38 protein-coding genes and 2 pseudogenes are annotated in these 48,586 nt (G+C 71.4%); 15 read left to right on the plus strand and 25 right to left on the minus strand.

The annotated features are described in order from the left end of the window. Window positions 1-520: 520 nt before the first annotated feature. The 4 genes from ACFWGJ_RS08360 (at window position 521) to ACFWGJ_RS08375 (ending at window position 4,036) form a co-directional block, all read left to right on the plus strand. Window positions 521-913, plus strand: a complete 393-nt coding sequence (locus ACFWGJ_RS08360; RefSeq protein WP_387321813.1) for a hypothetical protein — start codon at window positions 521-523, stop codon at window positions 911-913. 126 nt (window positions 914-1,039) lie between these two features. Further along, complete coding sequence (locus tag ACFWGJ_RS08365) at window positions 1,040-1,534, plus strand: FBP domain-containing protein (protein ID WP_387321815.1); 495 nt, start codon at window positions 1,040-1,042, stop codon at window positions 1,532-1,534. A gap of 104 nt (window positions 1,535-1,638) precedes the next feature. After that, window positions 1,639-2,886 carry an aromatic acid exporter family protein gene (locus tag ACFWGJ_RS08370; RefSeq protein ID WP_387321816.1) on the plus strand — a complete coding sequence of 416 codons (1,248 nt, stop codon included), beginning with the start codon at window positions 1,639-1,641 and terminating at the stop codon, window positions 2,884-2,886. A gap of 67 nt (window positions 2,887-2,953) precedes the next feature. Then, window positions 2,954-4,036, plus strand: a complete 1,083-nt coding sequence (locus ACFWGJ_RS08375; RefSeq protein ID WP_387321818.1) for a hypothetical protein — start codon at window positions 2,954-2,956, stop codon at window positions 4,034-4,036. A 68-nt stretch (window positions 4,037-4,104) separates the two neighbouring features. Here the strand turns inward: ACFWGJ_RS08375 and ACFWGJ_RS08380 are convergent, their stop codons facing one another. Continuing rightward, entirely contained in the window at window positions 4,105-4,830 is a 726-nt protein-coding gene (locus tag ACFWGJ_RS08380) for a DUF2470 domain-containing protein (protein ID WP_387321820.1), read from the minus strand. A gap of 98 nt (window positions 4,831-4,928) precedes the next feature. Then, the gene (locus ACFWGJ_RS08385) at window positions 4,929-5,537 is read right to left on the minus strand and encodes a TetR/AcrR family transcriptional regulator (protein WP_387321821.1); all 609 of its coding nucleotides are present in this window, start codon (window positions 5,535-5,537) and stop codon (window positions 4,929-4,931) included. Between the two features lie 108 nt (window positions 5,538-5,645). Here ACFWGJ_RS08385 and ACFWGJ_RS08390 point away from each other — a divergent pair, with 108 nt between their 5' ends. Then, a complete protein-coding gene (locus ACFWGJ_RS08390; protein ID WP_387321822.1) occupies window positions 5,646-7,169 on the plus strand; it encodes a cytochrome P450 in 1,524 nt (507 codons plus the stop codon). On the opposite strand, the gene ACFWGJ_RS08395 is transcribed toward ACFWGJ_RS08390, so the two are convergent. The 11 genes and pseudogenes from ACFWGJ_RS08395 to ACFWGJ_RS08445 all read right to left on the minus strand — a co-directional run bounded on the left by ACFWGJ_RS08395 (window position 7,137) and on the right by ACFWGJ_RS08445 (window position 18,427). Continuing rightward, complete coding sequence (locus ACFWGJ_RS08395) at window positions 7,137-7,976, minus strand: pentapeptide repeat-containing protein (protein ID WP_387321848.1); 840 nt, start codon at window positions 7,974-7,976, stop codon at window positions 7,137-7,139. The two genes, ACFWGJ_RS08390 and ACFWGJ_RS08395, sit on opposite strands and share 33 nt — an antisense overlap. 89 nt (window positions 7,977-8,065) lie before the next feature. Next, a pseudogene (locus tag ACFWGJ_RS08400) lies at window positions 8,066-8,308 on the minus strand (SDR family oxidoreductase); the annotation flags it as partial. Window positions 8,309-8,459: 151 nt separating this feature from the next. Further along, window positions 8,460-8,993: pseudogene (locus tag ACFWGJ_RS08405) on the minus strand (SDR family NAD(P)-dependent oxidoreductase); the annotation flags it as partial. 76 nt (window positions 8,994-9,069) lie between these two features. Beyond that, entirely contained in the window at window positions 9,070-10,371 is a 1,302-nt protein-coding gene (locus tag ACFWGJ_RS08410; RefSeq protein WP_387321823.1) for an alpha/beta fold hydrolase, read from the minus strand. 200 nt (window positions 10,372-10,571) lie between these two features. Then, entirely contained in the window at window positions 10,572-11,597 is a 1,026-nt protein-coding gene (locus tag ACFWGJ_RS08415; protein WP_387321849.1) for a LacI family DNA-binding transcriptional regulator, read from the minus strand. Window positions 11,598-11,676: 79 nt separating this feature from the next. Beyond that, a complete protein-coding gene (locus tag ACFWGJ_RS08420; protein WP_387321824.1) occupies window positions 11,677-13,098 on the minus strand; it encodes a BNR repeat-containing protein in 1,422 nt (473 codons plus the stop codon). An 85-nt stretch (window positions 13,099-13,183) separates the two neighbouring features. Next, complete coding sequence (locus ACFWGJ_RS08425; RefSeq protein WP_107019501.1) at window positions 13,184-13,504, minus strand: L-rhamnose mutarotase; 321 nt, start codon at window positions 13,502-13,504, stop codon at window positions 13,184-13,186. Window positions 13,505-13,591: 87 nt separating this feature from the next. Next, window positions 13,592-14,677 carry a rhamnose ABC transporter substrate-binding protein gene (gene rhaS, locus ACFWGJ_RS08430; RefSeq protein ID WP_210886873.1) on the minus strand — a complete coding sequence of 362 codons (1,086 nt, stop codon included), beginning with the start codon at window positions 14,675-14,677 and terminating at the stop codon, window positions 13,592-13,594. 118 nt (window positions 14,678-14,795) lie between these two features. After that, a complete protein-coding gene (locus ACFWGJ_RS08435) occupies window positions 14,796-15,788 on the minus strand; it encodes an ABC transporter permease (RefSeq protein WP_387321826.1) in 993 nt (330 codons plus the stop codon). Next, the gene (locus ACFWGJ_RS08440; protein ID WP_387321828.1) at window positions 15,781-16,821 is read right to left on the minus strand and encodes an ABC transporter permease; all 1,041 of its coding nucleotides are present in this window, start codon (window positions 16,819-16,821) and stop codon (window positions 15,781-15,783) included. The genes ACFWGJ_RS08435 and ACFWGJ_RS08440 overlap by 8 nt, the downstream gene beginning before the upstream one ends. 91 nt (window positions 16,822-16,912) lie before the next feature. Further along, window positions 16,913-18,427: a sugar ABC transporter ATP-binding protein gene (locus ACFWGJ_RS08445; protein WP_387321829.1), complete on the minus strand. Its 1,515-nt coding sequence runs from the start codon at window positions 18,425-18,427 to the stop codon at window positions 16,913-16,915. Between the two features lie 297 nt (window positions 18,428-18,724). On the opposite strand from ACFWGJ_RS08445, the gene rhaI reads away from it, so the two are divergent. From rhaI to ACFWGJ_RS08480, 7 genes are all read left to right on the plus strand, one after another. Beyond that, window positions 18,725-19,885 carry an L-rhamnose isomerase gene (rhaI, locus tag ACFWGJ_RS08450; RefSeq protein WP_387321830.1) on the plus strand — a complete coding sequence of 387 codons (1,161 nt, stop codon included), beginning with the start codon at window positions 18,725-18,727 and terminating at the stop codon, window positions 19,883-19,885. A 275-nt stretch (window positions 19,886-20,160) separates the two neighbouring features. Next, complete coding sequence (locus ACFWGJ_RS08455; protein ID WP_387321831.1) at window positions 20,161-22,212, plus strand: bifunctional aldolase/short-chain dehydrogenase; 2,052 nt, start codon at window positions 20,161-20,163, stop codon at window positions 22,210-22,212. Between the two features lie 23 nt (window positions 22,213-22,235). Then, complete coding sequence (locus ACFWGJ_RS08460) at window positions 22,236-23,672, plus strand: rhamnulokinase family protein (RefSeq protein WP_387321850.1); 1,437 nt, start codon at window positions 22,236-22,238, stop codon at window positions 23,670-23,672. A gap of 198 nt (window positions 23,673-23,870) precedes the next feature. Further along, window positions 23,871-24,623: a (Fe-S)-binding protein gene (locus ACFWGJ_RS08465; protein WP_387321832.1), complete on the plus strand. Its 753-nt coding sequence runs from the start codon at window positions 23,871-23,873 to the stop codon at window positions 24,621-24,623. A 20-nt stretch (window positions 24,624-24,643) separates the two neighbouring features. Continuing rightward, window positions 24,644-26,113: a LutB/LldF family L-lactate oxidation iron-sulfur protein gene (locus ACFWGJ_RS08470; RefSeq protein WP_387321851.1), complete on the plus strand. Its 1,470-nt coding sequence runs from the start codon at window positions 24,644-24,646 to the stop codon at window positions 26,111-26,113. Then, complete coding sequence (locus ACFWGJ_RS08475) at window positions 26,110-26,757, plus strand: lactate utilization protein C (RefSeq protein WP_387321833.1); 648 nt, start codon at window positions 26,110-26,112, stop codon at window positions 26,755-26,757. The genes ACFWGJ_RS08470 and ACFWGJ_RS08475 overlap by 4 nt, the downstream gene beginning before the upstream one ends. 33 nt (window positions 26,758-26,790) lie before the next feature. Further along, a complete protein-coding gene (locus ACFWGJ_RS08480) occupies window positions 26,791-27,945 on the plus strand; it encodes a betaine/proline/choline family ABC transporter ATP-binding protein (protein ID WP_387321834.1) in 1,155 nt (384 codons plus the stop codon). On the opposite strand, the gene ACFWGJ_RS08485 is transcribed toward ACFWGJ_RS08480, so the two are convergent. From ACFWGJ_RS08485 to ACFWGJ_RS08500, 4 genes are all read right to left on the minus strand, one after another. Continuing rightward, the gene (locus ACFWGJ_RS08485) at window positions 27,912-28,928 is read right to left on the minus strand and encodes a hypothetical protein (RefSeq protein ID WP_387321835.1); all 1,017 of its coding nucleotides are present in this window, start codon (window positions 28,926-28,928) and stop codon (window positions 27,912-27,914) included. The two genes, ACFWGJ_RS08480 and ACFWGJ_RS08485, sit on opposite strands and share 34 nt — an antisense overlap. Window positions 28,929-29,054: 126 nt before the next feature. Next, window positions 29,055-30,017 (minus strand): ABC transporter substrate-binding protein, encoded by a 963-nt coding sequence (locus tag ACFWGJ_RS08490; RefSeq protein ID WP_387321853.1) that lies wholly within the window; start codon window positions 30,015-30,017, stop codon window positions 29,055-29,057. A 14-nt stretch (window positions 30,018-30,031) separates the two neighbouring features. Then, a complete protein-coding gene (locus ACFWGJ_RS08495) occupies window positions 30,032-30,697 on the minus strand; it encodes an ABC transporter permease (RefSeq protein WP_387321854.1) in 666 nt (221 codons plus the stop codon). Continuing rightward, entirely contained in the window at window positions 30,694-31,374 is a 681-nt protein-coding gene (locus ACFWGJ_RS08500; protein WP_387321836.1) for an ABC transporter permease, read from the minus strand. Before ACFWGJ_RS08500 ends, ACFWGJ_RS08495 begins: the two co-directional genes overlap by 4 nt. Before the next feature lie 220 nt (window positions 31,375-31,594). Between ACFWGJ_RS08500 and ACFWGJ_RS08505 the strand changes: the two genes are divergently transcribed. After that, window positions 31,595-32,515: a lytic polysaccharide monooxygenase gene (locus ACFWGJ_RS08505; protein WP_387321837.1), complete on the plus strand. Its 921-nt coding sequence runs from the start codon at window positions 31,595-31,597 to the stop codon at window positions 32,513-32,515. A gap of 130 nt (window positions 32,516-32,645) precedes the next feature. Next, window positions 32,646-33,548 carry a squalene/phytoene synthase family protein gene (locus ACFWGJ_RS08510; protein ID WP_387321838.1) on the plus strand — a complete coding sequence of 301 codons (903 nt, stop codon included), beginning with the start codon at window positions 32,646-32,648 and terminating at the stop codon, window positions 33,546-33,548. Window positions 33,549-33,619: 71 nt separating this feature from the next. Here the strand turns inward: ACFWGJ_RS08510 and ACFWGJ_RS08515 are convergent, their stop codons facing one another. The 3 genes from ACFWGJ_RS08515 to ACFWGJ_RS08525 all read right to left on the minus strand — a co-directional run bounded on the left by ACFWGJ_RS08515 (window position 33,620) and on the right by ACFWGJ_RS08525 (window position 38,034). Beyond that, on the minus strand, window positions 33,620-34,360 hold the full coding sequence (locus ACFWGJ_RS08515; protein WP_387321856.1) for an alpha/beta hydrolase: 741 nt from the start codon (window positions 34,358-34,360) through the stop codon (window positions 33,620-33,622). Between the two features lie 256 nt (window positions 34,361-34,616). Further along, window positions 34,617-35,603: an aldo/keto reductase gene (locus ACFWGJ_RS08520; RefSeq protein ID WP_387321839.1), complete on the minus strand. Its 987-nt coding sequence runs from the start codon at window positions 35,601-35,603 to the stop codon at window positions 34,617-34,619. Between the two features lie 250 nt (window positions 35,604-35,853). Beyond that, window positions 35,854-38,034 (minus strand): 2Fe-2S iron-sulfur cluster-binding protein, encoded by a 2,181-nt coding sequence (locus ACFWGJ_RS08525; protein WP_387321840.1) that lies wholly within the window; start codon window positions 38,032-38,034, stop codon window positions 35,854-35,856. Window positions 38,035-38,254: 220 nt separating this feature from the next. On the opposite strand from ACFWGJ_RS08525, the gene ACFWGJ_RS08530 reads away from it, so the two are divergent. After that, window positions 38,255-38,875, plus strand: coding sequence for a TetR/AcrR family transcriptional regulator (locus tag ACFWGJ_RS08530; RefSeq protein WP_387321841.1), 621 nt, complete (start codon window positions 38,255-38,257; stop codon window positions 38,873-38,875). A gap of 53 nt (window positions 38,876-38,928) precedes the next feature. Here ACFWGJ_RS08530 and ACFWGJ_RS08535 read toward each other — a convergent pair whose 3' ends face one another. From ACFWGJ_RS08535 to ACFWGJ_RS08555, 5 genes are all read right to left on the minus strand, one after another. Then, complete coding sequence (locus tag ACFWGJ_RS08535; protein WP_387321842.1) at window positions 38,929-39,417, minus strand: GntR family transcriptional regulator; 489 nt, start codon at window positions 39,415-39,417, stop codon at window positions 38,929-38,931. Beyond that, window positions 39,410-40,204, minus strand: coding sequence for a hypothetical protein (locus ACFWGJ_RS08540; protein WP_387321843.1), 795 nt, complete (start codon window positions 40,202-40,204; stop codon window positions 39,410-39,412). Before ACFWGJ_RS08540 ends, ACFWGJ_RS08535 begins: the two co-directional genes overlap by 8 nt. A 179-nt stretch (window positions 40,205-40,383) precedes the next feature. Then, window positions 40,384-44,625 carry a trypsin-like peptidase domain-containing protein gene (locus ACFWGJ_RS08545; RefSeq protein ID WP_387321845.1) on the minus strand — a complete coding sequence of 1,414 codons (4,242 nt, stop codon included), beginning with the start codon at window positions 44,623-44,625 and terminating at the stop codon, window positions 40,384-40,386. Window positions 44,626-44,634: 9 nt separating this feature from the next. Continuing rightward, complete coding sequence (locus ACFWGJ_RS08550; protein WP_387321846.1) at window positions 44,635-44,967, minus strand: CU044_2847 family protein; 333 nt, start codon at window positions 44,965-44,967, stop codon at window positions 44,635-44,637. A gap of 184 nt (window positions 44,968-45,151) precedes the next feature. Beyond that, window positions 45,152-48,166 (minus strand): BTAD domain-containing putative transcriptional regulator, encoded by a 3,015-nt coding sequence (locus tag ACFWGJ_RS08555; protein WP_387321847.1) that lies wholly within the window; start codon window positions 48,164-48,166, stop codon window positions 45,152-45,154. Window positions 48,167-48,586: the final 420 nt, after the last annotated feature.

Raw genomic sequence — 48,586 nt, forward strand, 5'->3', positions numbered from 1 at the left:
CGCGCCGCCGACGGGCGATGCGCCGTCCTCGGCGCGCGCCGCCGACAGGCGATGCGCCGTCCTCGGCGCGCGCCGCCGACAGGCGATGCGCCGTCCTTGGCGCGCCCCAAAGCCAAAAGACTGCGCAGTTCCCCGCGCCCCTTCGTGGGCGCCACGCCGTCCCTACGCGCGCCTCAAAGATTGCGCAGTTCCCCGCGCCCCTGAAGGGCGCGTCCACCGCTGGCAGTCTTTCGCCTGCGGGAGGGGCACACCCCCTAGGGGCGCGGGGAACTGCGCAGTCCTTTGGCTTTGGGGGCGCGGGGAACTGCGCAGTCCTTTCGTCTTGGGGGCGCGGGGAACGGCGCAGTCTTTTGGCTTTGGGGGCGCGGGGAACGGCGCAGTCTTTTGGTCTTGGGGGCGCGGGGAACTGCGCAGTCTTTTAGGGGCGCGGGGAACTGCGCGGCCAGCCACAACCGACCCGCGCCCGGCCCCGCAACGCCCACCCCCAACCCCCTGTGCGCGCACCGCATAAGCTCCCCGCATGGAACAGAGCGAGATCATCCTCCGAGCGATCGGCGTCCTGACCGAGACTCAGGAAATGGTGCGCAGGCTCAACGAGGACACCGAGGTCGACATCGACGCCGGCGAGGCCCAACTGGGCAGGCTCGTGACGGAAGTCTTCCCCTCCGTGGAGGTCCCCGGCGACGCCACCCCCGCCGAGGCCGGCCAGGCGGTCATCGACGCCCTGATGCCCGCCGCCATCTCCCTCGTCGGCGCCTTCGCCTTCCTGTTCTCGGAACTCGCCGACATCCACGACACGGAACGCACCGAGATCAAGAGCACCGATCTCCTGCGCACCCTCGCCCTGCGCCTCTCCAACACGGACTCGTCCCCCGGCCACGGCCCCGACCCGGACCTCGACGACGACCTGTAGCACTTTTCCCGTCGCCCTGCACAAATAAACATTGGCTCTCCGCGGATCGGCTACGTACCCTAGGCGTGAACCTAGTGACCCTAGGTTCAGTTCTCGCACCGTACCGATCCGCCAGGAGACCCCGTCATGAAGCCGCTCACCGAGCAGGACATCCGCAGTTCGTTCGTGAACTGCTCCAAGGGAGAGGCCAAGCGCCTGTTCGTACCGCACGATCTGGCGGACCGGCCCTGGGACGATCTGGACTTCCTGGGCTGGCGCGACCCCGGAGCGCCCGACCGCAGCTACCTGGTGGCCGAGCGGTCGGGCGGCCCCGTCGGCGTGACCCTGCGCTTCCCCTCGCAGCAGCGCGGCTTCATGCACCGCAGCATGTGCTCGCTGTGCCTGACCACCCACCCGGGAAACGGCGTCAACCTGATGACGGCGCGCAAGGTCGGCCCAGCAGGCCGCGAGGGCAATTCGGTCGGCGTCTACATCTGCGCCGACCTCGCCTGTTCCCTCTACGTACGCGGCAAGAAGCTGCCCGGACCCGGATCGCGCTTCGAGGAGAGCCTCACCGTGGAGGAGCAGGTGGCCCGTATGAACGGCCATGTGTCGGCCTTCCTGGACCGCCTCCACTCCTGATCCACCCGCGCCGCACTCCTGACCGACCGGACGGTAGGTGACATCGGCGGAGCCGACCCCTCCGTTCGCGTTCGACGCGGCTGTCGAACGGGAAGTGGCCAAGGATGCGAGATGTACGTGAAGTGTGGGCCGCCGGCAGCGCCCAGGTGACGAAGTGGCGGCAGCAGCCCGTGATCGTCCAGACGGTCCGGGCGGCGGCTGCCGCGACCGTGGCCTACGTGGTCGCTCTGCGCTTCAGCCCCGAGGCCGCGCCGCTCACCGCTCCCCTGACCGCGCTCCTCGTCGTGCAGGTCACCCTCTACGCCACCCTCACCACCGGCATCCGCCGGGTGAACGCCGTGGTGGCCGGCGTCCTCGTCGCCATCGGTTTCAGCGCCCTGGTGGGGCTGACCTGGTGGAGCCTGGGCCTGCTCATCCTGGCCGCCCTGGCCGTCGGACACCTCGTACGGGTCAGCGAGTTCGTACCGGAGGTGGCGATCAGCGCCATGCTGGTCCTCGGCGTCACCCGGATCGGCGACACGGCCTGGGCCCGGATCCTGGAGACGGTGATCGGCGCCGTGGTCGGCCTCGGCTGCAATCTGCTGTTCGCTCCCCCGGTGTGGGTCGGCGCCGCCGGTGAGTCCATCGAAGATCTGGCGCGCCGGATGCGGCGGTTGATGCTGCGCGTCGGCGACGAGGCGGCCGGCCGCACCCAGGTGGCCGTCGCGGCCGAGAGCCTGCACGAGGCACGGCAGCTCGACCACGACATCGTCGACGTGGACGCGGCCCTCAAGCAGGCCGAGGACAGCCTGCGGCTCAATCCGCGCGTACGGGAGGGCCTGCTGCACCGGGTCGTCCTGCGCACCGGCCTCGACACGCTGGAGATCTGCACGGTGGTCCTGCGGGTGCTCACCCGCACCCTCACCGACCTGGCCAAGGAACGCACCCCCGAGCCGCTGTTCGAGTCGCACATCGGGAGCGTCTTCGAACAGCTCCTGTCCGAGGTCGGTGACGCGGTGGTCAGCTTCGCCGTGCTGGTCACCACCGATGTCAGCCGCAGCGCCGAGTCGGCGGAGGCCCGGCTCGCCCACGAACTCACCGCCGCGACGGCCACCCGCGACAAACTGGCCCAGCTCCTCCTGGCGGAGGTGCAGCGGGACGCCCACCAGTGGCAGTTGTACGGAGCCGTGGTCACCGAGGTCACCCGGATGCTCGACGAACTCGACATGGAGCACCGCTCCCGCCGTCTGCTGGAGGAACTGGACCGCTGTACACGCGAACAGCGTGAGCGCATGCCCCGGCTGGACCGCCTGCGCCGTCGTCTGCGCCGGGCACGGCGGAACCGCAGGGCCCCCTCGGCTCGTACTACGTGATGTACCGACACCGCCGCGACAGGGCGACCTGCCCGCGTGGCGGCACATGACGGCAGAGGGAGTGCGGATGGCCGACGGCACCGTCCGGATCGACGGGAACTCACTGCTCCTTGCGGGTGGTGTGCGGGTCCGGTTCATCCGTACCCTGCGGCTGCCCGAGACGGGCACGCACGCGCTGCCTCCGGGGCTCGGCGAGTTCCCGCTGCGGCGCGTGGAGGACTACCCGCAGACGGTGCCCGCCGAGTGGCTGGCCCGCGGCGGAGTGATGCTGCCGGTGTATCTGCGTGAGGCGATGTGGCTGAGTTTCAGCGCCTCGGAACCGGCGGCGCTCCAGGTGGGCGCGGGCAAGGTGTGCGCGGTGTCCGGCAGGCCGTGGAGCCCCCGGCCGGCCCGGGATCCGCAGAACTACGTGGTGCTGCCCCGGCAGCCGTGGCTCGACGGGATCAACTCCGGGAAGGGCACGGTCCGTCAGTTCGTGGCGGTACCGCTCGGGCTGGGCGCGACGGTCGAGGGCCAGGTGACCGGCGAGGAGGTGTGGGGCGGCGTACAGCTCCAGTCGTTCCCGCTGACCGAAACCGCGCTGCACGCGTGGCGCGAGGAGCAGCGCCGGCTGGCACAGGAGGCGGTCCGCCGGCAGGCCAGGACGGCGTCGGGCGATTACGGCGCCCCGGCTCCGATGTCCGCGCCCGGCGCCATGGCCGCACCCGCCGGCCCGCCGCAGCCGGGCGGTGCGGTACCGGCGGCCCCGGCCGCCGCACCACGCGCCTCGGGGGCGATGGGCCTCGGCGTCGGCGGTTCGATGCGCCAGGAGGTCTACAAGGACGACCGCCCGCTGTCGGACTGGTCGACCTCCGCGTCCGGGCGGGTCTTCGTCCATCTCGTGACGCCGCCGGAGTGGCGGCGCATCACGGGTGAGGCTCCTCCGCCGTCGCCCGTCGACCGCGCGGCCTACACCCGTGCCGGGCTGCCCTGGTTCGACTACTACGACCAGGACGCCACGGATCTCGACCCCACGGACGCACTCGGCGCGGTCAAGCCGGTCGGTGACTGGCTCGGCGACGACCACACTCCGTGGCAGCCGCCGTCGCCGGGTCAGGTGAAGCCGCTGGGCGACGCGCCGGGCAAGCCGGTCGGTGACGGGGACTGGTGAGCCCGGCTCCGGTCCGCCGGAGGCGCGTTCCCGTCACCCGCGGTTCACCCCGCGGTTCGCTCCTCGGTTCAGCTCTCGCTCTCCGTGCGCTGCCGCTGCAGCGCACGGGGGCAGTTCGCGCCGCTCGCCTGGGTGAGCAGGACGTGCATGCGCTCGGTGAGCTGTCCGACGTCGTCCGCGGGCCGGTGGAAGGGCAGTCGTACGTCGCCGTGGCCGCGGACACGCTCGATGCGCAGCGTCAGCCCGTGCCGGTCGACGGCGAGCGGCTGCACGCGGACCGCGCCGTGCAGGCAGTCCGGTTCGACGAGCCGGGTCAACCGCTCGACGGCGTCCGGGTGCGCGTCGGCGAGGTGGGTGAGCAGTTGGGCCTCCGCGAGGGCCAGCGGGTCGGGTTCGGCGGCGGCGTACTCGTCGAGGTCGACGACGACCGCCCCGCCGGGCTCGCGCAGCACGGCGCGGGTCGGGTGGAACGTCAGGTGGTCGTCCTCGGGCGCGAACCAGCCCGCCATCCACAGGCGCGAGCGGATACGGTTACGGACCGGGACGGGCGCCACGTCGGCGAACTCCAGTACGGCGGACGGCTCTCCGCGGGGCGCGCAGATCGCGGCCATGGTGAGCACGCTGTCGTCGGGCAGGTGCAGCAGCACCCGGCCGTCCTCCGCGACGGTGTGTACGCCGATGAACTCCTCCCGACCGCCTTCCGCGGTCACCGCGCAGGACCACGCCGCGGCGAGCACCGAGCGGGCACGCTGTGCCGTGGCCGGTGCGGCCGTCCAGCTGTGACGGTCACCCATCCCAAAACCTCCCTTAGGTAAGCCTTGCCTAACCTACAGAAGATCGGGGTGTACGCCAACCACGCGGCGCCGCTCACGGCACCTTTGTGACAGCGAGTTCACGGACGGACGGCTCCGAGCAGGGCTCGCGCGCACACGTCGCGCACCTGTTCCCGGGAGAGGCCGGGCTCCTTGAGCCACTCCAGACAGGCGGCCGCCATGAACGCCAGCCAGCCCCGCACGGCGATCCGCAGGACCGGCAGGTCCTCCTCGGTCCAGGCGGTCTCCGGGTCGGCGGCCAGCGCCTCCAGGATCTGCCGCTGCTGCGCGGCGAGCGTCTCCCGGTACACCTTGCGGACGGCCTGGTCCCCCGCCGCTTCCGCCCGGTGGAAAGCGCGGAAGCCGTGCGCGTGCTTCTGGACGTACTCCAGGAAGGTGTCGAGCCCCGCGTCGATCTGCGCGCGCACGGGCACGCCGGGCACGGCGGCGGTGATCCGCAGCATGCGCCGGCTCTCGCGCTCGACGACGGCCGCGAAGAAGTCCCGTTTGGTCGGGAAGTAGTGGTAGAGCAACCCCCGTGACACACCGGCGAGTTCGGCGACCTGCTCGATCCAGACGTCGTCGTACGGACTCTCCGAGAACAGGCGCGCCCCGACCGTGAGCAGTTCCTCCCGGCGCTCCTCGGTGCTGAGCCGACGACGCGTGCGCTCCCCCTCCTTGGCGGCCATGCCCGCACTGTACTTGACGTCGGTTCAACAGCCGGATCACACTGACGAGCACTATTGAATCCGCGTACAACAACAGCGGCCGGCGGTCGGTACTGAGGAGATGGCGCGATGGCGGGCACCAGGGACACGGCTCTGCCGAAGGGGTTCCGCAGCGCGGAGCTGGGCTGGCCCGAGCTGCGCCGCATCCCGCACCCGCCCTACCGGGTGCCGCTGGTCGGCGACGCCGTCGGCACCAACCTCCGTACGCCGTTGCAGGACTCGCTGCGCGTCGGGCGCAGGCTCGGGCCGATCTTCCGGCGCAAGGGGTTCGGCAAGGAGATCGTCTTCGTCTGGGGCGCGGGGCTCACGGGCGAGCTGGCGGACGAGTCACGGTTCGCCAAGCATGTCGGGCTGGGAGTCGCCAACCTGCGGCCCGTCGCCGGGGACGGCCTCTTCACCGCGTACAACCACGAGCCCAACTGGCAGCTCGCGCACGACGTGCTGGCGCCCGGTTTCAGCCGCGAGGCCATGGAGGGCTACCACGCGATGATGCTGGGCGTGGCCGCCCGGCTCACCGGCCACTGGGACTCCGAACAGGCCGCGGGACGGGCGGTCGACGTGCCCGGTGACATGACGAAACTGACGCTGGAGACGATCGCCCGCACCGGCTTCGGCCATGACTTCGACTCCTTCGAGCGCGCCCGGCCGCACCCCTTCGTCACGGCCATGGTGGGCGCCCTGACGTACGCGCAGCGCCTCAACGTCGTGCCCGCGCCGGTGGCGCCGGTGCTGCTGCGCACGGCCACCCGCCGCAACCGCGCCGACGTGGCGTACCTCAACCGCACGGTCGACGCCGTCGTCGAGACACGGCTGCACGGGCCGGCCGGCGACGGCGACCTCCTCGACCGGATGCTGGAGACCGCGCATCCGGAGACCGGCGAGCGGCTGACCCCCGAGAACGTCCGCCGCCAGGTCATCACCTTCCTGATCGCCGGCCACGAGACGACGTCCGGCGCGCTCTCCTTCGCCCTGCACTACCTGGCGCAGCACCCCGAGATCGCCGCCCGCGCCCGCGCCGAGGTGGACCGCGTCTGGGGGGACGCCCCGGAACCGGCCTACGACCAGGTCGCCAGGCTCCGGTACGTGCGGCGCGTCCTCGACGAGTCGCTGCGGCTGTGGCCGACGGCGCCCGCGTTCGCGCGCGAGGCCCGCGAGGACACGGTCCTCGGCGGTGTCCATCCGATGCGCCGGGGCGCGTGGGCCCTGGTCCTGATGCCGCTGCTGCACCGCGACCCCGACGCGTGGGGCCCGGACACGGAACGGTTCGACCCGGACCGCTTCGAACCGGCAGCCGTACGGGCCCGGCCCGCCCACACCTTCAAGCCGTTCGGCACCGGCGCGCGGGCGTGCATCGGGCGGCAGTTCGCGCTGCACGAGGCGACACTCGTGCTGGGCCTGCTGCTGCGCCGGTACGAGCTGCTGCCGGACCCCGCCTACCGGCTGCGGGTGGCGGAACGGCTCACGCTGATGCCGCAGGGCCTGACGCTGAACCTCCGCCGCCGCTCCCCCGCACCGGCCGTGGCCCCGGAGGTTCCCGTGGCCCGGGAGGCGCCGTCGGCGTCACGGTGTCCAGTGACCGGGGCGGGTGAATGACCCCGGAAGCCTGGTCCCGGCGCTGCCCTTGGCGGCGTTGAGCTGCGGCTGGGTGAGGAAGAGGACGCCGGTCAGGTCGGCGTCGGTGAGGTCGGCGTCGCGCAGGTCGGCGCCGATCAGATCCGCGGAGCGCAGATCGGCGCCCGTCAGGTCGGCGGCGATGAGGTAGGCGCCGCGGAGGTTCGCGCCCCGCAGATCGGCGCCCTTGAGCCGGGCGCCCATCAGGTCGGCGCCGCGGCGCTCCTTCTTCCTGCCCCGGCCGAGACCGGCGCGGGCCAGCTCGCTGGTGCGCAGCAGCAGCACGTTGACGTCCTGCCGGACAGCCGACACGTCGAGCCCGGCCAGTTCCCGCCGCTCCAGACGGGTGAGCGCCTCGGTGCGGTCGAGCGCGCGGCGCAGTTCGGGGTGGACCGGGCGGGCCGCAGGCAGTTCCAGCGCCTGGGTGAGGTACCAGAGCAGCTCCTGCAGCTGCCGCACGGCATGGAACACGTCGAACATCAGCCGGGAGTGCTCCCGGTCCCCCGAGCGCCAGTCCTCGCCGCCGAAGGTGAGCTGCGAGACCTTCTGGCCGGCGCCGAAGCAGTCGTAGACCGTGCAGCCGTTGAAGCCCCGCTGCCGCAGCTCCGTGTGGATGCCGCAGCCGAAATCCGTCCGCAGGTTCTTGCAGGGACTCCCGGCGGCCTTGTCGATCGCGAAGTCCGCCGAGGCGGCGAAGGGCAGCGCGACACAGCACAGCCCGAAGCACCGGGCACAGTCGGCTGTCAGGTCGGTGCGGGCCGGGACCGTGCTGCCGGGTTCGTCTTGCATGTCGTCCAGCGTACGCAGGGCGCGCCCGTGATGATCACCGCCCGTACGGTCCGGCTCCTCCTCCGTACCGGCTGTCGGGTCGCCCGGGCTCAGGACATGTCGCGGATCATCGCCTGGTTGCTCACCAGCAGGCCGCCGTCGACCGGCAGCGTCACTCCGGTGATCCAGGCCGCGTCCGCCGAGGCCAGGAAGGCGACGGCGGACGCGATGTCGGCGGGCTCGCCCACCCGTCCCAACGGGTAGTGGGCGGCGACGCGTTCGAGGATCTCGCCGCGGCCGTCCCAGGCGTTGGTGCGGATGGTGCCGGGCTCGACGAGATTCACCCGGACCCCCCCCCCCCCCCCCCCCCCCGCCCCGCCGGGGGCGCGGCGGCCCCGGGTCGGGGGGGGGCGCCGGGCGGGGTCCCCCCCCCGCCCCCCCCCCGGGTGGGGGGGGTTGGGGCCGGGGCCCCCCCGTTTTACCCCGGCCCCCCCCCCCCCCCCCCCGCGGCGCCGATTCGACGGCGACCGTACGGGTCAGGGAGGCCAGCGCCGCCTTCGCGGCGCTGTACGCGTGGGAGCCGAAGTGCTGCTCGGCGTTGACCGAACCGATGTTGACGATCGCCCCTCGCCCGCCCGCGGCCACCAGATGCGGCAGGGCCGCGCGGATGCAGCGGTACGCGCCGTGCAGGGTGATCTCGAAGTCCTCGTACCAGGGGCCGTCCTCGTGCTCCTCGAAGGCGCCGGGGTCGGTGTGGCACGCGTAGGCGTTGTTGACCAGCACGTCCAGGCGGCCGAAGGACTCCACCGCCGTGGTGACGGCCCCTTCGACGGCGGCGGGGTCGGCCACGTCGCACGCGTACGGGACCGCCGTGCCGCCTGCCGCCTCGATCGCGTCGGCGACCCGCTTGGCACGGGTCTCGTCGCGGTCCGTGACCAGCACGCTCGCGCCTTCCGCGGCGAAGCGGTGTGCTGTCGCCTCGCCGATGCCCTGGCCCGCGGCGGTGATCAGGACCGCGTGATCGTTGAATCGCCTCATAGGATCAGACTAGGGACGGGAGTGCGGCCGCGGGTCCGATGTGGCCGGCCGCGCAGTTCCCCGCGCGCCTGAACGGTCAGGCCTCGTCCCTCGCCAGGGACAGGAGGCGGTCCAGGACTCGGGGGCCGCCCGCTCGCACTCCGTCGTGCTCGAACTCGTCCGTGACGTACGTGCGCAGGCCGCGGATCGTGCGGGCCGTCCGCAGCGCGTGGTCCGTGTCGACGTACATGTCGTCGTGGTAGACGGCCGCGGCGACGGGGACCTCGTTGGCGGCGAGGCGGGCGGGGTCGTACAGGACGGGCCAGTCGGTGCGTTCGGCCAGCAGGTCCGCGGTCTCGCGCAGCGGGCGCAGGGCGGGGTCGCAGTCGAAGGTCCAGGGGTGGACGGACTCGCCGGTGAACAGGACGGGGCCGTCGCCCGCGAGGCTCTTGGCCGCGTCGAACTGGGGGAAGTCGGCGCGGACCCGCTCGGCGGACCAGGCGGTGGGCCGCTCGCCCTGTCCGTAGCAGGCCTCGTGGACCAGCGCGTACAGGGGATGTCCGGCGTAGGACAGGAGGGACTGGACGTCCTCCTGGAAGGCGTCGGAGAGGGCCGCGCCCTGGGCGGTGCGGACGAAGGCGTTCTCCAGGAGGTAGTGCAGCCGGTGGCTGCCCTCGCTGCCGCCGAGGAGGATGCCGAGCGACTGGAAGGCCTCGACGGTGAGCCGGTAACCGCCGTTCAGCACCGGTTCGTTGAGCAGGAGGTGCTCGGCGATCCGGCGGGCCCGCTCGATGTCCTGGGGGTAACGCGCGTAGTGTGCGGCGACCTTGCGCTCGATCCGCGGGTACGCGGCCCGGTAGACGTCGTCGGCGTGGCCGTCGAGGGTCGGCAGTCCGCCCGTGATCAGGGCCGTGCTGAGGCCCTCCGGCGCGGTGGAGAGGTAGTGGGTCGTGCAGAAGCCGCCGAAGCTCTGGCCGAGGACGGCCCAGGGGGCGCCGCCGGTGACGGCCGGGCGGATCGCCTCGCAGTCGCGAACGATGGAGTCGGCGCGGAACAGCGCCAGATAGTCGGCCTGTTCGCGGGGTCCGCCGCGCAGCGGGAGCGTCTGCCGGTTGGCGGGCGTGGAACTGCCGGTGCCGCGCTGGTCGAGCAGCAGGACGCGGTACTCCTCCAGGGCGCGGCCCAGCCAGGCCTGCTTGCCGACGAAACGGTTCGCGCCGAAACCGGGCCCTCCCTGGAGATACACCAGCCAGGGCAGATCCTGGTCGGCCTGGTCGCTCGCGACCACCTCACGGGCGTACAGCTCGATCGTCTCCCCGGTGGGGGCGTCGTGATCGAGGGGCACGGTGAACCGGCGGTCGCTGAGGACGACACCGGGCTGACGGTAACTGGCGCTCAAAAGGGGCTCCCGAGACGGACGGATTCCTGACCGCGAACCAGTTCAGCACAAGTTCTCCGGCGGGCCGAGGCCGGGGATCAAGAAATCCGTACTGACCGGCCGATCAGGCGGTGGAACAGCCGGCGAACGGCAGGAGTACGGCTGGGTGCAGAACCTACTGACCAACCGCTCAGCACCACCGCACGGCCCGGGACGCCCCCTCAGCGCGGCGGGAGGCTGGAGCGCCGCACCACCAGTTCCGGCTGGAGGACCACGCGCCGGTGCTGGTGGGCGCCGGGGGCCGCGGCGGCCTCGGTCTCCTCCAGGAGGAGTTCCGCGGCGAGCGCGCCCATGGTCACGGCGGGCTGACGCACCGAGGTCAGCGGGACGGCCGCCGCCGCGGCGAACTCGATGTCGTCGTAGCCGACGATCGCGAGGTCGTCCGGGACGCTCACCCCGGCCGCGAACACCGCCTGCAGCACACCGAGGGCGAGCAGGTCGTTGGCGCAGAAGACGGCGGTGGGGCGCTCCGCGAGGCCGAGGAGCCTGGCGCCCGCGTCGCGGCCCGCGGCCACGTCGAGGCGCTCGGTGGGCAGCTCACGCAGGCACTCGGGGCCGAGTCCGGCCTCGGCGAGGGCGTTCATGGCGCCCGTGCGGCGGTCGGTGACCTGGGTGAGTCCGGGCGGCCCGCTCACATAGGCGATGGACCGGTGGCCGGCGTCGATCAGGTGCCGTACGGCGAGTGCGCCGCCCGCGACGTCGTCGACGGACACCGAGCACTCTGTGGTGCCCTCGGCCACCCGGTCGACGAGGACGAAGGGGATGCCGTGCCGGCGGAACGCCTCTATGTTGCGCCCGGTCGCGTCGGCGGGGGTCAGCAGGACGCCCCGGACGCGCTGTTCGGCGAAGAGCGACAGATAGTCGGCCTCCTCGCCGGCGCTCTGCGCGCTGTTGCAGACCATCACGCCGAGCCCGGCCTCGCGGGCCGCCCGCTCGGCGCCGCGCGCCACGTCCACGAAGAAGGGGTTGCCCATGTCGAGGACGAGCAGGCCCATGATCCGGCTGCGTCCGGCGCGCAGCTGCCGTGCCGACTCGCTGCGGACGTAGCCGAGCCGGTCGATGGCGGAGAGCACGCGCGCGCGGGTCTCGGAGGCGACCGTGTCAGGGCGGTTGATGACGTTCGAGACCGTGCCGACGGAGACTCCGGCGACTCGGGCGACGTCCTTGATACCCACCGACTGGGCCATCAGGCGGTTACCTCCGGGGGAACGGGGAGTGGTGGGCACGCAGTCACATTACCCGCGCGCCCACCCGGAACGGACTCCGTCACGCGGGCAGCCCGAAGTCGATGACACGCAGTGCCGACGGCGTCGTACCGCTGGACCTGACCTGGTACAGGACGGACAGCACGCCGTCCTGGGCGATCCGTGTCTCGTCGACGAGGACCTCGCCGAAGGCGTCGAGTCCGCCGCCGTCGAAGAGGGTCGTCCAGTCGGTGTGTCCGGAGGCGGCGGACGCGGCGGCGATACGGCCGAAGGGCAGGATCGCGTACGCGTTGTCGTACTTGTCGAGGACCAGCCGGGTGCGCTGGCTGGAGTTGAGGGCGATCGGTATCTCGGTCTTGCGCCAGGTGGCGGCGGCGGTCTTCCGTACGTGGAAGGCACGGCCGTTCGCCGTCCGGTCGGCGACGTAGTCGGTGGTGCACTGCCCGAAGCGGCCGGGGACGTAGCTGATGATCGCGTGCGGGCGGCCGGCGGAGTCGGTGGCCTGGCTCTCCTGGTTCATCAGGGAGTGGTCCGGGTTAAGGGCGTCGATCACCAGGCCGCTGTCGGTGACGGCGACCGTGTTCGAGGTGCCGGTGGTGCCGACGACCGTGCCCGCGTCGTTGCGCCAGGTCCGGCCGCGGTCGTCCGAGTAGACGTACCCCGTGTCGTGGTTGGTGAGGCCGCCGCTGTTGCACAGCACCGCGCCGTTCTGCTCGCGCCAGGTGAAGAAGGAGTGCAGCCGCCCGTTGCGGTCGTAGTCGATGCCGTGCAGGTACATGTTGCGGACGCTGCTGGAGCCGTGCTCGCTGGTGTACGTGCCGGTGGAACTGCTCCACTCGCCGAGGACCGTCCAGGACGTGCCGTTGTACTCGGCGAGGGCGTTGCGGCCGTTGCCGGACACCCCCACGCGATAGCTGAGCTGCAGCTTCCCGTCGGGCGTGGAGACGAACTGGGGGTATGTGAACTGCGAGGTGAGCGCGAGTCCGTCCAGCGTGGACTGGGGCGCGCCGAAGCGGCTCGCGGTCCAGCTCAGGCCCGCGGGGTTGTCCATGAGCCCGGCCACCGACTTCACGTAGGTGAAGCCGTCGCTGTGGGAGTCCATGTGGAGGTGCAGGCGGCCGTCGGTCTTGGACACGCCCATGGAGATGACGTTGTGGGAGTCGTCGTACCGCAGGGTGTGTCCGACCTTGACGGTGGACCAGGTGCTCGCGCCGAGCACGCGGCGGCCGATGACGGCGTTGCGGTCCGCGGTGTACCAGGCGGCGTACTGGTAGCCCTTGTGGGTGAGCAGGGCGTTCTTCTGGAACGAGTTGTTGTTGACCAGGCCGTCGTAGGAGACGAAGAAGATGGCCTGGCTGTCGAGGGTGGTGGTCCCGGCCCGGGTGACCGAGGGTCCTGGGGCCGCCGCCCTGGCGGTGCCGGCGAGGGCCGGGGCCGCGACGGTACCGAGCAGGGCGGTCGCCAGCAGGGTGCGTCTCTTCATGTCCGGGGCTCCTTGGCGTGTGGGGACGAGGAGGGGAACGAGCGAGGGAAGAGCACGGTGATCAGGTCGGTGGGTGGACAGTGCGTCAGGCGAGGTGGAAGACCTCGGTCAGCGGTTTCATGGCCTCGTCCGGTCGGGCGCCGTCCAGTGCCTCGAAGAACGGCGCCATCTCGGCCTGCCAGCGGGCGTTGACCCCGGTGGCCTCCATGCCGGCCTGCGCGGCCGCGAAGTCCTCGGTCTCCAGGTAGCCGACCAGCAGACCGTCCTCGCGCAGGAAGAGCGAGTAGTTGTGCCAGCCGGTGGCCGAGAGCGCCTCCTGCATCTCGGGCCACACGGTGGTGTGTCTCTCGCGGTACTCGTCGAGCCGGTCCGCGCGGACCTTGAGCAGGAAACAGACACGCTGCATGACGTACCACTCCGGGGTCGTGGGGGGTGAGTTCCGCCGGCCGGGCCGCCCGCGACGCGCAGGGCGGCCCCGCTGCGGGCGCCTGGCTCAGAAGTCGAACTCGTCGATGTTCTTGGCGTTGAACACGGTCGGCTTGCCGAGGTTGATCACGCCGTCCTTGCCGATGGTGTACTCGCCCATGTCGCCGGCCTTGAAGGTCTCGCCCTCCTTGCCGGTGATCTGGCCGGAGACCAGCGCGACGGAGGTACGGGCCGCCAGCTCGCCGAGCTTCGCCGGGTCCCACAGCTCGAACGCCTCGACGGTGCCGTTCTTGACGTACTTGCGCATGTCGTTCGGGGTGCCGAGGCCGGTCAGCTTGACCTTGCCCTTGTACTTGGAGCCCGACAGGTACTGGGCGGCGGCCTTGATGCCGACCGTGGTCGGGGAGATGATCCCCTTCAGCTTCGGGTACTCCTGCAGCAGGCCCTGGGTCTGCTGGAAGGACTGCTGGGCGTCGTCGTTGCCGTAGGCGGTCTTGACGAGCTTGATGTCCTTGTACTTCGGGTCCTTCAGCTCGTCCTTCATGAAGTCGATCCACGTGTTCTGGTTCGTCGCGGTCTGCGCGGCGGACAGGATCGCGATCTCACCCTTGTAGCCGATCTGCTCGGCGAGCAGCTGCACCTCGGTACGGCCCAGGTCCTCGGCGCTGGCCTGCGACACGAACGCGTTGCGGCAGTCCGTCTTGGTGTCCGAGTCGTAGGTCACGACCTTGATGTCGTTCTTCATGGCCTGCTTGAGCGAGGTGCACAGCGCGCCCGGGTCCTGCGCGGACACGGCGATGGCGTCGACCTGCTGCTGGGTGAGCGTGTTGACGTAGGAGACCTGACCCGCGGTGTCGGTACCGCTGTTGGTGCCGACCTCCTTGTACTTCGAGCCCAGCTCGGTGAGGGCCTTCTCGCCGCCCTTGTCGGAGGAGGTGAAGTACGGGTTGTTGACCTGCTTGGGCAGGAAACCGACGGTCAGGCCCTTCTTGGTGGCCGCGTTCGGGTCGGCCTTGCCGGCCGCCGCGTTCGAGCCGCCCTCGTCCTTGACGTCGTCCTTGGAGGTCCCCCCGCCACAGGCGGTGAGGGCCAGGGCCAGAGAGGTGGTGGCAGCGAGAACCGCACAGGCTCGACGGAGGGATGACTTGCGCATGGCTGGATCCTTTACTGGGATGAGTACGGTGCGCCCCGTAAGGGGCGCGGGGAACTGCGCGACCAGCCACAGACGGCCCGCAGATGACAAAACGGCCTGACCAGCGGGGCGTTACCGCCTAACCGGTGGAACTGCGCGCCGCCCGGCGCCCGGCCCGTGCAACGGAAACCTGCCGCGCAACCCGAGGCCCGAGCACGGACAGCACCAACAGCACGCCGGTCACGACGATCTGCGACTGCGCGGAGACGTCCTGCAGACTCATCACGTTCTGCAGCGCGCCCAGCAGGAAGACACCGGCGATGGCCCCGCCGAGCGTCCCCTTGCCGCCGTCGAAGTCGATCCCGCCCAGCAGCACGGCCGCCACGACGGACAGTTCGAGCCCCGTGGCGTTGTCGTACCGGGCGCTCGCGTAGTGCAGCGCCCAGAAGATGCCGGTCAGCGAGGCCATCAGCCCGGTCACGGTGAACAGGATCAGCTTCTGCCGCTTGACGCGGATGCCGGCGAACCGCGCGGCCTCCTCGTTGGCGCCGACCGCGAACAGGGATCGCCCGAACGGGGTGGCGTGCAGCGTGACCACGGCGATCGCGAACAGCACCAGGAAGGGCAGGAACGCGTACGGGATGAAGGTGTCCCCGAGGCGGCCGGCCGCGAAGTCCAGGTACTGGGTGGGGAAGTCGGTCACCGCGTCGGAGCCGAGCACGATCTGCGCGATGCCCCGGTAGGCGGCGAGCGTGCCGATGGTGACGGCGAGGGACGGCAGTCCCAGGCGGGTCACCAGCAGCCCGTTGACCAGCCCGCACACCACTCCGAGGAGCAGACAGATCGGGATGATCGTCTCGATGGTCATGCCCTGGTTCCACAGGGCGCCCATCACGGCGCCGGACAGACCGGCGGTGGAGGCCACCGAGAGGTCGATCTCGCCGGACACCACGAGCATGGTCATCGGCAGGGCGATCAGCGCGATGGGCAGCGTGTTGCCGATGAGGAACGACAGGTTGAGCGCGTTGCCGAAGCCGTCCACGGTCGTGAACGAGAGCAGCAGGACGACGATCAGGAGGGCGCCGACGACCGTGTCCCAGCGGACGGCGCGCGTGAGAGCGGAGTCAGCCATGGCGGGCGTTCCTCTTCTTCAGTGCGGTCGCCACGCGCAGGGCGACGATCCGGTCGACCGCGATGGCGAGGATGAGCAGGATGCCGTTGATGGCGAGCACCCAGACGGAGCTGACGCCGAGGGCGGGCAGCACGCTGTTGATGGAGGTGAGGAGCAGGGCGCCGAGGGCCGCTCCGTAGACGCTGCCGGAGCCGCCGGTGAAGACGACGCCACCGACCACGACGGCGCTGACGACGGTGAGTTCGTAGCCGTTGCCGGTGCCGGAGTCGACGTTGCCGAACCGGGCGAGGTACAGCGCGCCGGCGAGGCCCGCGAGGGCTCCGCAGAAGGTGTACGCGGCGAGGATCCGCTTGCGTACGGGGATACCGGCGAGGCGGGCGGCCTCCGGGTTGGAGCCGAGCGCGTACAGCTCGCGGCCGCTGCCGAAGTGCTTGAGGTAGTACGCGGTGGCGACGAGGACCGCCAGCGCGATCAGCGCCAGGTACGGCACGGCGGAGATGCCGCCGGAGCCGAAGTCGATGAAACCGTCGGGCAGGCCGGCCGCGGTGATCTGCCGGGAGCCGACCCAGATCGAGTCGATGCCGCGGATGATGTAGAGCGTGCCGAGGGTGACGACGAGCGCGGGCACCTGGCCGAGGCTGACGAGCAGGCCGTTGACCAGTCCGCAGCCGACGCCGAGCAGGACCGCGAGGAGGATCGCGACGGCGGAGTTGCCGCCGCCCTCCAGGTAGGTGCCGGCGGCGAAGGCGCTGATGCCGAGCGTCGAACCGACGGACAGGTCGACGTTGCGGGTGATGACGACCAGCGACTGGCCGGTGGCGACCAGCACGAGGATGGTCGCGTTCAGCAGGAGGTCCTTGATGCCCTGCTCGGACAGGAAGTCGCTGTTGCCGATCTGGGTGATGACGATCATCACGAGGAAGACCAGCAGGATGGCGAGTTCGCGCATCTTGAAGACGCGGTCCACCAGCCGGGTGCCGCTGGACTTGGGCACCTCGGCGGCGGGGGCGGGGTTGGGAGCGGTGACCGTCACACCGTCCTCCTTCTGTTCGCTTCTCCGCCCGCGCGGCGCAGAGGTGCGGGCATCGTGTTCGTCTGCGGCCCGGCGGCCGCGCGTGCGTCGCTCACGCTGCCCTCCCGGTGGCTGCGGCCATCACGGTTTCCTCGGTGGCGTCGGTACGTGCGATCTCGGCGGTGAGCCGGCCCTCGTGCATGACGAGGACCCGGTCGGCCATGCCGAGGATCTCGGGCAGGTCGGAGGAGATCATCAGGACGGCGACCCCGTCGGCGGCCAGCTGGCTGAGCAGCCGGTGCACCTCGGCCTTCGTACCGACGTCGATGCCGCGGGTCGGCTCGTCGACGATCAGCACCTTGGGGCCGGTGGCGAGCCACTTGGCGAGGACGACCTTCTGCTGGTTGCCGCCGGACAGCGTGTTGACCGTGTCGGCGATGCGGGCGTACTTGACCTGGAGCTTGACGGCCCAGTCGAGGGAGCGGCTGCGCTCGGCGCCCCGGTCCATCAGACCCGCCTTGACGGTCTTGCGGAGTCCGGTGAGGCCGATGTTGCGCTCGATGGACATGTCCATCACCAGGCCCTGGGCGCGACGGTCCTCGGGGACGAGGGCGAGACCCGCGGCCATGGCCGTGGACGGCGCGCCGTTCGTCAGCTTCTTCCCGTCGAGCTCGACCTCTCCGGCGTCCCAGCGGTCGACACCGAAGACGGCCCGGGCGACCTCCGTGCGTCCGGCGCCGACGAGTCCGGCGAGGCCGACGATCTCGCCGCGGCGGACGTCGAAGGAGACGTCGGTGAAGACACCCTCGCGGGTCAGGCGCCGCACGCTCAGCGCGACCTCGCCCGCCCGGACGTCCTGCTTGGGGTAGAGCTCGTCGAGGTCGCGGCCGACCATACGGCGGACGAGGTCCTCCTCGGTCATGCCGTCGAGCGGTTCGCTGGAGATCAGGGCGCCGTCGCGCAGGGTCGTGACCCGTTTGCAGATCTGGAAGATCTCCTCCAGGCGGTGCGAGATGAACAGCACGGCCGAGCCCTGCTCCCGCAGCGCGCGGACCACTCCGAACAGGCGGGCCACCTCGCTGCCGGTGAGGGCGGCGGTCGGCTCGTCCATGATCAGGACGCGGGCGTCGAAGGAGAGCGCCTTGGCGATCTCGACGATCTGCTGGTCGGCGATGGACAGGCCGCGCGCGGGCCGGTCGGGGTCGAGCTCGACGCCGAGCCGCTTCATGAGGGCCAGGGTCGCGGCGTGCGTGGCCTTGTGGTCGATCCGGCCGAGGGCCCGGCGGGGCTGGCGCCCCATGAAGATGTTCTCGGCGATCGACAGGTCGGGGAAGAGAGTCGGCTCCTGGTAGATCACCGCGATACCCGCGTCGCGGGCGTCGGCGGGACCGTGGAAGAGGGTGGGCTCGCCGTCCAGGAGCACCTGACCGGCGTCCGGTCGGTGCACGCCGGCGAGCGTCTTGATGAGGGTCGACTTGCCCGCGCCGTTCTCTCCGGCGAGTGCGTGCACTTCGCCGGGGAAGAGTTCCAGGGACACGTCCCGCAGGGCGCGTACGGCGCCGAAGGACTTCGAGATGTCCTTGAGTGCCAGCACGGGGGCCGGATCCGCGTCGGACCGGTGGGTCATGAGGGGCTCCTCAACGACGCGGGCGATGCGGCCTCACGACGTCGTGAAAGGTTTCAACTAGGTTGCCGGGACGTTAGACATGTAGCCCAGGTCACGTCAATGGGTACAGGCCGAAATTTTCGATAGCCAAAGGTCACAACCGAGTCACGGCAAGGCGTGCCTGCCGGAGGGGTTGACAGCCTTTCGGGGGGCTCATAACTTCTGCCTTCTGAATCGTTTCAGAGCCACGCTGTTTCAAAAGTGGTTTCGGAAGCAGTTCGGACCCGATGCCACAACGGAAGTCACAGGAGCCCCGAAGTGACCGAGCTCGCCGCGGTGAAGGCCGCCCTCAAGACCCAGGCAGTAGAGACGCCGTCGTGGGCGTACGGGAACTCGGGAACCCGCTTCAAGGTGTTCGCCCAGCCCGGGGTCCCCCGCAATCCTTTCGAAAAGATCGACGACGCGGCGAAGGTGCACGAGTTCACGGGGGTCGCGCCCACCGTGGCGATGCACATCCCCTGGGACCGGGTCGAGGACTACGCGGCACTGGCGAAGCACGCCGAGGAACGCGGTGTGACCCTCGGCGCGATCAACTCCAACACCTTCCAGGACGACGACTACAAGCTCGGCAGCGTCTGCCACCCGGACGCCGCGGTGCGCGACAAGGCCGTCGACCACCTGTACGAGTGCATCGACATCATGGACGCCACGGGTTCGAAGGACCTGAAGCTGTGGTTCGCGGACGGTACGAACTATCCCGGCCAGGACGACCTCCGGGAGCGCCAGGACCGGCTCGCCGAAGCCCTCGCGAAGGTGTACGAGCGTCTCGGCGACGACCAGCGGATGCTGCTGGAGTACAAGTTCTTCGAGCCGGCCTTCTACGCGACCGACGTGCCGGACTGGGGCACGGCGTACGCCCACTGCCTGAAGCTCGGCCCCAAGGCGCAGGTCGTCGTCGACACGGGCCATCACGCGCCGGGCACCAACATCGAGTTCATCGTCGCCACGCTGCTGCGGGAGGGGAAGCTCGGGGCGTTCGACTTCAACTCGCGGTTCTACGCGGACGACGACCTGATGGTCGGAGCGGCCGACCCCTTCCAGCTGTTCCGGATCATGTACGAGGTCATCCGGGGCGGCGGGTTCACGGCCGATGTGGCGTTCATGCTCGACCAGTGCCACAACATCGAGGCGAAGATCCCGGCGATCATCCGGTCCGTGATGAACGTGCAGGAGGCCACGGCGAAGGCGCTTCTCGTGGACCGGGACGCGCTGGCCGCGGCGCAGCGGGCGGGGGACGTGCTGGCGTCCAACGCCGTGCTGATGGATGCGTACAACACGGATGTGCGGCCGTTGGTCGCGGAGGTTCGGGGTGAGCTGGGGCTCGACCCCGATCCGATCGCGGCGTACCACCGGTCCGGGTGGGGGGAGAAGATCGCTTCCGAGCGGGTGGGAGGGGAGCAGGCCGGTTGGGGGGCCTGACCCCGGCTGCCCTCGGCCTTGGCGGTCCGCTCGCCGTGGGGCCCGGGGGGGGCCTGTGGCCGACTGCGGGTCGCGTGTGGCTGGTCGCGCCCCGCGGCGGAGCCGCTGATCGACACAGCCCCGCGCCCCTGACGGGGCTTGAGGCCCGGGCCCGGCGGTCCACTCGCCGTGGGGTCTGAGGTCCGGTCCCGGCCACCGGTCCGTTTCGGCTGGCCGCGCAGTTCCCCGCGCCCCTTACGGGGCTTTCGCCTCCTCTTCTATTAAGGAACCGGAACATGGCAAACCAATCCCGTCCCCATCCTGAGGCCGTTGCTCTGCTCGGGCGGTCGAATCGGCTGGGGGCTGATCCCCGTAATACCAACTACGCGGGGGGCAACACGTCCGCGAAGGGGGCCGAGACCGATCCTGTGACCGGCGGGGACGTCGAGTTGATGTGGGTCAAGGGGTCCGGGGGCGACCTGGGCACCCTGACCGAGGGCGGGCTCGCCGTGCTGCGGCTCGACCGGCTGCTCGCGCTCAAGGACGTGTACCCGGGCGTCGAACGCGAGGACGAGATGGTCGCCGCCTTCGACTACTGCCTGCACGGGAAGGGCGGGGCCGCGCCCTCGATCGACACCGCCATGCATGGGCTGGTCGATGCCGCCCATGTCGATCATCTGCATCCCGACTCCGGGATCGCGCTCGCCTGCGCCGCCGACGGGGAGAAGCTGACCGCCGAGTGTTTCGGGGACAGTGTCGTGTGGGTGCCGTGGCGCCGCCCGGGGTTCCAGCTGGGGCTGGACATCGCCGCCGTCAAGGAGGCCAACCCGCAGGCGATCGGCTGTGTCCTCGGCGGGCACGGCATCACCGCCTGGGGCGCCACCGCCGAGGAGTGCGAGCGCAACTCGCTGCACATCATCCGGACCGCCGAGGAGTTCCTCGTCGAGCGCGGGAAGGCCGAGCCCTTCGGCCCGGCGCTGGACGGGTACGCGGCCCTCGGTGACGCCGAGCGGCGGGAGCGGGCCGCCGCGCTCGCGCCCGTCATCCGGTCGCTGGCCTCGCAGGACCGGCCCCAGGTCGGGCACTTCACCGACTCCGAGGTCGTCCTCGACTTCCTGGCGAGCACCGAGCACCCCCGCCTCGCCGCCCTCGGTACGTCCTGCCCGGACCACTTCCTGCGTACGAAGGTCAGGCCGCTCGTCCTCGATCTGCCGCCGACCGCCGCACTGGACGAGGCGGTCGCGCGGCTGAAGGAGCTGCACACCGAGTACCGCGCCGAGTACGCCGCCTACTACCAGCGGCACGCCGACGCCAACTCCCCCGCCATGCGCGGCGCCGACCCGGCGATCGTGCTCGTTCCCGGGGTCGGCATGTTCTCCTTCGGCAAGGACAAGCAGACAGCGCGCGTGGCGGGCGAGTTCTACGTCAACGCCATCAACGTGATGCGCGGCGCCGAGGCCGTCTCGACCTACGCGCCGATCGAGGAGTCCGAGAAGTTCCGCATCGAGTACTGGGCCCTGGAAGAGGCCAAGCTCCAGCGGATGCCGAAGGCCAAGCCGCTCGCCACCCGGGTCGCGCTCGTCACCGGGGCCGGCAGCGGGATCGGCAAGGCCATCGCCGAGCGGCTCGTCGCCGAGGGCGCCTGTGTCGTGATCGCGGACCTGAACGCGGAGAACGCGGCCGAGGTCGCCACCGCGCTCGGCGGCGCCGACAAGGCCGTCGCCGTCGCCGTGGACGTGACCTCCGAGGAGCAGATCGCCGAGGCCTTCAAGGCGGCGGTCCTCGCCTTCGGCGGGGTCGACCTGGTCGTGAACAACGCCGGCATCTCCATCTCCAAGCCGCTCCTGGAGACCACGGCGAAGGACTGGGACCTGCAGCACGACATCATGGCCCGCGGCTCCTTCCTCGTCTCGCGCGAGGCGGCCCGGGTGATGATCGCGCAGGAGCTGGGCGGCGACGTCATCTACATCGCCTCCAAGAACGCCGTCTTCGCGGGCCCGAACAACATCGCCTACTCGGCGACCAAGGCCGACCAGGCCCACCAGGTCCGCCTCCTCGCCGCCGAGCTGGGCGAGCACGGCATCCGCGTCAACGGCGTCAACCCCGACGGGGTCGTGCGCGGTTCCGGGATCTTCGCCGGCGGCTGGGGCGCCCAGCGCGCGGCCACCTACGGCATCGAGGAGGAGAAGCTCGGCGAGTTCTACGCCCAGCGGACCATCCTCAAGCGCGAGGTCCTTCCCGAGCACGTCGCGAACGCCGTCTTCGCCCTCACGGGCGGCGACCTCACGCACACCACCGGTCTGCACGTCCCGGTCGACGCCGGCGTCGCCGCCGCGTTCCTCCGATGACGGACCGCACTCGGGAATCGGCTGTGAAGTCGTACGCCGCGGTCGACCTCGGCGCGTCCAGCGGACGCGTCATGGTCGGCCGCGTCGGCCCCGACTCACTGGAACTGACGGAGGCCCACCGCTTCCCGAACCGGCCGGTGCGCACCCCCGAGGGCCTGCGCTGGGACATCCTGTCCCTGTACGCGGGAGTCCTCGACGGGCTGCGCGCGGCCGGGCAGGTCGACTCGGTCGGTATCGACAGCTGGGCCGTGGACTACGGCCTGCTCGACGCCGACGGGACGCTGCTCGGCAATCCGGTGCACTACCGGGACGCCCGTACCCAGGGTGTCGCGGAGAAGGTGTGGGCCACCGTGCCCGCCGCCGAGCTGTACGCGGCCACCGGTCTCCAGTACGCCCCCTTCAACACGCTGTACCAGCTGGTGGCGGCGGGCTCCTCGGCCCAACTGGCTCACGCGAAGCGCCTGTTGCTCATCCCGGATCTGCTGACGTACTGGCTGACGGGTGAGGCCGGCACCGAGCTGACCAACGCCTCCACCACCCAGCTGATCGATCCGCGCACGGGTGGCTGGTCGTACGACGTCGCCGCCCGCCTCGGCATCGACCTGGAGCTGTTCGCACCGCTGCGGCGGCCCGGGGACCCGGCGGGTGTGCTGCGGCCTGGTGTGCTGGAGGAGACCGGGCTCACGGGCCCTGTGCCGGTGACGACCGTCGGTTCCCACGACACCGCCTCCGCGGTGGCCGCCGTACCGGCCGTGGACGAGCGGTTCGCTTACATCTGCACCGGTACCTGGTCGCTGGTGGGCCTGGAGCTGGAAGCCCCCGTCCTCACCGAGGCGAGCCGCGCGGCGAACTTCACCAACGAACTGGGGCTCGACGGCACGGTCCGCTACCTGCGGAACATCATGGGCCTGTGGCTGCTCCAGGAGTGCCTGCGGGAGTGGGGCAACCCCGACCTGGGCGAACTGCTGGCCGCCGCGGCCGAGGTGCCCGCCCTGCGGTCCGTCGTGGACGCGGGCGACGCGGGATTCCTGGCCCCCGGCCGGATGCCGTCCCGCATCGCCGACGCCTGCCGGAAGTCGGGGCAGCCCGTGCCCGCGTCGCGCGCCGAGATCACCCGGTGCATCCTCGACTCGCTCGCGCTCGCCCACCGCCGGGCGGTCCTCCAGGCGCAGGAACTGGCCGACCATCCGGTCGACGTCGTGCACATCGTGGGCGGAGGGGCCCGCAACGCCCTGCTGTGCCGCCTCACCGCCGACGCCTGCGGTCTCCCGGTCGTGGCAGGTCCCCCGGAGGCAGCGGCCCTGGGCAACGTCCTGGTCCAGGCCCGGGCGAACGGCCAGGCGGGCGACCGCACGGAGATGCGCGCGCTACTGGCCCGTACACAGCCGTTGACCCGCTACGAGCCGCAGGGCACGACGGAGGCATGGCAGGCGGCCGAGTCCCGTCTGAGCGGCCGATGAAATGAACCTCGGCCCCCTCAGTCACCGCCGCACCATGGCAGCAGGCGCCCACCACCAGGCCCCGTCAGGGGCGCGGGAAACTGCGCGGCCGGCCACGACGGGCCCGCACCCGAAAACCACGGCCGGCGCACCTCATTACGGCAAAGCCAACCGCCGCGTACCGTATACCCATCCGATGAATGATCTATAGGAGCCGCGATGCGTGTCGCCCTGTTCCTGACCTGTGTCAACGACACGCTCTACCCGGACACAGGCCGAGCCGTCGTGAAGCTGCTGACCAGGCTGGGCGTCGACGTCGATTTCCCGATGGCGCAGACCTGCTGCGGGCAGGCGCACTACAACACCGGATACCGCCACGAGGCCGAACCCCTGGCCCGGCACTTCTCCGATGTGTTCGGCGAGTACGACGCGATCGTGACCCCTTCCGGTTCGTGCGGTGCGATGGTCCGCGAGCTGTACCCCCGGATGGGCGAGCGGGCCCGCGCGGAGGGCCGCGGCGACGGCCTCGCGACCACCCTCGCACCGGTCGTACCGAAGACGTACGAGCTGACCGAGTTCCTGGTGGACGTGCTCAAGGTGACCGACGTGGGCGCCTACTACCCGCACACCGTCACCTACCACCCCACCTGCCACGGCCTGCGCAGTCTCGGTCTCGGCGACCGCCCGCGCCGACTGCTCCAGTCCGTCAGGGGACTTGAGCTCAGGGAGTTGCCGGGCGCCGACGAGTGCTGCGGCTTCGGCGGCACCTTCGCCCTGAAGAACTCCGACGTCTCGGCGGCGATGGGCGCGGACAAGGTCCGCAACGCCCAGTCGACGGGCGCCGACGTGCTGTGCGCCGCGGACAACTCCTGTCTCATGCACATCGGCGGCACCATGACCCGGCTCAGGACGGGCATGCGCCCGGTGCACATCGCGGAGATCCTGGCGAGCACGGAGGAGGAGCGGGCATGAGCGGTGGAACTTTCGTCGGGATGCCGGCCTTTCCGAAGGCCGCGCACGAGGCCGTCCACAACCAGACCCTGCGCGGCAATCTGCGGCACGCCACGCACACCATCCGCGCCAAGCGCGCGAACGCGGTCGCGGAGGTCTCCGACTGGGCCGAGCTGCGCGAGGCCGGCAAGCAGATCAAGGACCACACACTGCGTCATCTGGACCGCTACCTCGTGCAGTTGGAGGAGTCGGTCACGGCGGCAGGCGGCACCGTGCACTGGGCCGCCGACGCGGACGAGGCCAACCGCATCGTCACGTACCTCGTGAAGGCGACCGGGGAGAGCGAGGTCGTCAAGGTCAAGTCGATGGCCACGCAGGAGATCGGGCTGAACGAAGCCCTTGAGGCCGAGGGCATCAACGCCTACGAGACCGATCTCGCCGAGCTGATCGTGCAGTTGGGCAAGGACCGGCCCTCGCACATCCTCGTCCCGGCCATCCACCGCAACCGCGGCGAGATCCGCGAGATCTTCGCGCGCGAGATGAGCGAGTGGGGCCGCCCGGCGCCCGAGGGCCTGACCGACACGCCCGCCGAACTGGCCGACGCGGCCCGGCTGCACCTGCGGGAGAAGTTCCTGCGCGCCAAGGTCGGTGTGTCCGGGGCCAACTTCATGGTCGCCGAGACCGGCACCCTGGTCGTGGTGGAGTCCGAGGGCAACGGCCGGATGTGTCTGACCCTGCCCGAGACACTGATCTCGGTCGTCGGCATCGAGAAGATCGTGCCGACCTGGCAGGACCTGGAGGTCTTCCTCCAGACCCTCCCCCGCTCCTCGACGGCCGAGCGCATGAACCCGTACACCTCGACATGGACGGGCACCACGGACGAGGACGGGCCGCGGGACTTCCATCTGGTGCTCATCGACAACGGGCGCACCGACACGCTGGCGGACGAGGTGGGACGCCAGGCGCTGCGCTGCATCCGCTGCTCGGCGTGTCTCAATGTCTGCCCGGTGTACGAGCGGGCGGGCGGCCACGCGTACGGCTCGGTCTACCCGGGCCCCATCGGCGCGATCCTCAGCCCTCAACTGCGGGGCACCGAGAGCGAGATCGACGCCTCGCTGCCGTACGCGTCCTCGCTGTGCGGTGCCTGCTACGACGTGTGCCCGGTGGCGATCGACATCCCGGAGGTGCTGGTGCATCTGCGGGAACGGGTCGTGCAGGGCGGTGCCGTGACCCGCGAGGGCGCCAAGGTCATGGTCAAGCCCGCGAAGGGGCATGCCGCCGAGCGGGCGGCGATGCGCGCCGCGCGGTGGGCGTTCAGCCGTCCGGGCGCACTGCGCACCGGCCAGCGGATGGCGTCCCGCACCCGCCGCTTCCATCCGCGGACGCTGCCGGGACCCGGCAAGGCGTGGAGCGAGACCCGGTCGCTGCCCGCGGTTCCGGCGGAGCCGTTCCGCGACTGGTGGCAGCGGACCCGGGGCGGGTCCCAGGACGGAAAGGACACCACGAAGTGAGCAGCAGGGACCTGATCCTGGCCCGGGTGCGGCGCGCGCTGGCCGATGTGCCGCAGGACGACACGCCGTACGACCAGGCCTTCGCGCGCCCGTATCTGCGCGAGCACGGCCACCGGAGTGTCGCCGAGACGGTGGATCTGCTGGCGGAGAACCTGGCGGACTACCGGGCGCTCGTGCACCGCTGCACGGCAGGCGAGCTGGCGGCGACGATCGCCCGGCTGCTGGCGGAACGGGGTTCGGCGGCGGTCTGCGTACCGACGGGCCTGGACCCGGCGTGGCTCGCGGCCACCGAGGTCACCCGGGTGCCCGACTCCGCCACGAACACCCCGGACGAACTGGACCGCGTCGACAGCGTGGTCACGGCGTGTGCCGTCGCCATCGCCGAGACCGGCACCATCGTGCTGGACGGGAGCGTGGACCAGGGGCGCCGCCGGATCACGCTGGTCCCGGACCATCACATCTGCGTCGTACGCGTCCCCGACCAGGTGGTGTCCTCCGTGCCCCAGGGCCTGGAGCGCCTCGACCCGGCCCGTCCGCTGACCTGGATCTCGGGTCCGTCCGCCACCAGTGACATCGAACTCGACCGGGTCGAGGGGGTGCACGGTCCGCGCACCCTTGAGGTGGTGCTGGTGAGCGCAGAGTGAGCGGGGAGTGACCGACGCGGTTAGCGTGAGGGCATGATCCGGTTCGAACAGGTCACCAAGCGCTATCCGGACGGTACGACCGCGGTGGACGGGCTCTCCTTCGAGGTGTCCGAGGGCGAACTCGTCACGCTCGTGGGCCCGTCCGGCTGCGGCAAGACGACGACCATGATGATGGTCAACCGGCTCATCGAGCCGACCTCGGGCCGCATCCTGGTCGACGGCGAGGACATCGCGACGGTCGACCCGGTGCGGCTGCGCCGGCGGATCGGTTACGTCATCCAGCAGGTGGGCCTCTTCCCGCACCGGACGGTCCTCGACAACACGGCGACCGTGCCCACCCTCGTCGGCTGGAAGAGGGCGAAGGCGCGGGCGCGGGCCGCCGAACTGCTGGACCTGGTCGGCCTGGACCCGAAGACGTTCGGCCCCCGCTATCCGGACCAGCTCTCGGGCGGCCAGCGCCAGCGGGTCGGCGTGGCGCGGGCGCTGGCCGCCGACCCGCCCGTCCTGCTGATGGACGAGCCCTTCGGGGCGGTCGACCCGGTGGTGCGGGAGCAGTTGCAGGACGAGTTCCTGCGCATGCAGGCGGCCGTGCGCAAGACGGTGCTGCTGGTCACGCACGACATCGAGGAGGCCGTCCGGCTCGGCGACCGCATCGCCGTGTACGGACAGGGCCGCATCGAGCAGTACGACACGCCCGGGGCGGTGCTGGGCACCCCGGCGACCCCGTACGTGGCGGGGTTCGTGGGCGCCGACCGGGGCCTGAAGCGGCTGTCGGTCACCGAGATCGAGCCCGACGACCTGGAGCAGCCGCCGGTCGTACGTCTCGACGAGCCCGCCGGGCGAGCCGCGGAACGACTGCGCGCGGAGGGTGCGCGCTGGGCGGTCGTCCTGGACGCGGACGGCGATCTGCACGGCTGGGTGGGCGCCGAGGCGCTGGCCGGGGGCGGTACGGTGGCCGCCCTCGTCCATCGGATGAACTCCTGGGTGCCGGTGGGCGCCCCGCTCAAGCAGGCCTTCGGCGTGATGCTCCAGCACGACGCCGGGTGGGTGGCGGTGCTCGACGGGGCGCGCTTCCTCGGCGTACTGACTCCGGCGAAGCTGCACGAGGCGCTGCGCCGCTCGGTGGACGCGGACGCGCTCGGTGTGCCGCGGGGTCAGGTGGACTTCGACTCGGTGGCGGACGCCTGAGCCCTGGTCCTCCTGCGGCTGTCCGCGCCTCCCGTGCTCGCGGTGGCGCCCGTACCTGGTGTGCCGCCCGTATCCGCCGGGTCGCCCGTGTCGTCCGCGTCGCGTGAGTCGCCCGGGTCGCCCGTCCGGTCCGCGCCGTAGGAACGGGAGGAGCGGTTCAGCAGTCCGAAGGCCCAGCGTTCGTTGAAGCCCGACAGGAAGCCGATGGCGCACCAGAACACCCAGAACGAGGTGTTCACCCCCTCGCTGCCGCCGCAGATGTCGGCCGTGGCGGCCGGTATCTCGATCACCTGGACGAACTCCGCGCTCAGCAGCAGGAACACGGCGATACCGAGGACCCAGCCGATGACCACGCGGTAGACGCCCTCGTGCCGCATGCTCCGGGACATCTGGCCCGGCACGACGGCCGCGCTGTGTCCGTTGGTCTTGCGGCGGGTCAGTTCGTCCCCGCTGTTGCGCAGCCGCGCCAGCACGCTGAACACCGCGCCGAACGCCCCGGCGCCACCGCTCAGGAAGACGCCCATGAGCGTCCAGCGGTCACTGCAGCTCAGGGTGATTCCCACGTCCGCGAGCCATCCCCACGCGCCCGCCATCAGCGGGAGGCCGAGCAGCACGCAGCTGATCAGCAGTCCGCTGGAGAGCCCGACGTTGAGCCCGCGGCTGACGGCCACCGCTCTGTCCTGGCGGACCCTGGCCCGGATGCCGGCGATCTCCTTGTCCAGGTAGGCGGCCATGCTGGGCCTGGCCGAGGCGTCGTCGAGCTGCGGAGAGGCGAGCGCGCTGCGCAGCGTGTACTCCACGGTGGCCATCAGCGAGACCCTGGTCTCCTGCTCGAAGGCCCGCTGGGAGACCCCGTACAGCCGCTGGAGTTCCAGCTGCTGCTTCGGGAACGCTCTGCCCAGCTTCTCGTAGTCGCCGCGGGACACGGAATCCACTTCGCTGAGCAGTTTCGGTGTTTCGAGCGTGCTCGCGCCCACCAGCATTTCGGATAATTTCTCCCGCCTCGTCGGGCGGTGTCCCCCGTTTTCCATGTAAGACGTGTACCGACGCGAGGGTGGTGCGGGAAGCCGTTCCGCCGCACCAGTACTGCGACAGTCGTCACGGTCCCGCTACGGGAGCAGTCCGCGGTCCCGCAGATACGTGCGGGCCACGTCCTCGGGCAGTCGGCGCCAGCTGTCGACCTGTTGGTTCATGGAGGCCAAGTCCCGTGTCGTCAGTACGCCGTTGAGCTTGCCGAGGGCCGTCGCGACTTTCTTGCCGCCCGCCTGCGAGCGGTTGACCACGGGCACGATGTAGTCGGCGTTCTGCAGGTGTTTGTCGTCCGTGAGCAGGACCAGGCCGAAGTCGTCGAGGGTCGCGTCCGTCGTGGTGGTCAGCACCATCTGGTCCTGGCCGTTCTGCACGGCCCGTTTGGCCTGCGTAGTGCCGACGCCCTTGGGGTCCACCCCGGTGACGTCGATGCCGTACGTCTTCTTCAGTCCCGGCTCGCAGTAGGGCCGTTGGACGCACTCGTCACCCGCCGCGAGCCGCACCGCGACACCGGACGCCCCCAGGTCGCTCAGGGTCTTCAGGTCGTGCTCGCGGGCGAAGGCCCGGGTGACGGCGAAGGCGTTCTGGTCGACGGCCCTGCCGGGGTCGAGGACGGTGAGCCCGCGGGGCGCGGCCAGTTTCCGCAGTGCGGCCATCGTGGCGTCGAGGTCGGGCGAGCCGACGGCCGGCGCGTCCGCCCCGTTGGTCTTGGCGTTCAGCCAGTCCGCGAAGGTCGCCGCGTACTCGGCGACGACGTCGATCTGCCCCGACTCCAGGGCGGGTTCGTACAGTTCGCGGTTGGCGACGGTGAGCGTCGACGTCTTGTAGCCGGCCTGGTTCAGCAGCAGTCCGTACATGGTGGCCAGCAGGTCGCTCTCGGTGAAGCCGGCCGAGCCGATGGTCAGGTTCCTGCTGTCGCCGGGCGGCGCCGTGACCTCGCCCTGGTTCTCCAGGGAGGGGCCAGAGGCGCAGGCGGTCGGCAGAAGCAGCAGGAGCACGCCCGCGAGGGCCCCGCCCCACCTGGTCCCGTGCACCGCCCTCATCGCGTGCCCCGCCCTCATCGGGTGCCCCGTCGGGGCAGCAGCCGCTCGGCCGCCTCGAAGACGCCTTCGACGAGCAGGGCGAAGACGGCCACGAGGACGGCCCCGGCGACGACCTGCGGCGTACTGGCCAGGTTGAACCCGGCGGTGATGATCCGGCCGAGTCCACCGCCGCCCGCCAGCGCGGCGATCGTGGCGGTGGCCACGAGCTGTACGGCCGCGATCCGCACCCCGCCCATGATCATCGGCATCGCGAGCGGTGCCTCGACCCGCCACAGCAGCTGCGGGCCGGTCATCCCCATGCCGCGGGCCGCCCGCACGACATCCTGGTCGACCTCGCGCATCCCGACGTACGCGTTGGTGAGCAGCGGCGGTACGGCGAACAGGACGAGCGCGACGACGGTGGGGCCCTCGCCCCAGTCGCCGAGGGGGGTGAGCAGCAGCAGGACCAGGACGGCGAAGGTGGGGACGGCCCGGCCGACGTTCGAGATGTTGACGGCGAGCGCGCCGCCCCTGCCGAGGTGGCCGAGGACCAGGGCGACGGGCAGCGCGATCAGACAGCTGATCACGAGGCAGACGACGGTCAGGACGAGATGCTGGCCGAGCCGGTGCCAGACACCGTCGTCGCCCGCCCAGTGCGCCGGGTCGGTGAGCCAGTTCCAGGCGTCGGTGAGGGTGTTCATCCGCGCCTCGCTCTCGTCCAGGGGGTGATCAGCCACTGGATCCCGAGCAGCAGCAGATCGGCGGCGACCGCGATGACCACGCACAGCACGGACGCGGTGAGGACCTGGGCCTTGAAGTAGGTGTTCATGCCCGCGTAGATGAGGTTGCCGAGCCCTCCGAAGCCGACGATCGCGCCGACCGTGGCGAGCGAGACCGCCGAGACGGTGGCGATCCTGAGCCCCGCCATGGCGGCGGGCAGGGCCAGTGGCAGCTCGACGGTGAGGAGCAGGCGCACCGGCCCGTATCCCATGCCGCGGGCCGCCTGGCGGGTGTCCTCGGGTACGGCCCGGAGTCCGGCCAGGATGTTCCGTACGAGCAGGGTCAGCGAGTACAGGACGAGTCCGGCGACGACCAGGGCCGCCGACAGCCCGTACAGCGGCAGGAGCAGCGAGAACATCGCCAGCGACGGGATCGTGTAGAGGACGGTCGTGACGGCGAGCACCGGGCCCGCGGCCCAGCCCCATCGGCGGGCCAGTACGGCCAGGGGCAGGGCGATCGCCAGGCCGATGAGGACGGAGAGCACCGTCAGCTGGAGGTGCTGGCCGACCGCGTCGAGGAGGATGTGGCGGCGGGTGCTCAGGTAGTCGCCGCAGATCCACTCGTTGCGGGCGAGGCAGTCGTCCGGGGGCGCGGTCACGGGTCCCTTCCGGTCACGGGTCCGGTCACGGTCCATTCCAGCGGGGTGGGCGGCGGACGGCGCGCGTTGATCACCCGTACGGGGAGCCGGCCGCACAGGCAGTGACGCGGAGGAGGAGTTGTCCATGGGCCGTGGGGGGAGTTGAACGCCCCTTGCGCCTCTCCCGTACTTCAGGGACAGCGGGCTTCCCCTGCCCGCTGTCCCAGGAGGAATTCCGCCCATGACGACCGCACCCCGCACCGCCGCCCTCGTCGTCCTCGCCGGGACGGCCCCGCTCCTGCTCGCGGTGGGGGCTGCGGGGCCCGCCGCCGCGCACGGGGCGCCGACGGACCCGGTCAGCCGGGTGGTGGCCTGCTCGCCCGAGGGCGGGCAGCGGGCGCAGTCGGCGGCCTGCCGGGCCGCCACCGCCTCCGGAGTCGCCGTCTTCGACAACCTGCGGCTGGCGGGCGTGAACGGCCGGGACCGGCAGGTCGTCCCCGACGGCAAGCTGTGCAGCGGTGGCCTCGCCGCCTACCGGGGCCTCGACCTGGCGCGTGCCGACTGGCCCTCGACCAAGCTGAGCGCCGGGGCGGGCATGACGCTCACCTACACGTCGACGATCCCGCACACAGGAACGTTCAAGCTGTTCCTGACCAAGGAGGGCTACGACCCGGCGAAGCCGCTCAAGTGGTCCGATCTGCCGGCCAAGCCGTTCGCGACGGCCACCGATCCGGCGCTGGTGAACGGCGCCTACCGGATCAGGGCCACGCTGCCGTCCGACCGCACCGGACGTCATCTGCTGTACACGATCTGGCAGAACACGAGCACGCCGGACACGTACTACTCGTGCTCGGACGTGGTCTTCCCCGCCGCGAAGGACGCTGCCGGGTCCGGCGGTTCGGCGACGCGCGAGCCGGTCGCGTCCCCGACGAAGTCCGCGGCGGCGCAGACCAGTGCCGCGCCCTCCCCGTCGAAGTCACCGGCCGACGTGACGAGCGCTCCCCCGCAGCCGTCGGAGACGGTGACCAGTGATCCCGGCGAGGCGGTCTCCTCCGCCACGTCCGACGACGACCGGGCCCCGGCGCTGCCTCTGGTGGCGGGCGGCGCGGCGGGCCTGTTGATCACGGCGGGCGCCGCGTACACCCTGCGCAGGCGCCGCTGACGTCGTGGAGCCGCCGCCCGGGCCTCCCGCCGGGACCTGCCGTCCGGACCTGCCGTCCGCCGAAGATCACGTGGCTGGTAGCGTGCGTCGCTTCGGTGGTTGAAGACCGGCAGTCTCAGGAGAGCGGAACGTGCGGACCTGGCGGAGGAGTCTGGAAGCGGCCGAGGTGGGTGGCGAACTGCGCGACGACTACATGAAGGTCGCGCGGTTCATGCGGCGGCGGGAGCCGGCCGGCTATCTGGCGGTGCGGCTGATGGTGCCCGCGGACCATCAGCCCCATGTCCTCGCCGGTTACGCGTTCGCCTCCTACACCGACGACGTCTGCGACCGCGGCACGGTCGAGGAACGCACCCGGCGCTACGACGCGTGGGACGCGCAGGTACGTACGGCGCTGGACTCCAAGAGCGCCGAGCACCCCCTGCTGCGCGCGTTCCTGAACACCGCCGCCGCCCGTGAGCTGCCGCGCCGCTGGGTCGACTCGTACCTGGACGGCGCGCGGATCGACCTCGACTTCCCCGGCTTCGCCACCGAGGCCGACTACCAGCGGTACGTGGAACAGCTGACCTGGCCGTTCCTGATGATCACCTCAGGGCTGGCCCATCAGGGCGGCGGCAGCGCCGAGTTCGCCGCCGCCTGCCGGCTGTTCGCCGACGCGGCCCAGCGGACCGACATCCTGACCGACCTGCACGAGGACCTGCGCGGCGGGCGCCTGTACCTGCCGGCCAGCGATCTCGACCGGTACGACATCACGCGCGAGGACCTGGAGCAGGGCCGCGACCTGCCCGGGGTACGCGCGCTGGTCGCGGCCACCGCCCGCACCGCACGGGCCACGCTCCGGGAGGCGGGCGTGCTGCTGGACCACTGCTCGGACGAACACCGGCGGCTGATGCGCTTCATCCTGGACCTGCACCACCAGCGCCTGGAATCGGTGACGACCCGCGGCGCCACGGTCACCCGCCGCCCCGTACGCGACCGCCCGGTGGCCTGCCTGCGCCTGCTGACCCGCCGCCCCGAACCGGTCGGCGCGTTCTAGCGCCTTTTCAGGGGCGCCGGGAACCGCGCGACCGGCCACGACGGACGGAGAGCGCTACTCGACGCCGGGACTCACTTCAGGTGTCGGTCGAAGAACCGGCCTGCGTCCTCCCCCTCGAACCATGGGGTGCCGGTGTGGCCGCCCATGTTGGCGTGCAATGTCTTCTCCTTGGTCGCGAAGGCGTCGAACAGGTCCAGGGCCCGTTGCCGGGGGTTTCCCTCGTCGTCCCACTGCAGCAGGAGCAGCAGCGGGACGGTGACCTGCCGGGCTTCCTCCCGCTGGGCGTGGGGCACGAATCCCCCGGCGAAGAAACCGGCGGCCGCGATACGCGGTTCGGTCACCGCCAGCCGGATGCCGAGCGCGGTCCACCCCGAGTACCCGACCGGGCCGCCGATCTCCGGCAGCGACAGGAGGGCGTCCAGGGTGGTCCGCCATTCCGGGGCCGCCTTGTCGACCAGCGGGCCGACGAGGGACTCGAAGAGCTCGTCGACCGGCTCCCCGGCCTGCAGCGCCCGTCGGAGGTCGGCGCGGGCCTGCTCGTCGGCGGCGGAACGTGGCCGGTCACCGCATCCGGCCGCGTCGATGGAGGCGACCGCGTAGCCGCGCGCCACGGAGTGCCGGGCCCGGGCCGCCAGCCGGGCGTCGCTCTTGGGCAGGCCGTTGTTGTGGGCCATCAGGATCAGCGGGGCAGGTGCGGCTGATCCAGCGGACCCAGCGGATCCGGGCGTCCACAGGGTGCCGGGGATCTCGCCGAGGGTGAATTCGCAAGCGAGGACGCCGTCGTCGAGGCGCTGCTCGGACGTGAAGTGCAGGGTCATGTCGTGCCTGGTTGTGTCACGCATGGTCGTATCACGCATGGTCGGGCCTTTCGGGAGTGCTGCTGAACGGCGCTCCCGGACGATCTATCGCCCGACCGTGACCCCGGAGGAGAGCACCCACGTCGACAGTGATGTCACGGGTACCACCTCCTCGTTCTCTCGCACGGCCTCCGGAAAAATAGCAGTGGCCACCGCGGCCCGCCAACGGGTTTTCGCAGCATTGCGCGGCGGCCCGTCGGCGGACGCCGGCTCACTTTCCGACGAGTCCCAGGTGCATGGCGTTGTAGCGGTCGCCGTGCACGCCGATGCGGGCCGCCGTGGCGTCGAGGTCCGCGATGTCGTCGGCGGACAGGGCGACCTGGGCCGCGCCCGCGTTCTCCTCCAGGCGTTCCACCCGCCGGGTGCCGGGGATCGGGACGATCCAGGGATGCCGGGCGAGCAGCCAGGCCAGCGCGACCTGGCCGGGCGTCGCCCCGCGGGCGCGGGCGAGTGCGGCAACGTGGTCGACGAGGGCCTGGTTGGCCGCGAGGTTGTCCTGCTGGAACCGCGGGATGGTGGTCCGGATGTCCCCCTCGGTGAACGCGGTCGCGGTGTCCACGGTGCCGGTGAGGAAGCCCTTGCCGAGCGGGCTGAACGGCACGAACCCGATGCCGAGTTCGGCGAGCACGGGCAGCACCTCGGGCTCGGGGTCGCGGGTCCACAGGGAGTACTCGCTCTGCACGGCGGTCACGGGATGCACGGCGTGCGCCCGGCGGATCGTCGCCGCGCCCGCCTCGGACAGCCCGAAGTGGCGTACCTTGCCCGCCTGTACGAGTTCCGCGACCGCCCCGGCCACGTCCTCGATCGGGACGTCCGGGTCGACCCGGTGCTGGTGGAACAGGTCGATCGTGTCCGTGCGCAGGCGGCGCAGCGAGGCGTCCGCGACACGCCTGATCTGCTCCGGGCGGCTGTCGAGCCCGGCCGGCGCACCGTCCTCGATGCGCCACCCGAACTTGGTCGCGAGGACGACCTGGTCGCGTACCGGGGCGAGGGCTTCACCAACGAGTTCCTCGTTGACGTAGGGGCCGTAGACCTCGGCGGTGTCGAAGAAGGTGATGCCGCGGTCGACGGCGGCGCGGAGCACGCCGATCATGTCCGCGCGGTCGCCGGGGTTGGGACCGTAACTCTGGGACATGCCCATGCAGCCGAGGCCGATCGCCGAGACCTCAAGGCCTTGACCGAGGGTGCGGGTGTGCATCGTGCGGCTCCTTGCGCGGTGTCCATGGCGGTCGCGGATCTGCTCTCGGCGGGTGCGGATCCGTCCGCGGCGGGTGCTGATCCGTCCGCGATGGGTGGAAACCCGTCCGCGACGGGTGCGGATCCGTCCGCGACGGTAGCGGATCAGCGCCCGGTGACAGCGGACGCGTCCTCGGTGGCGGACGGCCCCGGCGGCCTGCCGGAGCCGGGCCGGCGCCAGGTCGTCGAGGCGGTCCGGGCCGCCTGCGTCCCTACGCGTCCGCCGGATCGGCGAGGTCGAGCGTCACCTTCGACAGGGGGCAGCCGACGCATGTCAGCACGTACCCCTCGGCCTTCTGCTCGGGTGTGAGGCAGGTGTGTTCGGGTTGCGTGACCTCGCCGCCGCGGATGCGCGCCATGCACTCGCCGCAGGTGCCGACCGTGCAGGAGTAGGGCATCCGCAGTCCTGCGGCGAGTCCGGCGTCGAGCAGTGTCTGGCCCGGCTCGACCACGGTGGTCCCGACGAGGGTCCCCTCGTTCTCGACTCTCATCTCCTGGGGTGCCGCGGCGGCGGGAGCGGCCACGCCACCGGCGAAGCGTTCCTGGTGGATGCGTTCGTCCGGCACGCCGAGACGCCGCAGGACGTCCTGCACGGTGTCCATCAGCGCTTCGGGGCCGCAGACGTAGTGGTGTGCGCCGTCGGACAGGGCCAGGCCGGTCACCCACCGGCGGACGCCCTCGGTGCCGAGCCGGCCGTCGCGGCGGGAGAAGACGTGGGTGACCGTCAGTCGCTCCGGACAGTCCTTCTCCATACGGGTCAACTCGTCGCCGAAGATGACGTCTTCGGGACCCCGGCTGCTGTAGAGCAGATGGATTCCGCCGACCGCTCCAGGATCGGAGAGGTGAGTTCGGATCATGCTCATCATGGGGGTGATGCCGCTGCCCGCCGCGATGAGCGCCAGGTCGCCGGGCGCCCGCGCCGGGGCGTGGAAGGTGCCGGAGGGGCCGCGTACCGCGAGGTGGTCCCCGGTACGCAGGCCGCGGTGGGCGTGCGTGGAGAAACGGCCGCCCTCCACGTGCTTGACGGTGAGCTCCAGGTGCGTCGCGCCGGGGACGGAGGAGGCCGAGTAGGCACGTCGTACCGGCACGCCCTCCAAGTCCGTGACCAGCGTGAAGAATTGGCCGGGGCGGAAGTCGAACGGCTCGGCCCGGCCGGTCGCGTCCTCAAGGACCAGGGTTCGGGCGGTGGGTGTCTCCTGCCGTATCTCGCGGACCCGCACAGGCCGCAGCGGGGCCTCCACCGCTGCGACGTGAGTGGCACCTCGGAGGGCGTCGCCCTGGGGGGCGGGGGCGCGGACGTCGTCGTACCCCTCTTTGCGCAGTCCGGAGACGTAGGCCCGGTCGGCGACCTTGCGCAGGAGGCGGCTCACGCCGGGGAGGGAGGTGACGAGCTTGATCAGCCATGCCGATCCACCCCCGGACTCGGCCGAGTTGGCGGCCAGATGGGCGCCGCCGAGCGCCATCATGTCGGGTGCCGGGCCGTGGCCGGTCCGTGCGTCGGGCGTCCACAGCCGTGCGCCCGACACCGCTTCGTTGCCGCTCACCTCGGCGTACTCCACGTCGATGAGGAGTGCGAGCTGCGGGGGCGTCCCGCGCAGCGCCAGCGTCCCCAGCAGCGCGGCGTCGTCCGTGATCGCGCCTCGCCCGTGGACGTGCAGTACGCCGCTGCGGCCGGGGACGAGCGCGGCGAGGGAGAGCCGGTCGTCCTGCAGCAGATTGTGCAGGCTGTCCGCGCGCTTGTTCCCCCTGCGGTCGGCGAGGACCAGGGTGCGGCCGTCCAGGATGCGCGCGACGGCCTGGCGGTCCCCGCGCGGGCTGGTGTCGCCGCCGTGGTCCGTGTCCCAGGTGGAGAGTGCCAGGAAGGGCGAGGCGGCCAGGAAGTCGCTCACGCCGGGGCCGGTCAGCGGGCCCTCTCCCACCACCGGCTCGGCCGCCGGGAACGGGGCGGGCGGCTCCCACAGGCCGGAGCGGATCACGGCCTGCGCGCAGTGCACGTACGCCTCGGTGACGTCCACGGCCGTCTCCCCGCCCTTGAGGGCGGACGCCGTGCCGTTGACGCGCAGTACCTCGCCCACGCCGGGCAGCAGGAAGAACAGCGAGACCGGACCGGGCGCGACGGCCGGACCGGGAACGCGGAAGGAGAACCGCTTCTCGGAGTGGACGCGCGCGAACCCGGGCGCCCCGCCGACGAAGGTGGTCCGGGCGGTGCCGTCGGCGCGCCGGTGACCGAAGGCCGCGACCGGACTGTGGGCCAGTACGTCTCGGCAGCCCGCGTCGAGGACGCCGATCTGCTTGCGCATGATGATCGCCGCCGGACGGCCGACGACCGTCTCGACCTCGGCAACGGACGAGAGCCGGCGCAAGGGGTCCGGCCGGAGTGTGTGCTGCTGCATGGGAGTCCTTTTCGGCCGGGGTGGACCGGCCCAGTCGCCAGTAGCCAGTAGCCAGTAGCCATGGGAGGAGACGTCCCGCTCGGGTACACCGCGGCCCCGTACGGGATCACGGATGCGCTCAGACGATCGGGCTTCGCTTGTTTGCGCAGGTCATGGCACTATTCTGAGTAAAAGCTCACCTCTTGGCTACTCGCTTTCCGCCGCCCGGAAGGACCGCCGGATGCCCTCCGACGAACGCCGCATCACCCCACGTCGAACGCCTCGGCAGGTGCGCGCCGAACTCACCCGTGAGCGCATCCTGAGCGCCGCTGCTCACGTTTTCGGCGAGTACGGCTACGCAGCAGGCACCACCAACCGCATCGCCGAGCACGCCCGCGTGTCCATCGGCTCGCTGTACCAGTACTTCCCGAACAAGGACGCCATCCTCGCCAAGCTGCTGGTCCGTCACATCGACCGCGGTGGCTGGACGGGGGCCGACGAGCTGGACCTGTCCCCCGGCAGCCTGAAGGAAGCGGTGCTGGCCCTGGTCCGCGACGCGATCGACCACCATCGCGACGACCCGCAGCTCCTGCGGATGATGATCGAGGAAGCACCGGTCTCCGGCGAACTGATCGAAGCGATGGAGCGGCACGGCAAGGACCGGGTGCGGCAGATACGCGACGTGCTCGCCCGGCATCCGGACGTCCGGGTGGAGGATCTCGACATGGCCGCGGAACTCGTCGTGGGGACGGTGGAGATGAACACCCACAAGCTCATGGCGAGCCCGCACCCCATCGAGGTCGGGAGACTGGAGAGGGAACTGGCCGCCATGATCACCCGCTACCTGAAAGGTGATCAGTAGCTACGCACTTGGCTACGCACAGGTCACTCGCACGACGGCGACCGCCGCCGCCTTCACCCTGCCGCTCCCCCGGGCAGCCGCTGCACGACCGTGGTGGCGACGTCCGCCGTCCTGTGACCGCGCGTCGCGCTTCCGCTTCCGGGTGCGGGCGGAGAGGAGGGGGATCCGGGTTCGAGGGCGTCACGGACCGCGGTCAGGATGTCCTCCGTGTCCGCGCCGAGCGCCCGGGCGGCGGAAGTGAAGTCACGCGCCAGCGTGGTGAGTCGGCCGGCGTCGTGCGCGTACGTGTCCGGCGGGAGCGGCGCGACCCTGGTGCCGGCGCCACGGCGGGTCCGGATCAGCTCGGCGGCCTCCAGTTCGCGGTAGGCGCGGGCCACGGTGCCCGGCGCCAGCCCGAGGTCGGTGGCGAGCTGGCGCACGGTCGGCAGCCGCTCCCCCTCCGCCAGTCGGCCGGTGCGGATCAGCGCGGCCAACTGGGCGCGGATCTGCTCGTACGGAGGTACCTGCCCGGTGGTGTCGACGCGGACGACGGGGTCACTCATCGCCAGAAGTCCCCTCGTACGCCGGCTCGTCGTCGACGGCCCTGGGTGCCACCACGGTGGCCAGGGACCATCCGAAGCAGAACATGCCCAGCAGACCGAGGGGGCAGATCGCCACGAGGGTGATCGCGCCCAGCGGGCCCGCGCAGGTCTTGTCCGTGAGCGCGACGAACAGCATCAGTACGACGAGCAGCACCTGGCTGGACACCAGCAGCCCCCAGGCTCCGGTGACGGCCCACGCGCGGTCGCGGCGCTGCTGTTCGTCGCCCGTGCCGTCCGCGATGCGGCGCAGGGCCCAGACGCAGACGGGGGTCGCCACCGCGAGCGCGGCGAACATCGGGCCGCTGTAGTACAGGCCGGGCCAGGGGCCGAGGGAGGTACGGATCCCCTCGCAGGTGACGTTGATGACGCTCCCCGCTCTGTCGGGCCGGTCGACGACGGAGGAGGCCGTGACCGCGCCCGTCACCAGCAGGGCCACCAGGATCGCCGCCTGCAGAAGGAGCAGGGGCGCCATCCGCGGCGGCACCTGGTCGCGGATCAGGCGCGGGGCGAGACTCGCGGTGCGTACCGCCTCCTGCGGACGCAGGGTGAAGGCGTCGCCGAGCAGCACACCGCCGACCGCGCACAGCCCGAAGGCGGTGATGGCGAACACCAAGGGCAGCGCGATGTCACCGCTGTTCATCATGATCAGATGCTGCGCGGCCACGATCCCGATGGCCAGCCCGGACCAACGGGCGTAGTGGTCGGCGTGATCGAGGATCCGGGACTGCAGTGGGACGGTGTCGAGCATCTGAGATCCCCCGAACGAGCTTGTACCAATCGTTGGGTACAAGATGGCTCCTGCCGGAGCGTTGTGTCAAACCCTCGATACAAGACGGGGAAAGCGGACCGCCTGAGCCGGCCTGGTTGATCCGCATGCGGTCGACCGGCGCTCGGACGGAACGGCAGATCCCCGAGAGAGCCACTCACTCAGCCCGGACCGTGCGTCGCGTCCCGAGCACACACCGGCTCGACTGCTTGTCCTGCGAGGTAAGCCGCCTTCTCGTCCGCGCTGAGATCCCGGCCGACGCTCTTACAGATCTTGTCGAGCGCTGCGGCTCTGCTCGGTGGCCCCACCTTCCATTGACGCACCGTGCCATCACGGCTGCCACTGGCCAGAATGCGCCCGTCCGGGCTGAACGCCAGCGCGAGCACGCCGCCTTGGTGACCGGTGAGCGTACGCCAGAGGCCGGTTTCGAAGTCCCACAGCCGCACCGGGCCGTCCTGGTAGCCGCCGCTGGCCAGGGTGCGCCCGTCGGGGCTGAACGCCACCGCGAGCACGCCGCGTTGCTGGGGGCCGGCAAGGGTGCGCAGGAGTCGGCCGGTCCGGGAGTCCCACAGCCGGATCGTGCCGTCGTAGCCGCCGCCGGCCAGGGTGCGCCCGTCCGGGCTGAACGCCACCGCGAACACTCCGCCCTGCTGGCTGGTGAGGGTGCGGCGGAGACGCCCCGTCACCGGGTCCCACAACCGGACCCTGCCGTCGTAGCCGCCGACGGCCAAAGACCGCCCGTCACCACTGAACGCCAGCACGGCCACCCCCTCCTCGTGGCTGGTGAGGGTACGGCGGAGACGCCCGGTCACCGGGTCCCACAACCAGACCTTGCCCTCATAGCCGCCGACGGCCAATGACCGCCCGTCACCACTGAACGCCAGCGCATCCACTCCCTCCGCGTCGCCGGTGAGGGTACGGCGGAGACGCCCCGTCACGGGGTCCCACAACCGCACCTTGCCGTCCTCGTAACCACCGCTGGCAAGGGACTGCCCGTCAAGACTGAACACCACCCCGGGCAGTGTCACCCTTTGACCGGCGAGGGCCCGCCAGTGGCCGGACGCGGAGTTCCACCACCACGCCTTGCCCTCCAGGTCGTCAGGCAGGCTGCAGGCCAGGGTGTGCCCCGCACGGTCGAACGCCACCGCGGAAATGACACCCTCGTGACTGATGAGGATGGGACCCGCCATCTGGCCCACCACTCGTACCGCACCGTCCCCATCACCGCCGCTGGCCAGGGTGCGTCCGTCGGGACTGAAGGCCAGAGCGGAGACAGCACCTTTGTGTCCGACGAGGTCCCGAAGCAGCTGGCCGGACCTGGGATCCCACAGTCGTACTCTGTCGTCGAATCCACCGCTGCCCAAGGTGCGTCCGTCGGGGCTGAACGCCACCGCGGATGTACCGTCCTGATGACCTGAAAGGGTGCGGCGAAGACGTCCGGTCGCGGGATCCCACAACCGCACCTTGTCGTCGTAGCCGCCGCCGGCCAAGGTGCGCCCATCGGGGCTGAACGCCACCGCGGTTGTACCGTCCTGATGCCCGGAGAGGGTACGGCGAAGACGCCCCGTCGCGGGATCCCACAACCGCACCTTGTCGTCGTAGCCGCCACCGGCCAAGGTGCGCCCGTCCGGGCTGAACGCCACCGCGGATATACCGTCCCGATGCCCGGAGAGGGTACGGCGAAGACGCCCCGTCGCGGGATCCCACAACCGCACCTTGTCGTCGTCGTAGCCGCCGCCGGCCAAAGTGCGCCCGTCCGGGCTGAACGCCAGTGGAGAAGCACCGTGGCCGGAGAGCGTGCGGCGCAGACTCCCCGTGGCAGGATTCCACAACCGCACCGTGCCGTCTTGGCCGCTGCTGGCCAAGACGCGTCCGTCGGGGCTGAACGCCACCGCGGCCGTACCGTCCCGTTGACCTGAGAGGGTGCGGCGAAGACGCCCGGTCGCGGGATCCCACAACCGCACCTTGTCGTCGTCGTAGCCGCCGCCGGCCAGGACTCGTCCCACCGGGCTGAACGCCAACGCGCTCACTCCCCCCTTGTGGCCGGTGAGGCGGTAGCGGAGGGGGGAGTCCGCTGCCGCGTACAGGCTGGTGACGGCTTCCCTGGTGGGACTTGTCCGGTAGGCGGCAACGGCCAGCAGGGATGCCAGGTCGGGGTCGGTGTCGAACAGGGCGTTGGACTGGGCGGCCAGTTGCCTCGACTGGGCCGTGCGCTGTGCCTTGACGGCGGCGTGCTGGGCATCGAGTGCGCTCTGGCGCTGCCAGAAGGCGGTGCCCGCGGCGAGCAGCGCCAGAGCGAGCAGGCCGGCCAGGACGATGTTGACGCGGCGGGTGCGGCGGGCTGCGGTTCGCTGCTGCTTGTGGCTCGCGGCCAGGAACGTGGTGAGGTCGGTCGGCAGAATGCGTTGCCGGGCCCAGTCCAGGCCTTCCTGGAGGGCGCTGCCGGTGAGCAGGTCGGCGGGCAGGCGGCTGCGGGTGTGGCGGGCGGCGTGTTCGGTGGTGCGGTGCAGCCAGTTCTGGAAGCGCTGGTCCTGGGCGGTCCAGTCGCGCAGGTCGCCCCAGTCGCGCAGGAGGGCGTCGTGGATGAGTTCGGCGACGGGTTCCTCGTGCGTGTCGGTCCGGGTGTTGCTGGAGCGGGGTGGGGTGCGGGTGGTGATGACGCGGTGGCGGGTCAGGGTGGCCAGCACCGTGTCGAAGGCCGCGTCCCGCGCCGGGGCCGGTGCTGCCGGGTCGGCGCTGAGGGCGCGCAGCCGGGTGAGGGGGACGTGCTGGCGGGTGGCGGGGATGGCGAGGGTGTCGTCGGCGGGGCGGACCAGGGCGGTCAAGAGACGTTGCGCGGTGGGCCGGTGATCGGCCGGTAGTTCACTGAGGGCGGTGTTGCACCAAGTGGTGAGGCTGCCGGTGACGGCGCCGATGTGCTGGTAGGCGTGGTGGGTGAGTCGGCCGTTGTCGTCGAGACGCTGCCAGAGCTGGGCGAGGGCGAGTTCCAGGGGCGCAAGCAGCGTGACGGGGGCTTGGTGGTCGGCGGTGGTGGCGAGGATGTCGGTGATGATGCGTTCGGCCAAACCGTCTTCGAGGCGTGCGCCGGCTTCCTGGGCGGGGCGGGTGATGATGGCCCGCAGGTCGGGCAGGGTGACGCTGGCGGGGATGTTGAGCAGTGCGGGGGCCGCGGCCTGGAGGATCTGCGGTGCGGTGGCGGCCAGGCGGGGGTAGAAGTCGTCCCGCATGATCAGAAGAATGCTGCACGGGGCAGGCGCCCGGGCGGTCACGGCCAAGTCGTGGGCAGGGCCTGCGTGCTGGTGGGAGCTGGTGGGGTCGGGTTGGGTGAGGAGTTCTTCGAACTGGTCGATCACCAGCAGCAGCCGGTCGTGTGCCGGATCGCCGTCCAGGCGGTGCTGTATGGCCGGCAGCAGGCCGCGATGGACGTCAGGCAGGCCGGCGCGTTGAAGTTCGCCGGACAGGTCCTCACCCGGGCGGACCATGAGAGGCAGCCAGCGGTCGCTGCCCGGCAGCGCACCGCGGGCCAGGGCGGGCAGTACCCCGGCCTGGATGAGGGAGGACTTGCCTGCGCCGGAGGGGCCCAGGAGAAGCAGCAGCCGCCGTTGTCGGCCGAGTTCGGCCAGCACCGTGTGGATGGCGTCGTCGCGGCCGAAGAAGAAGCGGGCGTCGTCGGCGGTGAACGGCTCCAGCCCGCGGTAGGGGTGTATCTGCTGGACGGCCAGGCCCGGCTGCACCTGCCGCAGCACCTCGGTGGGCGTGGCGTAGGCCATGCCGAGGCCTTTGAGGTGGGCGTCCGGGGCGGTGATGGAGGTGACCATGCCGACCACCAGGTGGGTCACCTCATCGACGACCGGGCCGCCGCTGAACCCGGTGGTCACGTCGTTGGCCTCATGCAGTTGCAGCAACTGCCCGCCGGGGCCGTCGGGCAGGAGGTCACCGGCCCGCCCGTAGCCGAAGTGCCCGCCCTGCGGGGCCTGGCCGGGGAATCCGAACGCGTACACGCGGTGCCCCCGGCACCGGTTCGCCGACCCCAGCGCCAGCACCCGGGCCTCCACCGGCACCTCTGCCAACCGCAGAAACGCCACGTCCTGCTCGCTCGGTGACCGCCACTGCTCGGCCGGCACCCGGCCGTGCGTGCGCGGCGCCGCGGGCAGATGCGGGAAGACCACCTCCACCCGGTCACCGGGGCCGGCTCCCGCCGCGCGCACCACATGCGCGCAGGTGACGGCTGTCGCTTCCCCGGTCAGAAACCCGGCGCCCACGACCGTGCCGTCGCCCGCCAGCACCTGCAGCACCCCGGCCGGCACCGGCGCCCGGTCTCCCCTCGCCCTGCCCGTGGCCGCGTCCAGGGCAGCGGGCGGCCTGTCACCGGGACGCGGTTCGGGAAGGTCCGCGCTCCTCACGACGCGCCCTCACCGGCTGTTGTCCGCTGAACTGTCGTCGTGCCACAGGACGCGGACGGTCAGATGCACGCCCGACTCTCCTCTGACGACCACGGCACCGGCCTGCGCCGACAGATTGACCCCGAACCCCACCTCGACCTCGTCCGGCCCCGCCTGCCGCACCGCGTCCAGCACCGCCCGTGCAGTACGTGTCACCGGCTCCAGGCACTCCTGCAAGGTCCGCGGCAGCTCCCGAACCACGTCCCCGGCCCGGCCCGCCTTCACCGGCCCGTCTGCCTCCGGCCCAGCCTCGAACAACACCACCCCGCCGCCTTCCAGCGGCACCGCGACCAGACTGTCCATGTCTGCGCCCCCTACTCGCCAGCGTGCACCCCCGCGCGGTCTTCCACCCGGCGTTCACCGACGCGAATTGTCTCCGCTGCCCACACCCGACACCCTGGACGGAGCACCCATTCCCTCTCAGCCAGTTGACGGCTGTCGACCTGCCTGGCCAGGGGCGACGCTCTGGACGGCCGCCCGTCCGGCCTCAGATGTTGATGGTGACCGGTCCGCTCCTCGCGGGGACCTCGTCGTGTTCCTTCAGCAGTTCGCGCAGTCTGTCGGCCTCGGTGTGGCCGAGGGCGTCGAGTATCGCGAGTGCCTCGTTCCATGACCGGCGGGCCTCCTGCGGGGACGTGACGGCGAGGGCTTCTCCCCGGTGGACGAGGGTGTCGGCGATCAGCGAGGCGTCGTTGAGGGCTCGGTAGTGGGTGAGCGCGTGGTCGAAGGCCTCCAGTGCCTCGTCGTGCTGTCCGAGGCGGTGGTGCGCGACACCCATGGTGTCCCAGGCCGCCGCCTCGATGTTCCGGTTCCCGGACCTGTTCGCGATGCGGACCGCGCGGCGGCAGTCCCCGAGCGCCTCCTCGTACTCGTGCAGGAGCAGGCGGGTCCAGGCCACTTCGTTGGTGACGCTCGCGATGCCGACGTAGGCCCGCGTCCTCGTGTACAGGGCGCAGGCGATCTTGTACTGCGCCAGGGCCTCGCGGTGGTCCTGCCGGACGTTCGCCAGGAACGCCAGGTACCGGTGGGTGAGTGCCGTGAAGGGCACGTCGCCCAGGTCGGTGAACAGTTCCAACGCCCGTTCCAGGTGCGCGGCTCCCCGCGCGTGGTCGTTCGTGCGGACGTGGGCGAAGCCGAGCACACGGTGCATGTGGGCCTCGCCCAGGGTCTCCCCGAGCCGCTGCGCGCCGGCGAGTGCCGTGGTGTGCAGCTCGATCTGCTCCTCACGGCGTCCTCGCCGGTCGAGGACGAGTTCCAGGGTCGCCGCCATGCGCCAGGCGTGCGCGCCCGTGCCGTGACCGCTGTCCCGGGTGATCACCGCCTCCAGCGCCGGCATCTCCCGCTCCAGCCATGTCGCGGCGCGGTCCGTGTCGGTGAACGACAGGACCTGTGTGCCGGGGGCGGCCTCGGGCAGCGGGAGAGGTTCCCGGTGCGTGTACAGCAGGGTGGCCGCGCCGCGCGCGCTGTGCAGGTAGTGGTCGAAGAGCCGGCGGCGGGCGTCCTCACGGGCTTCGGTCGGGTCCTCGGCCAGGGAGAGCTCCTGGCTGAAGGTCCGCAGCAGTTCGTGCGAGCCGTAGAGACCGGGCGCGGGCTCGGTCCACAGGCTGGCCCGGGTGAGCTCGGACAGTACGGGGCGCGTCCGCGCGGTCGTCAGCCCCGCGAGGCTCGCCACGGCCTGCACGGAGACGCCGTGGGGCGGACACATCCACAGCAGCCGGAAGAGCCGGGCCGCCTCCGGAGTCAGTGTGCGGTACGACCAGGAGAAGACCGATCGGGGGTCGGTGGCCGGGTCCCCGACGGCGAAGACGCCGAGGTCGTCGCGGCTCTCCGCCAGTTCCGCGGCGATGTCCGCGAGCGGCGCGGACGGGTGGCCCTCCGCACGCGCGCACACGATCGCCAGGGCGAGGGGCAGCCGGCCGCACTGCTCGGCGATACCGATCGCCGCCTGCCGGTCGGCGGCGACGCGCTCCGCGCCCAGCCGCTTCGACATGAACTCGATGGATTCGGTGACGGTCAGGATGCCCAGGCGCAGGGAACGCGCTCCGTTGGCGGCGACCAGCCCGTGCAGCTGCTCCCGGCTGGTGATCACCGTGACGCACGTCGGTGTCCCCGGCAGGAGGGGACGTACCTGTTCGGCGCTGCGGGCGTTGTCCAGGACCACCAGTACGCGCCGTCCGGCGAGCAGGCTGCGGTACAGGGCGGCCTGGCCGTCGAGGCTCGGCGGGATGTCCTCGGCCGGTACGCCGAGCGCTTCCAGGAAGTAGCAGATCGCGGCCGACGGCGTGAGCGCGACTCCCGCCGGGTCGTAGCCGCGGAGGTTGACGTACAGCTGTCCGTCGGGGAAGTGCCGGGTGTTGCGGTGGGCCCAGTGCAGGGCGAGCGTGGTCTTCCCCACGCCCGGCGCGCCGCCGATCGCGCTGATGACGACGGCGGCGGGCGTGCCGCCGTCGGCCGGCAGCAGGTCGCGCATCCAGTCGAGTTCGGCCCTCCTGCCGGTGAACGCGTGCAGGTCCGCGGGGAGTTGGGCGGGGCGCACCCCGGGGGTCGTGACCGGGCCGGTCCCCCGACTCGTACCCGGCCCCGCACCGGGCCCCTCACCCGCACCCGCACCCGGACTCGCTCCCGTTCCCGTTCCCGTTCCCGTTCCCGGGAAGGTTGCGCCGCTGGTGTCCGCGGTCCTCGGGTCGCCGAAGGGGGGCCTCCTCGTCGGCACGACGGTGCCGCGCAGCACGCGGATCTGGGCCTCGCGCAGTTCGGAACCGGGATCGACACCCAGCTCGCTCGTGAGCCGGGACCGGACGACCTGGTAGTGGTCCAGGGCCTGGGCCGCCAGCCCTTCGGCGGCGAGGACGAGGACGAGCCGCGCCTGGAGGCACTCGTTCAGCGGTTCGCTCTCGGCCGCCCGTCTGACCAGCGGGAGCACCCTGGACGTGTCGCCCGCGGCCAGCGCCGCGTCGGCGGCGTCCCTGACCGCGTGCAGATACTCCGCGTCGACTCCGGCGAAGACCGCGTGGGAGTACGCCGTGCGGGGAAGCCCTTCCGCGGTCCGCCCCAGCCACAGGGAGAGCGCCCGGACGTGGAGACCGGCGGCTTCCGCCAGCCGCCCCGCGGCCGAGGCGGCCTGTGCCGCGTCGCGCAGTCTGCGGAACCTCAGCAGGTCCAGTGCCTCGTCCTCGGTGTTCAGCCGGTAGCCGCCGGCCGCGCGCACCAGGACACGGGCCCCGGTTCTGCGGGTCAGCTCCGGTTCGAGCAGTCTCCTCAGTGAACCGACGTGCCGGTGGACGACGTTGACCGCGTGCTCCGGCGGTTCCTCGTCCCACAAGGCGTCGACGATCCGGTGCAGCGGTACCGGCCGGTCCGCCTGCACCAGAAGCAGTGCCAGCAACGACCGCTGCTTCGGCGGGCCCAGGCTGAGCTCCGTCGCGTGCCGCCAGGCCCTGAGGGGCCCGAGCACCGAGAAGCGCAGTGCGAGGTCCACCGTGGGCTGGTTCTCGGGGCTCACTTCTGGTTCTCCCTACACGTGATGGTCCGTTGGTCACCGGCCGTGCCGAGGGCGCGAAGCGCGCCGCTCATGCGCAGGTACGGAGCAAGATCCCGAAGCCCTCATCCGGTTGCCGCCCCGTGGCACGGCGGCGACGGACCGGAGACACTCCGTACGCGATCCCGACATCCGTACGCGCTCCCGGCATCCGTACGTGATCCAACATCCGTACGCGATCCCGACATCCTTACGTGGTAGCGGCATCGGGCGGCCTCCCCGGCGCCGTGGGCCGCCGGCGGGCGGCCGCGCCCCACACTCTGCGGGACCCGGACGGGTGGACGCCAAGCTCGGCCATTTGCGGCCAGTCGAGAAGAAAACGCGCTCGGCGGTCAAGTCCGGCTCTGCGGGGGCCCGTACGCCGAAGGGCCCCACTCGCACGAG

It is taken from the genome of Streptomyces sp. NPDC060205 (genome assembly GCF_042728395.1).
Lineage (GTDB): Bacteria > Actinomycetota > Actinomycetes > Streptomycetales > Streptomycetaceae > Streptomyces.

Bases quoted from the DNA above. Each gene is read 5' to 3' on its own strand.
- ACFWGJ_RS08360 (WP_387321813.1), top strand. From the start codon at position 521: ATGGAACAGAGCGAGATCATCCTCCGAGCGATCGGCGTCCTGACCGAG.
- ACFWGJ_RS08365 (WP_387321815.1), top strand. From the start codon at position 1,040: ATGAAGCCGCTCACCGAGCAGGACATCCGCAGTTCGTTCGTGAACTGC.
- ACFWGJ_RS08370 (WP_387321816.1), top strand. From the start codon at position 1,639: ATGCGAGATGTACGTGAAGTGTGGGCCGCCGGCAGCGCCCAGGTGACG.
- ACFWGJ_RS08375 (WP_387321818.1), top strand. From the start codon at position 2,954: ATGGCCGACGGCACCGTCCGGATCGACGGGAACTCACTGCTCCTTGCG.
- ACFWGJ_RS08380 (WP_387321820.1), bottom strand. From the start codon at position 4,830: ATGGGTGACCGTCACAGCTGGACGGCCGCACCGGCCACGGCACAGCGT.
- ACFWGJ_RS08385 (WP_387321821.1), bottom strand. From the start codon at position 5,537: ATGGCCGCCAAGGAGGGGGAGCGCACGCGTCGTCGGCTCAGCACCGAG.
- ACFWGJ_RS08390 (WP_387321822.1), top strand. From the start codon at position 5,646: ATGGCGGGCACCAGGGACACGGCTCTGCCGAAGGGGTTCCGCAGCGCG.
- ACFWGJ_RS08395 (WP_387321848.1), bottom strand. From the start codon at position 7,976: ATGCAAGACGAACCCGGCAGCACGGTCCCGGCCCGCACCGACCTGACA.
- ACFWGJ_RS08415 (WP_387321849.1), bottom strand. From the start codon at position 11,597: ATGGCCCAGTCGGTGGGTATCAAGGACGTCGCCCGAGTCGCCGGAGTC.
- ACFWGJ_RS08420 (WP_387321824.1), bottom strand. From the start codon at position 13,098: ATGAAGAGACGCACCCTGCTGGCGACCGCCCTGCTCGGTACCGTCGCG.
- ACFWGJ_RS08425 (WP_107019501.1), bottom strand. From the start codon at position 13,504: ATGCAGCGTGTCTGTTTCCTGCTCAAGGTCCGCGCGGACCGGCTCGAC.
- rhaS (WP_210886873.1), bottom strand. From the start codon at position 14,677: ATGCGCAAGTCATCCCTCCGTCGAGCCTGTGCGGTTCTCGCTGCCACC.
- ACFWGJ_RS08435 (WP_387321826.1), bottom strand. From the start codon at position 15,788: ATGGCTGACTCCGCTCTCACGCGCGCCGTCCGCTGGGACACGGTCGTC.
- ACFWGJ_RS08445 (WP_387321829.1), bottom strand. From the start codon at position 18,427: ATGACCCACCGGTCCGACGCGGATCCGGCCCCCGTGCTGGCACTCAAG.
- ACFWGJ_RS08455 (WP_387321831.1), top strand. From the start codon at position 20,161: ATGGCAAACCAATCCCGTCCCCATCCTGAGGCCGTTGCTCTGCTCGGG.
- ACFWGJ_RS08465 (WP_387321832.1), top strand. From the start codon at position 23,871: ATGCGTGTCGCCCTGTTCCTGACCTGTGTCAACGACACGCTCTACCCG.
- ACFWGJ_RS08470 (WP_387321851.1), top strand. From the start codon at position 24,644: ATGCCGGCCTTTCCGAAGGCCGCGCACGAGGCCGTCCACAACCAGACC.
- ACFWGJ_RS08480 (WP_387321834.1), top strand. From the start codon at position 26,791: ATGATCCGGTTCGAACAGGTCACCAAGCGCTATCCGGACGGTACGACC.
- ACFWGJ_RS08485 (WP_387321835.1), bottom strand. From the start codon at position 28,928: ATGCTGGTGGGCGCGAGCACGCTCGAAACACCGAAACTGCTCAGCGAA.
- ACFWGJ_RS08490 (WP_387321853.1), bottom strand. From the start codon at position 30,017: ATGAGGGCGGTGCACGGGACCAGGTGGGGCGGGGCCCTCGCGGGCGTG.
- ACFWGJ_RS08495 (WP_387321854.1), bottom strand. From the start codon at position 30,697: ATGAACACCCTCACCGACGCCTGGAACTGGCTCACCGACCCGGCGCAC.
- ACFWGJ_RS08505 (WP_387321837.1), top strand. From the start codon at position 31,595: ATGACGACCGCACCCCGCACCGCCGCCCTCGTCGTCCTCGCCGGGACG.
- ACFWGJ_RS08520 (WP_387321839.1), bottom strand. From the start codon at position 35,603: ATGCACACCCGCACCCTCGGTCAAGGCCTTGAGGTCTCGGCGATCGGC.
- ACFWGJ_RS08525 (WP_387321840.1), bottom strand. From the start codon at position 38,034: ATGCAGCAGCACACACTCCGGCCGGACCCCTTGCGCCGGCTCTCGTCC.
- ACFWGJ_RS08530 (WP_387321841.1), top strand. From the start codon at position 38,255: ATGCCCTCCGACGAACGCCGCATCACCCCACGTCGAACGCCTCGGCAG.
- ACFWGJ_RS08535 (WP_387321842.1), bottom strand. From the start codon at position 39,417: ATGAGTGACCCCGTCGTCCGCGTCGACACCACCGGGCAGGTACCTCCG.
- ACFWGJ_RS08540 (WP_387321843.1), bottom strand. From the start codon at position 40,204: ATGCTCGACACCGTCCCACTGCAGTCCCGGATCCTCGATCACGCCGAC.
- ACFWGJ_RS08550 (WP_387321846.1), bottom strand. From the start codon at position 44,967: ATGGACAGTCTGGTCGCGGTGCCGCTGGAAGGCGGCGGGGTGGTGTTG.